At 43.6% G+C, this 57671-nt stretch carries 43 protein-coding genes and 1 pseudogene (1 of these 44 running past the window's edge); 20 read left to right on the forward strand and 24 right to left on the reverse strand.

The window, feature by feature from the left end:
- The first annotated feature begins 518 nt into the window (after positions 1 to 518).
- Positions 519 to 2057, forward strand: coding sequence for an HD domain-containing protein (locus L3V31_RS17330; RefSeq protein ID WP_237317792.1), 1539 nt, complete (start codon positions 519 to 521; stop codon positions 2055 to 2057).
- Here the strand turns inward: L3V31_RS17330 and L3V31_RS17335 are convergent.
- From L3V31_RS17335 to L3V31_RS17345, 3 genes are read right to left on the reverse strand one after another with little or no spacing between them, the layout of a single operon-like run.
- Positions 2043 to 2897, reverse strand: a complete 855-nt coding sequence (locus tag L3V31_RS17335; RefSeq protein WP_237317794.1) for a hypothetical protein — start codon at positions 2895 to 2897, stop codon at positions 2043 to 2045. The two genes, L3V31_RS17330 and L3V31_RS17335, sit on opposite strands and share 15 nt — an antisense overlap.
- Positions 2898 to 2920: 23 nt before the next feature.
- On the reverse strand, positions 2921 to 3181 hold the full coding sequence (locus L3V31_RS17340) for a hypothetical protein (protein WP_237317796.1): 261 nt from the start codon (positions 3179 to 3181) through the stop codon (positions 2921 to 2923).
- Positions 3171 to 3866, reverse strand: coding sequence for a TnsA endonuclease N-terminal domain-containing protein (locus tag L3V31_RS17345; protein ID WP_237317798.1), 696 nt, complete (start codon positions 3864 to 3866; stop codon positions 3171 to 3173). The genes L3V31_RS17340 and L3V31_RS17345 overlap by 11 nt, the downstream gene beginning before the upstream one ends.
- 501 nt (positions 3867 to 4367) lie before the next feature.
- On the opposite strand from L3V31_RS17345, the gene L3V31_RS17350 reads away from it, so the two are divergent.
- From L3V31_RS17350 to L3V31_RS17365, 4 genes are all read left to right on the forward strand, one after another.
- The gene (locus tag L3V31_RS17350; RefSeq protein WP_237317800.1) at positions 4368 to 4532 is read left to right on the forward strand and encodes a hypothetical protein; all 165 of its coding nucleotides are present in this window, start codon (positions 4368 to 4370) and stop codon (positions 4530 to 4532) included.
- Between the two features lie 740 nt (positions 4533 to 5272).
- A complete protein-coding gene (locus L3V31_RS17355; RefSeq protein WP_237317802.1) occupies positions 5273 to 6349 on the forward strand; it encodes an ABC-three component system protein in 1077 nt (358 codons plus the stop codon).
- Complete coding sequence (locus L3V31_RS17360; protein ID WP_186174821.1) at positions 6342 to 6833, forward strand: ABC-three component system middle component 2; 492 nt, start codon at positions 6342 to 6344, stop codon at positions 6831 to 6833. The genes L3V31_RS17355 and L3V31_RS17360 overlap by 8 nt, the downstream gene beginning before the upstream one ends.
- A 2-nt stretch (positions 6834 to 6835) precedes the next feature.
- Positions 6836 to 8656, forward strand: coding sequence for a hypothetical protein (locus tag L3V31_RS17365; protein WP_237317804.1), 1821 nt, complete (start codon positions 6836 to 6838; stop codon positions 8654 to 8656).
- A 247-nt stretch (positions 8657 to 8903) separates the two neighbouring features.
- On the opposite strand, the gene gcvP is transcribed toward L3V31_RS17365, so the two are convergent.
- The 3 genes from gcvP to L3V31_RS17380 form a co-directional block, all read right to left on the reverse strand.
- The gene (gcvP, locus tag L3V31_RS17370) at positions 8904 to 11768 is read right to left on the reverse strand and encodes an aminomethyl-transferring glycine dehydrogenase (protein WP_237317806.1); all 2865 of its coding nucleotides are present in this window, start codon (positions 11766 to 11768) and stop codon (positions 8904 to 8906) included.
- Between the two features lie 112 nt (positions 11769 to 11880).
- Complete coding sequence (gene gcvH / locus L3V31_RS17375; protein ID WP_237317808.1) at positions 11881 to 12261, reverse strand: glycine cleavage system protein GcvH; 381 nt, start codon at positions 12259 to 12261, stop codon at positions 11881 to 11883.
- Positions 12262 to 12297: 36 nt separating this feature from the next.
- Entirely contained in the window at positions 12298 to 13593 is a 1296-nt protein-coding gene (locus L3V31_RS17380) for a serine hydroxymethyltransferase (protein ID WP_237317810.1), read from the reverse strand.
- A gap of 389 nt (positions 13594 to 13982) precedes the next feature.
- Here L3V31_RS17380 and L3V31_RS17385 point away from each other — a divergent pair, with 389 nt between their 5' ends.
- Positions 13983 to 14606 carry an XRE family transcriptional regulator gene (locus tag L3V31_RS17385; RefSeq protein ID WP_237317812.1) on the forward strand — a complete coding sequence of 208 codons (624 nt, stop codon included), beginning with the start codon at positions 13983 to 13985 and terminating at the stop codon, positions 14604 to 14606.
- Between the two features lie 264 nt (positions 14607 to 14870).
- Complete coding sequence (gene gcvT / locus L3V31_RS17390; RefSeq protein ID WP_237317814.1) at positions 14871 to 15989, forward strand: glycine cleavage system aminomethyltransferase GcvT; 1119 nt, start codon at positions 14871 to 14873, stop codon at positions 15987 to 15989.
- A 124-nt stretch (positions 15990 to 16113) separates the two neighbouring features.
- Here gcvT and L3V31_RS17395 read toward each other — a convergent pair whose 3' ends face one another.
- A complete protein-coding gene (locus tag L3V31_RS17395) occupies positions 16114 to 16839 on the reverse strand; it encodes a TetR/AcrR family transcriptional regulator (RefSeq protein ID WP_237317816.1) in 726 nt (241 codons plus the stop codon).
- Positions 16840 to 16998: 159 nt separating this feature from the next.
- Here L3V31_RS17395 and L3V31_RS17400 point away from each other — a divergent pair, with 159 nt between their 5' ends.
- The 3 genes from L3V31_RS17400 to L3V31_RS17410 are packed head-to-tail and all read left to right on the forward strand — an operon-like array spanning position 16999 to position 22192.
- Positions 16999 to 18072 carry an efflux RND transporter periplasmic adaptor subunit gene (locus L3V31_RS17400; RefSeq protein ID WP_346014863.1) on the forward strand — a complete coding sequence of 358 codons (1074 nt, stop codon included), beginning with the start codon at positions 16999 to 17001 and terminating at the stop codon, positions 18070 to 18072.
- On the forward strand, positions 18072 to 19133 hold the full coding sequence (locus tag L3V31_RS17405; RefSeq protein ID WP_237317818.1) for an efflux RND transporter periplasmic adaptor subunit: 1062 nt from the start codon (positions 18072 to 18074) through the stop codon (positions 19131 to 19133). The genes L3V31_RS17400 and L3V31_RS17405 overlap by 1 nt, the downstream gene beginning before the upstream one ends.
- Positions 19133 to 22192 (forward strand): efflux RND transporter permease subunit, encoded by a 3060-nt coding sequence (locus tag L3V31_RS17410; protein ID WP_237317820.1) that lies wholly within the window; start codon positions 19133 to 19135, stop codon positions 22190 to 22192. Before L3V31_RS17405 ends, L3V31_RS17410 begins: the two co-directional genes overlap by 1 nt.
- 148 nt (positions 22193 to 22340) lie before the next feature.
- On the opposite strand, the gene fruA is transcribed toward L3V31_RS17410, so the two are convergent.
- From fruA to fruB, 3 genes are read right to left on the reverse strand one after another with little or no spacing between them, the layout of a single operon-like run.
- Positions 22341 to 24074 (reverse strand): PTS fructose transporter subunit IIBC, encoded by a 1734-nt coding sequence (gene fruA, locus L3V31_RS17415; RefSeq protein WP_237317822.1) that lies wholly within the window; start codon positions 24072 to 24074, stop codon positions 22341 to 22343.
- Between the two features lie 19 nt (positions 24075 to 24093).
- A complete protein-coding gene (gene pfkB / locus L3V31_RS17420; RefSeq protein WP_237317825.1) occupies positions 24094 to 25068 on the reverse strand; it encodes a 1-phosphofructokinase in 975 nt (324 codons plus the stop codon).
- Positions 25069 to 25077: 9 nt separating this feature from the next.
- Positions 25078 to 26211, reverse strand: coding sequence for a fused PTS fructose transporter subunit IIA/HPr protein (gene fruB, locus L3V31_RS17425; RefSeq protein WP_237317827.1), 1134 nt, complete (start codon positions 26209 to 26211; stop codon positions 25078 to 25080).
- Between the two features lie 377 nt (positions 26212 to 26588).
- Between fruB and cra the strand changes: the two genes are divergently transcribed.
- The gene (cra, locus tag L3V31_RS17430) at positions 26589 to 27569 is read left to right on the forward strand and encodes a catabolite repressor/activator (protein WP_237317828.1); all 981 of its coding nucleotides are present in this window, start codon (positions 26589 to 26591) and stop codon (positions 27567 to 27569) included.
- 16 nt (positions 27570 to 27585) lie between these two features.
- Here the strand turns inward: cra and L3V31_RS17435 are convergent, their stop codons facing one another.
- Positions 27586 to 28539 (reverse strand): endonuclease/exonuclease/phosphatase family protein, encoded by a 954-nt coding sequence (locus tag L3V31_RS17435; RefSeq protein WP_237317830.1) that lies wholly within the window; start codon positions 28537 to 28539, stop codon positions 27586 to 27588.
- Positions 28540 to 28731: 192 nt separating this feature from the next.
- Here L3V31_RS17435 and L3V31_RS17440 point away from each other — a divergent pair, with 192 nt between their 5' ends.
- Positions 28732 to 29259 carry an RNA-binding S4 domain-containing protein gene (locus L3V31_RS17440; RefSeq protein ID WP_237317832.1) on the forward strand — a complete coding sequence of 176 codons (528 nt, stop codon included), beginning with the start codon at positions 28732 to 28734 and terminating at the stop codon, positions 29257 to 29259.
- Between the two features lie 80 nt (positions 29260 to 29339).
- Here L3V31_RS17440 and L3V31_RS17445 read toward each other — a convergent pair whose 3' ends face one another.
- The 6 genes and pseudogenes from L3V31_RS17445 to L3V31_RS17470 all read right to left on the reverse strand — a co-directional run bounded on the left by L3V31_RS17445 (position 29340) and on the right by L3V31_RS17470 (position 35897).
- A complete protein-coding gene (locus L3V31_RS17445) occupies positions 29340 to 30260 on the reverse strand; it encodes an amino acid ABC transporter permease (protein ID WP_237317833.1) in 921 nt (306 codons plus the stop codon).
- A 79-nt stretch (positions 30261 to 30339) separates the two neighbouring features.
- A complete protein-coding gene (locus L3V31_RS17450; protein WP_237317834.1) occupies positions 30340 to 31158 on the reverse strand; it encodes a transporter substrate-binding domain-containing protein in 819 nt (272 codons plus the stop codon).
- A 9-nt stretch (positions 31159 to 31167) separates the two neighbouring features.
- Positions 31168 to 31965, reverse strand: coding sequence for an amino acid ABC transporter permease (locus L3V31_RS17455; protein ID WP_237317835.1), 798 nt, complete (start codon positions 31963 to 31965; stop codon positions 31168 to 31170).
- On the reverse strand, positions 31965 to 32699 hold the full coding sequence (locus L3V31_RS17460) for an amino acid ABC transporter ATP-binding protein (RefSeq protein WP_237317837.1): 735 nt from the start codon (positions 32697 to 32699) through the stop codon (positions 31965 to 31967). Before L3V31_RS17460 ends, L3V31_RS17455 begins: the two co-directional genes overlap by 1 nt.
- 202 nt (positions 32700 to 32901) lie before the next feature.
- Positions 32902 to 34376 (reverse strand): annotated as a pseudogene (gene pyk / locus L3V31_RS17465) (pyruvate kinase).
- Positions 34377 to 34517: 141 nt separating this feature from the next.
- The gene (locus L3V31_RS17470) at positions 34518 to 35897 is read right to left on the reverse strand and encodes an MFS transporter (RefSeq protein WP_237317839.1); all 1380 of its coding nucleotides are present in this window, start codon (positions 35895 to 35897) and stop codon (positions 34518 to 34520) included.
- A 287-nt stretch (positions 35898 to 36184) separates the two neighbouring features.
- On the opposite strand from L3V31_RS17470, the gene L3V31_RS17475 reads away from it, so the two are divergent.
- The 3 genes from L3V31_RS17475 to L3V31_RS17485 are packed head-to-tail and all read left to right on the forward strand — an operon-like array spanning position 36185 to position 41083.
- Positions 36185 to 37474, forward strand: a complete 1290-nt coding sequence (locus L3V31_RS17475) for an ABC transporter substrate-binding protein (protein ID WP_237317841.1) — start codon at positions 36185 to 36187, stop codon at positions 37472 to 37474.
- Positions 37471 to 39825 carry an ATP-binding protein gene (locus L3V31_RS17480; RefSeq protein WP_237317843.1) on the forward strand — a complete coding sequence of 785 codons (2355 nt, stop codon included), beginning with the start codon at positions 37471 to 37473 and terminating at the stop codon, positions 39823 to 39825. The genes L3V31_RS17475 and L3V31_RS17480 overlap by 4 nt, the downstream gene beginning before the upstream one ends.
- A complete protein-coding gene (locus L3V31_RS17485) occupies positions 39815 to 41083 on the forward strand; it encodes a sigma-54 dependent transcriptional regulator (RefSeq protein ID WP_237317844.1) in 1269 nt (422 codons plus the stop codon). The genes L3V31_RS17480 and L3V31_RS17485 overlap by 11 nt, the downstream gene beginning before the upstream one ends.
- 9 nt (positions 41084 to 41092) lie before the next feature.
- On the opposite strand, the gene L3V31_RS17490 is transcribed toward L3V31_RS17485, so the two are convergent.
- Both L3V31_RS17490 and L3V31_RS17495 read right to left on the reverse strand, forming a co-directional pair.
- On the reverse strand, positions 41093 to 41752 hold the full coding sequence (locus L3V31_RS17490) for a lysoplasmalogenase (protein ID WP_237317846.1): 660 nt from the start codon (positions 41750 to 41752) through the stop codon (positions 41093 to 41095).
- A gap of 294 nt (positions 41753 to 42046) precedes the next feature.
- Entirely contained in the window at positions 42047 to 43195 is a 1149-nt protein-coding gene (locus tag L3V31_RS17495) for an iron-containing alcohol dehydrogenase (protein WP_237317848.1), read from the reverse strand.
- A 205-nt stretch (positions 43196 to 43400) separates the two neighbouring features.
- Here L3V31_RS17495 and L3V31_RS17500 point away from each other — a divergent pair, with 205 nt between their 5' ends.
- Together L3V31_RS17500 and L3V31_RS17505 are read left to right on the forward strand one after the other, a co-directional pair.
- On the forward strand, positions 43401 to 44282 hold the full coding sequence (locus L3V31_RS17500; protein WP_237317850.1) for an AraC family transcriptional regulator: 882 nt from the start codon (positions 43401 to 43403) through the stop codon (positions 44280 to 44282).
- A 274-nt stretch (positions 44283 to 44556) separates the two neighbouring features.
- Positions 44557 to 47724 carry a glycosyl hydrolase family 18 protein gene (locus L3V31_RS17505; protein WP_237317852.1) on the forward strand — a complete coding sequence of 1056 codons (3168 nt, stop codon included), beginning with the start codon at positions 44557 to 44559 and terminating at the stop codon, positions 47722 to 47724.
- An 81-nt stretch (positions 47725 to 47805) separates the two neighbouring features.
- Here the strand turns inward: L3V31_RS17505 and glgC are convergent, their stop codons facing one another.
- The 4 genes from glgC to L3V31_RS17525 all read right to left on the reverse strand — a co-directional run bounded on the left by glgC (position 47806) and on the right by L3V31_RS17525 (position 53257).
- Positions 47806 to 49020 carry a glucose-1-phosphate adenylyltransferase gene (gene glgC / locus L3V31_RS17510; protein WP_237317854.1) on the reverse strand — a complete coding sequence of 405 codons (1215 nt, stop codon included), beginning with the start codon at positions 49018 to 49020 and terminating at the stop codon, positions 47806 to 47808.
- Positions 49021 to 49378: 358 nt separating this feature from the next.
- On the reverse strand, positions 49379 to 51127 hold the full coding sequence (locus L3V31_RS17515) for a formate--tetrahydrofolate ligase (RefSeq protein ID WP_237317855.1): 1749 nt from the start codon (positions 51125 to 51127) through the stop codon (positions 49379 to 49381).
- Positions 51128 to 51347: 220 nt separating this feature from the next.
- Positions 51348 to 52652 carry an inosine/guanosine kinase gene (locus tag L3V31_RS17520; protein ID WP_237317858.1) on the reverse strand — a complete coding sequence of 435 codons (1305 nt, stop codon included), beginning with the start codon at positions 52650 to 52652 and terminating at the stop codon, positions 51348 to 51350.
- A gap of 131 nt (positions 52653 to 52783) precedes the next feature.
- Complete coding sequence (locus L3V31_RS17525; RefSeq protein WP_237317860.1) at positions 52784 to 53257, reverse strand: CreA family protein; 474 nt, start codon at positions 53255 to 53257, stop codon at positions 52784 to 52786.
- Positions 53258 to 53518: 261 nt separating this feature from the next.
- Between L3V31_RS17525 and L3V31_RS17530 the strand changes: the two genes are divergently transcribed.
- Positions 53519 to 54028 (forward strand): flavodoxin, encoded by a 510-nt coding sequence (locus L3V31_RS17530; RefSeq protein ID WP_237317862.1) that lies wholly within the window; start codon positions 53519 to 53521, stop codon positions 54026 to 54028.
- A 358-nt stretch (positions 54029 to 54386) separates the two neighbouring features.
- A complete protein-coding gene (locus L3V31_RS17535) occupies positions 54387 to 55055 on the forward strand; it encodes an HAD-IA family hydrolase (protein ID WP_237317864.1) in 669 nt (222 codons plus the stop codon).
- A 449-nt stretch (positions 55056 to 55504) separates the two neighbouring features.
- Here the strand turns inward: L3V31_RS17535 and L3V31_RS17540 are convergent, their stop codons facing one another.
- Positions 55505 to 56935 (reverse strand): methyl-accepting chemotaxis protein, encoded by a 1431-nt coding sequence (locus L3V31_RS17540; protein ID WP_237317866.1) that lies wholly within the window; start codon positions 56933 to 56935, stop codon positions 55505 to 55507.
- Between the two features lie 550 nt (positions 56936 to 57485).
- Here L3V31_RS17540 and L3V31_RS17545 point away from each other — a divergent pair.
- Positions 57486 to 57671 carry the start of an ACP phosphodiesterase gene (locus tag L3V31_RS17545; protein ID WP_237317868.1) on the forward strand. 411 nt of this gene lie beyond the right edge of the window, so 186 of the gene's 597 nt are visible here — the first part of the coding sequence; its start codon is at positions 57486 to 57488; its stop codon lies off the right edge, out of view.

Here is a 57671-nt window from a genome sequence, read left to right on the forward strand (position 1 = left end):
AGTCAAAAAAGAAATCTAAGGAGAAAACCAAGTAGAAGCCAACGTGAAATTTTAGTCTAAAATAGACTTACTTAAGTGGATCACTTTTCAATGCAAATGGTGGATCAGATTTAAGTGCAAATTAACAATCTGGAGTTATTTCGAAGTATCAATAAGCTCGATGAATTTTTGAAACAATTAGAGCAGCTTGATAGGCTCAAGAATAGAGATGTCAGCGCATCAATACGAGAGCATTTAACCTTCATTGAGAAGAATACACTGGCTATAACGCAAGAGCACTTGATCAAGAATCAGTGTTCTTTAGTAATCGAAAAGTTTAGCTGACGTATTTTCGATTACGGATTTAATTAGTCTCACAACTTTTGTGTTAGATATTTTTGCTCAATATGAGAAAACAATGATTATGATTGCTGTTTTTTTCATCAGATTGAGCAATGTAAAGGGAGTGGCTATTGAATTCTCACATATGCACCCCAATGATATGTTTCGTGTTGCAATGTTTGATAAATAGGTGTGCTATGCGTTTTGAACAAAACCTTACAGGTAAAATACTTGACCCCATACATGGAATTATTCGGCTTACAGAAATCGAGTTAGCGTTTATTGATCATCCTTTGTTTCAACGGCTTAGGAACATAAAACAAAACACATTTCTATATAAAGTGTTTCCATCTGCGATGCATAGTCGCTTTGAACATTCACTAGGTGTAATGCATCTGTCGTATGAGATTCTTACCAACATGGGGGTGAATGCACACCGCTATGAAAAGAAGTATAAAGACGACCTCATATATACTGGCCTAACTGAACTACCTGTTCATGTTATTCAAGAATTACGACTAGCAGCGTTGTTGCACGACATCGGTCATGGCCCAATGTCTCACCAGTTTGATTCATTTATGTTTTCCAAAGAAGACTTTCAGGAGTTTTTTGGACAGGACTATCCTGAGATATCGGCTCTCATCAAAGATGGAGACAACGTAGAGCATGAGCATATTTCACTCTTATTTATCAAAGTTATTTTCGATAGTTTGAAAGATGAATATAAGAAATTAGTCAACATCGATAATGTGCTTGCCATCATTGAGAAAGATTTCACGAGTGACAAGGTTTGTTTGGATATAGATACCGAAACTGAAACCTTGAGTATACTACCTCTTTTAACTTCAATAATTTCTTCGTGTCCCATTGACGCAGATAGAATGGACTACCTTCTCAGGGATAGCTATTTTTCGGGTGTGAAATGTGGAATCTATGACCATAACAGACTCTTCATGTCTATGGTTCCTGTCCAATGTGATGGGGCTATTCACCTAGCTTATAAAGAAAGTGGTTTGGACTCTATTGTTGAATTTATCAACGCTAGAGCGAATTTATTTGGCCAAGTCTACTACCACAAGACCAATCGCTCTTTTTCTTCCATGTTGAGCAAAGTGTGTAGCTTAGCAAAGCAAGCTAACGCTGATGTTGATTTGTTTGAGTTTACTTTACCTTCAGATGCCGAAAAAAAATCTTATTTAGAGCAGATTCAAGATTTCTATGAAAACAATTCGGATGACCATTTCTTAAACGAACAGCTAGCTGTCGCGATTGAAGGGAACGATGCTGCCGAGGAAGTAAATAATGACATAGTCCATCGTAAGCCATGGGACAAAGTCTACGAATCAAAATTATATCCCGATAACCTAAATATCACAGATGCTATCAATAAGGATACAGTCAAGCAGTTAACGTTAACAATCGATGAAATGATTACAAGCCAAGATATTGATGGTTCAAAATTCACCATAGATGTTATGACCGACAATGCTTTCAAAGATATCTCGAAGACGGAGATTAAATTGCTAGAGAAACAGCTTGATGGAAAGTACTCTGTGACAGCGTTTAAGGACTCAAACAAGAAGTTGTCAAGATATCAGTCAATCAAGTGCTTTATCAGGATTTTTGCGCACCATTCTATATCCGATAGTTTTGGTATGGAATTAGTGAACCGAATAGACCAATGTAAAGATGGTTTTTTGCGTGAACATAAACTAATCGAATCAAAGCGCGACTAATCTATACTTTTTGCAAAAATCGACTTTATTAGTAAAGGCATTGAATAGGGCTTGTGATGCGCCAGTCCAATCTGGGCCGTGAAATGCAGCGTGGGTTCCAACAATCATTCCACTCCACGTATCTATCACTAAATAAATGACAGGACGACCTGTAGCTAGTTGCAGCGTATTGTCGTAAGGGTAACGAATATACTGATCAACAATCGTTGCATCAATTTCGTACCGACTGGTTGGCCCACGTAGCCCTTGTCGAGCCAAACCAGGTTTGCCTTTTTTGTCTTTTTGATAGCTGATATCACCAACAGCTCGTCGAATGAATTCAAGTGGGCAGACGACTTTCTTTAAATGATATTTAAAGGATTCGGGTGAGATAAGGTGCTTCTTAGGCAACCGAATGACCAAAGCTTCGGCATCATCAATAGTGGGTTTGACGGTTGGATATAAGTATTCTCGACAAAACTCTTCATACAAATAACTGAGTCGAACTTTGCCGCCCTTGGGAATTTTTTTAGCAAATTTGTCGATGTTTTTAATGTCTTCTTGTGTCGCTCCCCGATATTCACTGCCATAGCGAGTCTTAGGGCCAGACTTGTTTACTGAACATTGGCCTTCATCATCAAAAACAGGTTTTTCAGGAAGTGTAGAGTTGCTTCCGCAGTTACGCCATAACGGCAGCAGGGCGTTTTTGTGTGAACCGAAGTACCAGTATCGATTAAGTGTTTGACTGACGTACTTTCGACTACGCCCAGATTTCTCAATTAGTTCACGGAGAACGCCAGAAGCATCTTCGAACAAGTAGTCGTACCGCTTTTCATCGTCTTCGACTAATGGTGCAATCACTTTATAAGCTTCGTCTCGTCGGTCTAGCCATTTTTGTCGAGAACTATCTTTTTGAGCATCTCCTCGTCGCTCATAAACAGCGTGGAGGTAAACTTGCTGTCTGTAAGTTCCCAGAGATTATTCTGAATGTTTTTCAGCACTTCCTGCATATTGAGAAGAGTTGGACGCAATGGGGGCTTATCATTGATTTGAGTAACAGCGATGAGTTCGCGCCCGTCACAAAGGTCTACAATCAGATATTCGATGCCATCTGCTTTTGATATGAGTTTCTGATTAATCAGCATAGCTACCCACTATTAGGTTTAATGGGCGATAAAGCTCAATCTTTACATTTAAGTCAATAGGTAATGCATTTGTATAGCAAGCCTTCTGGAACAAATACATCACTTGCACCAATTCCATGTTGAGCGTGGTTGCAACAAACTGGAGCTGAGATTTTAATGTCTCGGTAGGCATGCTGCGTACATTCTCATTTAGGGTTAGCAGCAGAGACGTATAGAGATCTTCTGGCACATCCAAAGATGATAAATGTTGATAGCACTCTCTGAGCCATTTCAGGTTGTAAGTTTTATTTGAGTTGAAGGTGTTTTCATCACACTGAATTAATGAGTATCCGTTATTTTCCCAATATGCCTGTTCGATTTGAAATTTACTCATTGTGCGGATGACTTTCTGAGCGGAGGTATTCTTCCTACAAAATTCAGATGAAGGCTTGTAGTACATGGGCTGTAAGACGTTTTGGCCTGATCTGATATCACGTTTCAATAGTACAAAGTCAGTTGTCATTGTTACCGCAGGAATCAGCTTCGTTTCGTGATCACGCTCTTTGTATTTTGCTGGATGGTATTTGTTGATTAAGGCTGCACACTCAATGGTTTCATTAAGTGGTAACGGGTATTGCTCGTAGATGTCCAACACAGATTGGTCATGCTCAAAATTGATGAATGCATCCAGCTCTCCGTTGCTCAACAGATGGTGACTCCGCCCTGTTTTGTGGCTAAAAATGATATGTGATAGTCCGACGCTGTTCGAATTTCGTACTGTGATGAAAGGTCGATAACCCTCCTGATGCACGAGTTTTTGGTACTTAATGATTTTATTTATTTCTCTCTGAGTTATTACAGGCTGTTTTACTATTTTCACCTCGTTCTGTTTTGATGGACTTAATATCTTCATGGTGGCTATCTCATAATCAATCTAATATATTGATAGCAGGTGTTGAAAATCTTGTCTAGTGTGATTTGTGTGTTAGTTGTTGATTTTAAATGAGATATTTTAACTTAAATTAATCGGTAGAATTGTTTCGGGGTGAGGGCTCATTCTAAGGTTTCAAGTTAATATCAAATATTTATATCATCGAATTATTATTGATAATAAATAAATTGAATTTCTTTATTATTATAATTCTAATTAATGACTATTTTGTATTTTACAAATAAAACAATAAGTTATGATTTAATTGGTTGTATTGTGAGCAAACAAACAAAAACAGTGAAAAAAGTTACTTTTTATTTAGTAATGAACTGTATGTATATGCGTGCGGGTGATTATTTTGGTGGCCTTGTTAGGAGTGTTGATTGTTATCGATATAAGGCTGGTGGCGTGCGCTTTGCTGGTTTTTCATTATTACAATGATTAGAGAACTATACTTTTATGTTAATAGAGGTCGAATATCGTTCATTTCCGAGAGCTGTACTCGGATAATATTTTTTAATGGTTACTTTTCTTGTTTGTTCTCATTACCACACTTTTTCCCGTGAATAAGTGTAGTACCTCAACACTTATTCCCACGAATAAGTGTTGAATATCCACACATTTTGCCACGAATTTATGTACCAATGAAATGGGTTATGATTCTATTTGTCTGATTTTCAATGAAAATTTAATACTACTTGTAATTTGAATTCGTGAGGAAGTTAAAAAGGTTACCAAGCATTAAATAAAGTAATCTTAAATATTATGAATAGCCCATATCGAGGGGTGTTTGAATTATTTGAAAGTCGCTTGCATTCGATTGCTTGAAGTGAAATGCAGAGGGGGAGATGATTTTGCGCTCCGAAGTCGTAGTTCCACCAGACTGCTACCACTGAATGAGAACATTGAGAATTCTTAGCTAACTTTCAATAGTAAAGAGCCACTACTCTCGCCACTTGTCAGTTCGAACTTAATAAAACAGTGGAAGTGGTTAGTAGAGACTAAATGTCACTGCATGTCTTTCGTGGAATCATTCAGTCATGTAGTCAGCGATAAATTATGAGATAAACTACACTGCACCTAGTGTTAATGCTACTAGTTTGTATTGTATCTGATACTATATACATCAATTATTTACCCTTGTTCTAAAGAGTTATTAAAGTTGCTTGGTATCTTCATTTATGTCGAATGTTAACTTAGTTCAAGTATTGACTGGGGCATCAGTGCTTCCGATCCATCGGATCAAATTGTTTTCACCTGAAGAGTGGGAAGAGTTTGTAGAAGAGTGGTTGACCTTTAAAGAGCTAGATTATATCGAAGTTGAACGGTTAGGTGGGGCTGGAGATAAAGGTCGAGATGTCATCGGTTATGTTACTTGCCCGACGACGAACCCTGACTCGTATGTGTGGGACAATTTTCAGTGCAAACATTACGATCATGCACTTAGGCCAAGCGACGTTTGGACTGAGTTTGGTAAAGTGTGTTACTACACCTATTTGGGTGACTTTCCTGTTCCAAGGCATTACTACTTTATTGCTCCCTATGGAGTAGGTACGTCGCTTGCTGACCTGTTGCGTAAACCAGATATACTTCGACAAGAACTCAAAGATAACTGGGACAAATACTGCAAGTTTAAGATTACTAAAAAAATGCCTGATGGGATCGAATTAACTGGGGCGTTTTTGGACTATATAGACCAGTTCGATTTTTCTATATTCCTCAAGGTAAAGCCTTTGACTCTAATTGAAGAGCACTCTAATACACGTTATCACATAAGCAGATTTGGGGGAGGGTTACCTGAACGAACTTACAGCGATGATATGCCTGAGGAAGTAACAAACCAAGAATTGGTTTATGTGACCAAATTATTTGCAGCGTATAGCGATGCTGATGGTAACTCTTTGACGACTCTCGACTGTATAGCATCTAAGAAAAAGTATCTGAACCACTTTAAAAGAGCTAGGAAATGCTTTTATAAAACTGAGCAACTAAAGCACTTCTCCAGAGATAAGCTTCCAGCAGGTGTATATGAATCATACCAAAGCGAGATAGCTTCGGGAGTAATCAATGTGGTTGAAGATGAACATGAGCATGGATTTCAAAAGGTTAAAGAGGTCGAGCAAGAAGCTCGAAAGTTAGCTATTACTTCAAATCCTCTAACTCTATGCAGTGATGGGGATGATAGAGCGGGAGTTTGTCACCACTTGGCAAACGATCCTTCCGACGAAAATGAATTTATATGGATTGAGTATGACTAGTGAAATGACTTTTTCTTTAGCCTACAACAATCAACTAGAGTTTGGGCTGCGTGCATTGGTTATTTTGAGCCATGTATACCCACACGAATGCGACTTGGAAAAGTTGTCTTACCTAGATTACATCATAGTTCACTCTGGGGACTTCAATGAATATCTAAAAAGTATACACGCCCCCATACCTTACAGAACCACAGAAGTTTTGGTACGACGAGAACAAATGAAAAGAGGTATTAACCTTCTTTGTAACTACGGATTGGCAATACCAGTGTTTCTAGAGAAAGGCTTTTACTACCGAATTTCTGAAGAAGGAGTTCCATTTCTTGATTCCTTAGCGGAGTCTTATGTGAAGTATGTGGATGAAAGGGCTTCGTGGGCTGTCAGGGAATTCGGAAAGTATAGTAGTTCGGAGTTAAGTAATTTGATTTGTGAAGCGAACATAGATGGCGATGCAGAGATCGTTTTCCAGGCAGGAGTATTTGTTTAGATATGGCTGGTATTTACATTACTGAACTTAGATTATCTGGGGGTGATAAACCTAACGCGATAGTCAACTTCAAAAAGGGCGTCAATATTATTACAGGCCCTTCAAATACGGGTAAGACATTTGTTTTTGAATGCTTGGACTACATGTTAGGTAAGTCAAAGCTGGAGAGAAAAATATCTGAATCTAACGGTTATGAGCATGTATTCCTTGAACTGGAAGATTACGTAGGTAACGTTTATACCCTGAAATCCGACCTTCACGGTGGTGATTTTTTGTTAGGTGAGTGCTCGGTTGATGACTGGGAAACGACTACTAAAGAACATGTCAAACTCAAAAGGAAGCATACGGCAAATAAAACAAACACTCTTTCACACTTTATTTTGTCTAAATGCGGATTAGAAAACAAATGGATTCGAGTAAATCAAAAAGCAAAAAAGTCGGAGTTAAGTCTTTCATCGATGAGACCGCTTTCTTTGATTGGAGAGCTAAAGATTCCAAAGGTAGAGTCACCATTCCTCTCAGGTCAACATATTGATAAAACGAAAGAAATTAATGTAATTAAATTCTTGGTTACTGGGGTAGATGATTCAGCTTTACAAGAAACTCCTTCAGACAAAGTGATAGCAAACAAATCTGGCAGGCTAGAGATGCTAGAAGAGCTGATCGCCAAGCATGAGCTTAGCTCAGATACCGAAAGAACCATTGAAGAGTTAAAAGACCAGCAGACAAAATTAGAGTTAGCTATCGATGAATCAAGAGAAATTGCAGATAATGTAACCGAGCGAATGTCTCATTATGAAGACCTGAGACACACGGTATTGGAACGAATGGATTCTTTAAGGACTAGCGTAAAAGAGCAAGAGTTCCTAAGCAAAAATGTGTCGATCATAGAGAAGCAATATATATCTGATTTAAGCAGGCTTGGCTCAACGCTAGAAATGGGAGCGGCATTGATGAGCATAGAACGCCAAAACTGTCCTGTATGTGAAGCTAGCTTTGTTCCAAAAGAGCCGACGAACAAAGATATTTGTATTAGTGCCCATGCAGAGAAGAAGAAGATAGGTGCTATGCTTCATGAAGTTGGTTTAGCTAAAGCACAATTCCAATCTGAGATTGAAGAACATAGTTCTGAGATCCGTGCGCTTCAAATTGAACTTACCAATTTGAATGATCTTATTGCACGGCATTTCAATCAGTCGTTTCAAGATCACTTAGAAGAAATTGATGAGTTGCAGGAGAAGCTTCGGGAGATTAATGAAGAATTAGTATCACGTTCTTTTGTGAGCTCATTGTGTAAGCAACGCGATGAGCTGCTGGAACTGGTTACTCTTTCAAAAACAGCCAGACAGTTTGAGAAGTTAACTATTGAGAACCTAGAATCAGTAGCAAAAACAATGGAGCGATTGCTGATTCGCTGGGGGTATTTAGATAACAATTCAGAGCATAGAGTAGTGTTTAGTGAAAATGAAAACGATTTTGTTATCAACGGGGAAGCAAGGAAGCTGGCGGGTAAAGGTTATCGGTCTATAACTCATGCTTCTTTCACGTTGTCATTGCTTATACAAAAATTAGGTTTAGGGTTCTGTGTTATGGATTCGCCACTGGTTACCTATAAAAAGCCAGATGTCCCGATTGGAGAGGGTATATCTAACGACATGGCGACCGAATTTTATTCTTCTCTGTTAGAAATTGAAGACGATTGCCAAGTAATAGTTATTGAAAATGAGGACGTACCTTTGGAAGTTAGTCGCAATGTTCATCATTTACATTTCACCAAAAATCCAGAGCATGGAAGATATGGCTTTATACCTATTGAGAATTAGAGGCTAACTAAAGGTTTAATATCTGATATCTATTAAATATCAGGCTCTTGCAGAGTGCATCGCCTTTGAATTGCAAATCTGAGCCCTATGATATGAATAGAAGCAACCCTATCTCGCTCCCTTCTCGAATTGATAAATGTTGAATGTAATTAAAAAGGCGAACCAAACGGTTCGCCTTTTGTTATTCAAGTTAGTTTCCAACTTAGTTATCGGTTTCCAACTTGGTTATCTGTGATCAAACACGAAATTAGTCTTGGTAGTTCTCGATGCTTGGGCACGAGCAGATTAGGTTACGGTCGCCGTAAACGTTATCAACGCGGTTTACCGTTGGCCAGTATTTCCAAGACTTAGTTGCTTTCGATGGGAAACAGCCTAGCTCACGAGAGTATGGGCGATCCCATTCTGCTGCTGCAAGGTCCACTTGAGTGTGCGGTGCATTTACCAGAGGGTTGTTCTCTAGTGGCCACTCACCGTTTTTCACTTTCGCCATCTCTTCTCGGATTGCAATCATCGCTTCACAGAAGCGGTCTAGCTCTTCCAAATCTTCTGATTCAGTTGGCTCTACCATTAGTGTGCCAGCTACTGGGAATGACATCGTTGGCGCGTGGAAACCGTAGTCCATTAGACGCTTCGCGATGTCTTCTTCGCTGATGCCGGTTTCTTCTTTAAGCGGACGAATATCAACGATACATTCGTGTGCTACACGGCCGTTTTTGCCACGGTAAAGAATCGGGTAGTGTGGACGCAGACGCTCCATCACATAGTTGGCGTTCAAAATCGCAACTTTAGTTGCATCTTGCAGGCCAGCTTCACCCATCATCGCGATGTACGCCCAAGAAATAGGCAGGATAGATGCGCTACCCATGTCTGCCGCGGAAACGGCTAACTCTTTACCTTCAACACCGTTTTCTATGTGACCTGGTAGGAAAGGTGCTAAGTGAGACTTCACACCGATAGGACCCATACCTGGACCGCCACCACCGTGTGGGATACAGAAGGTTTTGTGTAAGTTCAGGTGAGAAACGTCAGAACCGATGAAGCCTGGAGAGGTAAGGGCAACCTGTGCGTTCATGTTCGCGCCATCTAGGTAAACCTGACCGCCTGCAGCATGAACCATTTCACATACTTCTTTCACATGTTCTTCATATACGCCGTGCGTAGAAGGGTAAGTGATCATGATGCTTGATAGGTTGTCTTTGTGTTTCTCGATTTTCGCTGCTAGGTCAGTCATGTCGATGTTGCCATCTTCATCACACTTAACCACAACCACTTTCATTGACACCATTGATGCTGTCGCAGGGTTAGTACCGTGCGCAGAGCTTGGGATCAAACATACGTTACGGTGACCTTCGCCACGACTATCGTGGTAACGTTGAATCGCAATAAGACCAGCGTACTCACCAGATGCACCAGAGTTTGGTTGCAGAGAGAAATCGTCATAACCTGTGATTTCACATAGCTTCTCTTTCAGGTCTTTCGCCAGCGCAGTGTAACCTGCCGCTTGCTCTAGAGGTGCGAACGGGTGGATAGAACCAAACTCAGGCCAGGTTACTGGAATCATTTCTGCTGCTGCGTTCAGTTTCATTGTACAGCTGCCCAGCGGGATCATACCGTGAGTCAGTGAGAAGTCTTTGTTCTCTAGCTGTTTCAGGTAACGCATCATTTGCGTTTCGCTGTGGTGCGTATTGAATACTGGGTGAGTCAGGAACTTAGAAGTACGGCGTAGTGCTTCAGGAATGGCAGCAAACTCATTGCTTGCGATTTCTGACGATAGCGCGTTAACGTCTTGTTGTACGTCGAATACTGCAAATAAAGCGTTGATGTCGTCAGTTGTTGTTGTTTCGTCGCAGCTGATACCTAGTTTGCCGTCTAGCTTGCGCAGGTTGATGTCTGCAGCCTGTGCTTTCGCGTATAGCTCTTCAGTTTTTCCACCTGTGTTGATAGTGATGGTATCGAAGAAGCTATTGTGTGCAAGCTCGTAGCCAGACTTTGTCAGGCCCGCTGCGAGAATAGCAGTCATGTGGTGAGTGCGACGCGCTATAGTACGAAGGCCTTCTGCTCCGTGGAATACTGCGTAGAAAGACGCCATGTTCGCTAATAGTGCTTGCGCTGTACAGATGTTTGAGGTCGCTTTTTCACGGCGGATGTGCTGTTCACGCGTTTGCATCGCCATGCGTAGTGCTTGGTTACCGTTTACATCGATAGAAACACCGATTACACGACCTGGCATTGTACGCTTGTGTTTGTCACGAGTTGCCATGAATGCTGCGTGTGGACCGCCGTAACCCATTGGTACGCCGAAACGCTGAGCAGAACCGATAACAACATCTGCGCCCATTTCGCCTGCTGGCTTAAGCAGAGCTGAAGCAAGTAGGTCAGTGGCAACGGTTACTAGCGTTTTGTTTGCTTGTGCTTTAGCGATGATGTCCGTTAGGTCACGAACTTCACCAGTGGTACCTGGGTATTGAACGAGCGCACCAAATACGTCTTGTTCTGGTAGTGATTCAAGTGAACCGACTAATACTTCAAAGCCAATGTATTTTGCACGAGTTTTAACAACTTCTAGTGTTTGTGGATGAACGTCATCAGCCACAAAGAATACGTTACTTTTGCTCTTACCAGCACGCTTACATAGCGTCATCGCTTCTGCTGCTGCAGTTGCTTCGTCAAGTAGAGAAGCATTCGCGATTTCCATACCAGTCAGGTCCATAACCATTTGCTGGTAGTTTAGAAGTGCTTCAAGACGACCTTGAGAGATCTCTGGCTGGTAAGGGGTGTACGCTGTGTACCAGCCTGGGTTTTCTAACACGTTACGCAGAATCACGTTTGGCGTGAAGGTGTTGTAGTAACCTTGACCGATGAAGGTGCGTTTAATTTGGTTTTGGTCAGCGAACTGGCGCATTGCAACTAGCATGTCTGCTTCGCTTTTCGCTTCTGCAAGTGTTAGTGGCTTTTCTAGGCGAATTTGCGCTGGAACCGTTTCTTCGATAAGTGCGTCAAGGTTAGCGACATTGATCGCATCCAACATTTTTTGTTGGTCAGATTTGTTTGGTCCGTTGTGGCGAGCAACGAACTCATTTTGTGTGCTGAGGCTTTGAAGTAATTCAGTCATTGTCCTTTACCTACTCCATCGTTCGGGTAACGTATCGGGTCGTTACTAATAAGGTCCGAACATTGAAAAAAAGCTGCCTTCCAGGCGGGGGCAGCTTTGCAAATCTTCCTAATTACTCTTCTTCAATTGAGTTTAGGTATTCTTCTGCGTCTTTTAGGTTGTCTAGTTCTGATGGGTCAGACATCTTAACTTTAACAATCCAGCCGCCTTCGTATGGTTCTTCGTTGATTAGCTCTGGGCTATCTTCAAGCTCTTCGTTGATTTCTACAACTTCACCGCTGATAGGCGCGTAGATATCTGAAGCTGCTTTTACAGATTCAACAAGAGAGAAGCTATCGCCAGCTTCAACTTCGTCTTCCACGTCTGGTAGGTCAACGAATACTACGTCGCCCAACATTTCCTGCGCGTGCTCAGAAATACCGATAGTTACTGTGCCATCGCCATTATCACGTACCCACTCGTGGCTATCTGCAAACTTCAATGTGTTGTCCATTGCTTAATCTCCAAAAAATAACTGCGTTTAAATTGTTTACTGGTAAAGAGGGAATCGGCCACACAGAGCTTTCACTTCTTTGCGAATGCGCTGCTCTACTTCTGCGTTACCTTCAGGGCTTTCTACTAGCCCATCCAATACATCGCCAATCCAATTACCGATGAGCTTGAATTCTTGTGCGCCAAAGCCGCGGCTTGTGCCAGCGGGTGTACCCAAACGTATACCCGATGTAATCATAGGCTTCTCTGAATCGAATGGGATGCCATTTTTGTTACATGTGATCCCCGCACGCTCAAGCGCCTCTTCTGCTTTGTTACCTTTCAAACCCTTAGGGCGAAGGTCAACCAGCATCAGGTGAGTATCAGTTCCGCCAGTCACAATGTCGCAACCGCGAGTCTGCAATACTTCGGCTAGTACTTTTGCGTTATTGATCACTGAATTGATATAAGTTTTGAACTCAGGGCCAAGCGCCTCACCAAATGCGACGGCTTTTGCAGCAATAACATGCATGAGCGGGCCGCCCTGTAAGCCAGGGAATACCGCTGAGTTGATTTTCTTAATGATGTCTTCGTGGTTGGTTAAGATCATGCCGCCGCGTGGTCCACGCAGTGTTTTGTGCGTTGTTGTTGTCACAACATGTGCGTGTGGTAGTGGGCTAGGGTGCGCGCCAGTCGCAATCAGACCAGCAATGTGTGCCATATCAACCATTAGAATTGCATCTACTTCGTCTGCAATTTCACGGAACTTAGCAAAATCGATAGTACGTGGAATAGCACTACCACCAGCGATGATCATTTTTGGTTTGTGCTCAAGTGCAAGAGCACGAACATCTTCGTAATTGATTTCTAGTGTTTCGCGGTCAACGCCGTACTGAACTGCATTGAACCATTTACCAGAAAGAGCAGGGCGTGCGCCGTGTGTAAGGTGGCCGCCAGCATCTAATGACATGCCTAAAATGGTGTCGCCCGGCTGAAGAAGAGCCAGTTTAACTGCGCCGTTTGCCTGAGCACCTGAGTGAGGTTGAACGTTTGCGTATTCACAACTAAAAAGTTTTTTTGCACGTTCGATAGCGATTGCCTCAACCGTATCAACGTGTTCACAACCACCGTAGTAACGACGACCTGGGTAACCTTCCGCATATTTGTTTGTTAGGCAAGTGCCTTGAGCTTGCATTACCGCTTTAGAAACAATGTTCTCAGAAGCGATAAGTTCGATTTGTTCGTTTTGGCGAGCGAATTCCGCCTGAATTCCAGCAAAGACTGCATCATCTGTCGCAGAGAGGTTGGTAGAGAAAAAGTTTTCCAAGCTGTGGTTAGGGTAACTCTTGTTCATGGTAGTTGACCTTCCAAATCTGAAAATGAACCTGCATAGATTGAATTATTGGTTTGCGGTTAGGTTCATTTGTCCTCAAAACAGCTGAACTGCATAGCAGAACAGAGCGAACATCCAGCCCTAAAAGTGGGCAAAAACTCCATCAGATTGCGCTGTACTTTTGAATCTCTCACGCCCAATCGTTACGGAAAAGTGCATCTCTACATCTAACAAGGCTGTAACATAACGCTTGAGGCAGGAACAATCAACAAAAAATTTCCTATAGGAAACACGTATGCGGTTTTTGTTAACGAGAGCACACTTTAATTAACCTGGTGCACTTTTATCCATTATACGGTTCATGCACAATGCTTATAGGGAGAGAGATAAGAACAATTACAGAGGGAATTATGGCAGGAAGTATTTATGATGAATACCCATCGATGACGCTTGCGAAAGACAATCATGATGAGAACATCGAGCCTTTAAAGCTGGGACAGCGTATTAAAGATATTCGCTCGAAGTTAGGTATTACACTTGAAGAGGCTAGTCAGAGAACAGGTCTTGCTCGTTCTACACTAAGCAAAATTGAGAACGAGCAGATTTCACCTACATTTCAGGCGATGCAAAAGTTAGCGCTTGGTTTACAAATTGATATGCCGCAACTCTTTGAACCACCGAGAAAAAAAGTTGCAACAGGACGTAGGGATGTTACTCGAAAGAACGAAGGAAAACCTCATCCGACTCAAACCTACGAGCACGAACTACTTGCTACACAACTTTCCAATAAGAAAATGATGCCTTTCAAGAGCCAGATCCGCGCCAGACATTTTGATGAATACAAAGACTGGGTTCGTCATGACGGAGAAGAGTTCTTACTTATCTTATCTGGTGAAGTGAAGTTCTATTCTGAGTTCTATGAACCCGTGGTTCTATGTGAGGGTGATAGTGTTTACTATGATGCAAACATGGGACACATGTTGACCAGTGTTAGTGAGGAAGATGCACAGATTCTTTGGGTCACAGCTAAGTAGTGATAAAAAATTGTAAATTTCCTATAGTGAAGGCAAACGTTTGCCATTGGGTTTAAATTCGTTAAAATGGCGCTCAGTTGATGATCTATCACTCAATTGAGCGCCTTTTTTTAGCGTTTTATTGTGATTAAAATGTTAAAAGTCACACTTTTGAATGCCAACAGTCGTCTTGTTCGTGCAAAATGGAATCAAGCGTGTTTATTATTGGAAACATAGAAAGCGAATGCTGATAGCATTCTCGGGTCTATCTAAATGGAGACGAAAATGACTCAAGAACTTCTGAAAACACCACTGCATGCTCTTCATATTGAAGTTGGCGCAAAAATGGTCCCGTTTGCGGGTTATGATATGCCGGTTCAATACCCACTTGGCGTTAAAAAGGAACACTTACATACACGTGATGCAGCGGGTCTGTTTGATGTTTCTCACATGGGTCAACTTCGTTTAATTGGTGACGGTGCAGCAGCGTTCCTAGAGACATTGGTTCCTGTAGATATTATTGACCTCCCACAAGGTAACCAACGCTATGCTTTCTTCACCAACGAGCAGGGCGGGATCATGGATGACTTAATGGTCGCAAATCAGGGTGACCACCTGTTCGTTGTGGTTAATGCTGCTTGTAAAGAACAAGATATCGCTCATCTTAAAGCTCACCTTCCAGCTGATGTTGAACTCGAAATCATCGAAGATCGCGCACTGTTAGCGCTTCAAGGACCAAAAGCGGCTGATGTACTTAAGCGCTTTAATGCTGAAGTAGCAGAAATGCTGTTTATGGATGTGAAGAAACTCGAAATCCTTGGCGTTGAATGCATCGTGAGCCGCAGTGGTTACACGGGTGAAGATGGCTATGAAATCTCTGTACCAAATTCTCACGCAGAAGAATTAGCTCGTAAACTTACAGCGGAAGCAGAAGTTGAGTGGATTGGTCTTGGCGCGCGTGACTCATTACGTTTGGAGTGTGGTCTTTGTCTTTACGGTCACGATCTAGATACAACCACAACACCGGTTGAAGCGAGCTTGCTATGGGGTATTCAAAAAGTTCGCCGTACAGGTGGCGAGCGTGAAGGTGGTTTCCCTGGTGCTGATATTATTCTTAACCAAATTGAGACCAAAGATGTTGCGCGTAAACGTGTTGGCCTAGTCGGTCAAACTAAAGCACCAGTTCGAGAAGGTGCTGAACTTTTTGATGCTGACGGAAATCAAATCGGTGTAGTGACCAGTGGCACTGCGGGTCCTAATGCAGGTAAGCCAGTTTCAATGGGTTATGTGCGTGCAGATCTCGCTGCAATTGGCACGGAGTTGTTCGCTGAAGTTCGTGGCAAAATGCTACCTATGACCGTAGAAAAAATGCCATTTGTACCTCAACGCTACTACCGTGGCTAAGCAGAACAGATGAAAAAATGCCGGGCTATTTACAGCCCGGCATTTTTAATTTTAACTATTAACTAACGTTTGAGATTAATCGCCTGTCGGGGGTTCGCCTTATTCTGATCCGTTAGCTACTTATTTAGCTCACCGCTTCATCAATGTTGCAGCACATGTCGATAACGATATCTTCCACTCTAGCAGGGTGAAGCATGTCTTCTTTCTCAATGCTGAACTGACTTGCGATGATTGTGTTGAACAGTTCCCAGTGTCTTAGCAGCATCTTTTCGCGATCATCTGCAATATCTGGCCATGTTTGCTGCATCATTGGTGCTAGTGTGACGGCGCCATGAGCAAACAGGAGCATTTGCCACTTTGACTCCCAATGATCTACCTGCGCGTTAGGATACTCGCGGTTGTACTCTTCAAAAATGCCAGAGAAAATGGCGCCGAATTCTTCTTTTGACCGCAAGAAATAATCAAACAGCGCGTTGTCATCTTGACGGATAGCATCAGCAATCATTTGTATAGGGTGTGGGTTGATTAACGTAAACGCCAACATACGTACCGTAAAGAGATAAATCTTTTTGTTAGAAGGCACGTCTTCTGGCATCTGGTTGAGCAGTTCGGCCATATAGTCTTGCAAGTACTCATCCATGGCATCACTAACCGCTTGCCAGATTTTTTCTTTACTGCCGAAATGGTGTCGGATCAAGCTATGTGAGACCCCCGCTTTTTCACTGATATTTCTAAGCGATACTCGCGAGTAACCAAGTTCGCAAAACATATCTGCAGCAACCTTGAGAATGACACATTTAGTGTGTTCCGCTGCTTCAGCACTTCTTCTGCCTTGCTTTCTCTCATTCATAGTTCGACATTTCCCGAATAATAATCAACGCGTTACTTTTACCAGAAACTTGCCTGATTGACTAATTTATTTACTGCACAAATGGAAAATATGTTGATCTATATCTAGATGGGATTATACTGCACGACTGTGTAGTATAATAAAGTATGGAGATAACTGGTGCGTAAACAACATCTAAAACGCATTTTGGTTGGCGCAGCAATGACAATAAGTCTTTCTGGACTGCTGACCGGATGTAACCAAGCCATATCAGAGCCGTCAGAACCTTTAATTAAACCCGTTAAGTTGCTTGCGGTTAAGGATTTGTCTGTGGCTGATTCCGATGCTTTTCTAGCGCAAATTGATGCAACACATCGAGCACAGTTGTCGTTTCAGGTCGGTGGAGAAGTTGACCAGTTGCTTGTCAGAATGGGTCACGATGTCAAAAAAGGCGACGTGTTAGCAACGTTGGACCCGAAAGACCTTCAATTAGCGCTGAATTCCGCTCAAGCACAATTCTCACTTGTACAAACGCAGTGGCGACGCGCTAAAAGCCTATACAGGAAAAAGCTAATCAGCACCGACGAGTACGACCAAAAAGAAACGCAATATAAAGCGGCTTTAGCGAACTTTGAACAGGCAAAAACAGATTTAAGCTACACAAAGATCCATGCACCGTTTGATGGCGTTGTTTCTTATACCTATGTGAAACCGTTTCAGGTTGTGGGTGCGAAACAAGAAATTCTGAACTTGATTGATAACAGCACCTTAGACGTCTCTTTTACATTACCGGTGACTTACGCAGAGTCTGTATCGCTTGCTTCTTTAAAGGAAGCACACATGTGGGTGACGATGGATAGTGAACCGGACAGACGAATCCCGGGGAAATTCAAAGAAATTTCAACTCAACCTAATTCCGATACTAATAGCTATGAAGCGATTGTGACCATCACTCGCCCTTCTGAGCGCAACTTACTCACAGGTATGACAGGTCAAGTGCATATCGCGAAACAGAATGTCTCCGACTCAGTGTTATTGCCTCAGTCAGCATGGGTGAGTAAGGATACTGATCATGGGGAAGTTTGGGTAATGGATGGTGAAACGCAACAAGTAAGAAAAGTGACATTGTCACTTAGTGATAGTGGTAGCGTTGAGTCTGGACTCAAAAGCGATGATTACGTTGTTGTAGCAGGTGTTGAACACTTAGTTGAAGGCCAGGTAGTTAAAGCTTGGGTTCGAGAAGGAGGTATTTAATGAAACGCGCGTTATTTACAGTTTCTGCTATTGCGCTTGCGGTACTCACTGGTTGTCAAGGCGATACCCAAAGGACTTCTGAACATTCACTGTATGTTTCAACCGTATCAGTGGGTGCGCCAGTGAAAAGTCAGTTCAGAGCTTTTAAAGGGATTGTGGTTCCTGCTGAGCAGACTCCCATCGCATTCCGACTCGCGGGCGAAATTCAACATGTTCTCGTAAAAGCGGGTGATGTGGTTAAACAAGGCCAAATGCTCGCCAAGCTTGATGATAGTAAAGAGAAGCAAACCATAAACGATGCAGAAGCTCAATACACGCTGGCTATTCGCCAATTGAAGCGTGGTACAGATCTGTATGAGCGACAAATGATTTCAAAAGCGGAACTGGACGAGCTGACCGCGAATAAAGAATTGGCTGAAGCAAACTTTTATAGTGCGACCAACCAGTTGAACTACACGCGTCTTTTTGCGCCGTTTTCCGGCAAGGTTTCTGACGTTTATAAAGAACGTTTTGAACGAGTTAGCGCAGGTGAAACGGTACTTAACCTCTATCAAAACAACATGGTTTATGTGCGTATAGAACTCTCTGACAACGTTCTAGCGCTCGTGAACCCGAATACTGAAAATGTGAACTACAAACCAAGAGCGACATTCTCCGGCGTTTCGGAATCTTATTTGTTGGATTACTTAGAGTATACGAGTGAGCCGAACGCGGATACTCAGACTTATGAAATGTACCTGACGATGCCTCAGCCTGAAAAAGAAATCTTACCAGGTACAAGCGTTAGCGTGATGGTTGATATGGTCGAAGCGGGCATCACATCGATTGATGGCTACAACGTTCCTGTTACTGCGCTGCAAGCTGGCAGTCAAAGTAATGAGTTTTTTGTGTGGAAAATGAAGGATGAGAACGTCACTAAGGTGCCTGTGGCTGTTTCACAAGTAAACGGTCAAGGCGCGATTGTCTCATCTGGCGTCAGTCGAGGCGATGTACTGGTTAACTCAAACTTACGTAAATTACGTGAAGGCAAACATGTGGAAGTGGTGGAGAAGGGACAATAATGAACATTGCTGAGTATTCCATAAAAAATAAAGTCATCAGTTGGCTGTTCATTGTTATTCTTGCCATTGGTGGTATCACTTCATTCCTTGAGCTTGGCCGATTGGAAGATCCGGCGTTCACTATAAAAGAAGCGATGGTCATCTCTACTTATCCAGGTGCAACGTCTAAGGAAGTGGAAGAAGAACTTACTTATCCGCTGGAAAAAGAGATTCGTAAACTCCCATATATCGATTTCATTACCTCTACGTCGTCGGATGGCATGTCACAGATCATGGTTAGTATGAAGATGGACTATGGTCCAGACGAGCTGCCGCAAATCTGGGATGAAATGCGCCGCAAGATTAATGATCTGCAACCAAATTTGCCGCAGGGTGTGCAATCTCTTCAGATCATTGATGATTTCGGTGACGTGTACGGTGTGATGTTGATGTTAACGGGTGACGACTATAACTATATCGAGCTTAAACGCTATGCTGACCACCTAACACGTGAATTAGAGTTGATAGAAGGGGTAGGCAAAGTCGATATTAGTGGCGACCAACAGGAGATGTTGTTTGTCGAGATCTCTTTAGATCGCCTGGCATCTTTAAACATTGACATGAACGTGGTCGCGAACTTGCTAAACCAACAAAACAGTGTGGTGTCAGCAGGTGAAGTAATGGTAAATGGCGAAAGTCTTATTATCCGTCCTAGCGGTGCGCTAAATACCGTAGAAGAGTTGGGAAATCTGATCATTCACGGCCGAGATACTGGGAACCTGATCCGCTTAAAGGATGTCGCGACTATTTCTCGTGGCATTCAAGAAAAGCCAAGCAACGTGATCTTGTTTAACGGCAAAAAAGCGATCAACATCGCAATTTCTTTTGCGTCCGGTGTCAACGTGGTCGAAGTTGGTGAGCGTATTGATGCTGAGCTAAGCAACCTAGAGTCCATTAAGCCTGCTGGCATAGATATGAGCTACTTCTACAATCAGGCAAAAGAGGTGGATCAGTCCGTTAAAGCATTCGTCATTAGTTTGGCTGAAGCGGTTGCTATCGTAATTATTGTTCTGTTGTTTACCATGGGGTTACGTAGTGGTGTCATCATCGGTGCCGTACTTCTACTGACCGTGTTTGGTACTTTTATCCTTATGAACTACTACAACATCGAGCTTCATCGGATTTCTCTCGGCGCTTTGATCATTGCTTTGGGTATGCTGGTTGATAACGCGATTGTTGTTGTTGAAGGTATCCTCGTTGGCCTAAAGAAGGGACGTTCAAAGGTCCAGTCCGCCGTAGATATTGTTAAACAGACTCAGTGGCCGCTGTTGGGGGCGACTGTGATTGCCATTACGGCATTTGCACCAATTGGGCTTTCGCAAGATGCGACTGGTGAGTTCATGGGTTCTCTGTTTTGGGTGCTTTGCTTTTCCTTGTTCCTGAGCTGGATAACGGCGATTACGCTAACCCCGTTTTTAGCTAATCTTTTATTGAAAGAAGAAGATAAAGCGTCAGGTGATGAGGACCAAGACCCTTATAAAGGTTGGTTGTTTGTCGCATTCGGAGCGTTACTCAAGGTAGCTTTACGTTTTCGGTGGTTAACCGTTGCAGCTATGGTGGCATTACTCGTTGGTGCAGTTGTGGCGTTTGGCAATGTTAAACAGCAGTTCTTCCCGCCATCAAACACGCCGATGTTTTATGTGGATATGTGGATGCCGGAAGGCACAGATATTCGCGAAACAACCAAAAAAGCAGAGGCAGTTGAAAGCTTCATTCGACAACAAGACGATATCGATTTTGTGTCGGTATCAATTGGTCAAGGTATGCAGCGTTTTGTTCTGACCTATCAGCCAGAGAGAAGCTATGAAGCTTATGCTCAGTTTCAGGTGAGGGCAACGGATCGCGAGAGTATGTTCAAGCTTTTGGATACGCTGGATGCCACTTTAGCCAAGAAGTTTAACGAGCCGACATTCCTGTTTAAGTTGATGGAATTTGGTCCGTCCCCTGCGTCTAAAATCGAAGCGAGAATCACTGGCCCAGATCCACAGATACTGCGAAACTTGGCCGTAAAAGTAGAAGATATTTTACATACCGATCCCGGCGCACGAAACATTCGTCATGACTGGCGTGAGCGCACCAAAGAGCTCGTTCCGGTATTTAACGAATCGAAAGCGCGTCGTCTGGGGATTTCGAAAGAAGATCTTTCTGGCACGTTACAGATGGCATTTGGTGGTCGTGCGTTAGGGTACCTACGAGACGGAACACACACACTACCAATCCTGACCCGACTTCCGGAAGCAGAGCGTGTGGATTTTGAATCTCTACAAAATGTGAATATCTGGAGCCCGTCACTCCAAACCTACATCCCCGTTGATCAAATTATCGATGGTGTGAAGTTAGATTGGAGCGAACCTCTTATTCAGCGTCGTGACCGTAAACGCACTCTGACGGTATTGGCTGACCACGATGTATTGAGTGAAGATACCGCTGCAAGCTTGTTTGCTCGCGTTCAACCAAAAGTGATGGCATTGCATCTACCTGACGGTTACGAAATTACTTGGGGTGGGGAATATGAGTCATCGAAAGATGCACAAGATGCTTTGTTCGGCTCACTGCCGATGGGTTATTTGTTGATGTTCATTATTACCATTTTGTTGTTTAACTCGGTCAAAAAGCCGCTGGTTATTTGGTTTACGGTGCCGCTGTCTATTATTGGTGTGTCATTCGGCCTGTTGGCGACAAATATGCCTTTCAGCTTCACCGCTTTCTTGGGGTTATTAAGTTTGAGCGGGATGATACTGAAAAACGGTATTGTGTTACTCGATCAAATTAACCTTGAGTTGGCATCAGGAAAAGATCCTTATCTTGCTATTGTAGATAGTGCGATCAGCCGTGTGCGACCGGTAAGCATGGCTGCTGTAACGACCATTTTAGGTATGATTCCCCTCGTTTTTGATGCCTTCTTTGGCTCAATGGCGATAACGATTATGGCAGGGCTTGGTTTTGCTACTGTACTGACACTGATCGTAGTGCCAGTGATGTTTGCGATTCTTTTTAGGATAAACTCGACCGCTGCATAAGGACTCCTGACTAATATTTAGTCAGACTCCTGCCTAGCCCTGAGAGATTTTCTCTGGGCTTTTTTTGTATCAAAATCAGAATAAAAAAAGCCTCTCTCAACCGGAATATGAGAGAGGCTTAAGATGCCAGGGGGGCGTTAAAAGAATATTAAGCAGTAACTTCTTGCTTTGCTTCTGCTTTATTTTTAAGGAATGCGTAAGTGAAACCTGTTAGCGCAGTACCTGCAGCAATCGCAACCAAGTACATTAATACTGGAGTGATTGCATTAGGAATCAGCAATACGAACAGACCACCGTGTGGTGCCATGAGTTTTGCACCAAACAGCATAGAAAGTGCACCTGTCAACGCACCACCAGCCATACAAGCAGGGATTACACGCATTGGATCTTTCGCTGCGAACGGGATTGCACCTTCAGAGATGAAGCATAAACCCAGAACAAATGATGCTTTACCAGCTTCGCGCTCACTTTCTTCAAATTTGTTTTTCGCAAGGAATGTAGCCAGACCCATACCCAGCGCCGGAACCATACCAGCAGCCATAATTGCCGCCATCGGAGCGTAAGTTTGAGACGCCAGTAGACCAACACCGAATGCATAAGCTGCTTTGTTTACCGGACCACCCAAGTCGAAACACATCATCGCGCCAAGGATAATACCTAGCAGAACCGCGCGGTCTGAGCCCATGTTATTTAGGAATTCAGTCAAACCATTCATGATTCCTGCAACCGGACCACCAACGATGTAGATCATCACTAAACCAGTAAACAGAGTAGCAACGAAAGGAATGATAAGAATCGGTTTTAGTGCTTCCATAGACTGTGGCAGTGATACTTTATCAGCCAGAAGCTTCGCCGAGTAACCTGCAATGAAGCCTGCTGCGATACCACCTAAGAAACCTGAACCGATAGAACTGGCCAGCATACCGCCAACCAAACCTGGAGCCAGACCCGGGCGGTCAGCAATTGAGAAGGCAATGAAACCTGCAAGGACCGGAATCATAAGCGCGAACGCTGAACCACCACCGATATTCATCAGTGCAGCGGCCATAGTACCTTCTTCTTTAAACGCTTCGATACCGAACACGAAGGATAGGGCAATGATTAAGCCACCCGCAACGACCACTGGAAGCATGTGAGACACACCCGTCATCAGGTGTTTGTACACGCCTTTTTTCTCTTCGGTTGCAGACTCACTTGAAGATCCTGAGTGCTGGTACACCGTCGCCTGTTCAAAGGCTTTATCCATCTCTTCCGCTGTTTTCTTAAGTGCTGGACCAGTTTTAGTGCGGTACATTTTCTTACCGTTAAAGCGGTCAAGTGGCACTTCGATGTCTGCTGCGATGATAACGAGATCCGCTTCTGCGATTTCTTGTTCAGTCAGTTGGTTCTTCGCGCCTACAGAGCCACGAGTTTCCACTTTGATTTGGTGGCCACGACGTTTGCCTTCTTCATCCAGCGCTTCTGCCGCCATAAAGGTATGAGCAACACCTGTTGGGCAAGCCGTGATCGCAACAATTTTCTTCACAGAAGACGCTGTGTTTTCTTCTGGTGCTGAAACAGTTGTTGCTTGCTCCAGTATACTTGCGTTCTCTACAGCAGATTGCAGAAATGCCTCGGCATCTTTGGCTACTGCACCTATCTCGGCTTGATAGACTTTTTTGCCTACGAAACGAGAAGTATCTACCGGGGTGTTCGCGGCGATGATGATAGCTTCAGCCTGTTTAATGTCAGCGTCTGTAAGTAAATTAGGTTCGATGATGCTCGATTGACATTCAATCTTTGCATTCCATCCCAGTTTAGTGACGGCTTGATCGAGTAGTCCTGCTGCCAGGATGCTGTTTGCAACACCACTTGGACAGGCTGTAATAATAGCAATATTCATACTGATAACCTTCTGTTCCTTAGTTATTGTCTAAGTTTGTATTAGGGTTAAGCTCGCTCACCTGAGTTTGGAGCTTAATGTTCTCCAGTTCTTCCTGACTGGTAAGTCCAACGCCCACCTGACTCACTGCTAACGCAGAAAGCGCTGTGGCGAAGCGTAATAATTCGTTTTTTGGCATGACTTGCATGTGGCCCCAACACAATCCAGCAACAAGTGTGTCGCCTGCGCCTACGGTACTAACCACATTCATTCTAGGTGGTTGTGCGCGTAGCCATTCTTCTTGATTGAGCCACATCACACCGTTCGCTCCCATAGAAACGACGATGTTTTCAATCCCTTTATCGGCCAGCGATTGTGCCGCTTGTTGGCATTGTTCCGGTGTTTCGAGGTGCTTTCCAACAAAGTCACTCAGTTCTTCATCGTTAGGCTTGATAAGCCAAGGGTGCGCATCAATACCCGCACTCAGAGCCGCTTTACTGCTATCAAACAGAACTTTTTTACCAAGCTGATAAAGCTTCTCAATCCACGCGGCGCAGAGCTCTGGTGTCACTCCACCAGGCAGGCTACCTGCAAGCACAAAGTAGTCGTGGGTATCTGCCAGACGGAAAAGCGTCTCTTCGAAGCGAGAAATATCTTGAGAAGAAACCTGAACGCCCGGGAAGTTGATGTCGCTGACTTCGCCGTTTGATTCAACGAGTTTTACGTTGATTCGGGTAGAGCCTTCAACTTCAATAAACTCGTCTTTAACATCAATCTCTTTAAATAGCTGATGGAAAAGCTCTGGATTATCTTTGCCCAAGAATCCGGTTACGGTTACGTCTGCGCCTAAATCACTCAGCACTTTCGCCACGTTCACACCTTTACCAGCAGCATGGAGGTTACTTTGTTTCACCAAGCTTACTGAGCCCACCTTTAATGCCTCAACCGAGCCTGTAAGGTCGAGCGCCGGATTCAGCGTGATCGTGACCACTTTGTTTGTTTTTATGCTAGTCATAACCGCCCCTTAACCTTCACCAAGGCCAGATGCGATTGCGTTGCCAATAGATTCTAGCGCTAGAGCGGCATCTGGACCTTCAGCAGAGAACTGAAGTTGGTGACCATGTTTCACGCCTAGTGCAATAACTTTCATTAAGCTTTTCGCATTCACTGATTTACCGTCACCATCCAGGTTGACAACACGAATGGTTGATTCAAACTTTTTGGCTTCAGCAACAAGCATTGCACCTGGACGAGCGTGCAAACCATGTGAGTTTTTAATCTTGAATACCGCTGTATTGCCGTCTTCAGAAGACGCAGGTGCTATTTCTTCACCTTTAAACAAAGCAAGAACTTGTTCAGCAGATGCATCCAGTAATTTTCCGTGTTCTTTGTTGAACACAAGCTGAGAAAGCGTATTTAGCATAGGTTGGTGAGCGTTGTTACAAGCTGCAAAAGCTACCAATGCTCGTACTGGTTGCCCTTCATAGTTACAGTCGTTCGCCGTTGAAACAAAAGAAACACCTGTGCGAGATACTTGCTTGTTACTTCCTACCAGCCATAGGCCATTACCAAGATTGGTTGGCGCTTTAGTTACAAGATCCGCAACAAACTCTTTGTCCGCGCATCCTGTATTTTTAAGTAGTCCACCAGCGACCGCACTCATTTGAACCATATCGCTAGCAGGGAAATTGAGCTGAATAAGTGACGCGTCGAAGTCAGCTTCTAGCTGAACATCACCATGAAGTAGGGCGATAATGTCATCTTCGCTTTTCGCGTTACGCAGACGCTCTTCGACACCATCAGCACCCAGAACCTTTGTAAGTTGTTTAAGGATTCCAAGGTGTTCGTCTGACTTGGCAGCAATACCAATAGCAACAAATACCGTATTACCATCTCCCCATTCAACGCCTTCGGGGAAGTGATGTACTGCGACACCGGTGGTTTTAACCATTGATCGAGTGTCGGTCGTTCCGTGAGGAATCGCTATGCCATTGCCTAAAAAGGTTGAGTTTTGGTTTTCGCGATTAAGCATGCCTTCTACATAACCTTGCTCAACCAAACCTTTTTCAGTTAGGCTCTGTGCAATGCTTTTGATTGCTTCAAACTTATCTGTCGCAGATTGTGATAGGGTAATGTCGTTCTTACTTAGCTTAAGCATGGTGCTCTCCAGCATTAAGGTGTCAATTTAAAAGTCATTTCGGTTGTGCTGCTGTAAGTCGTCATATAGAGGATGGCGTCAGAGCCCAACATTTCTAATCTAATTTATTGGTTTTTACGTCTAGCTGAAACGATTCAGCAGTGCGTTAAATTTTTTTAAAAACTTCAGCAAAACTTTTTAAATCAACCGTTAATTTTCGTTCTTATATTCTAGGTCATGTGACCGACAATCGCCGTATTTTGGTGATTTAGGTCAATTTTTAGGTTTTTGCTGAATCCTTTCAGCTTTTATACTGAATCGTTTCAGCATATAATTCAACTTATCGTCGGATCATTGATGTATTAATATGATCACGCGCACAGAATAAGGTGAACAATATGACACTGGATGAAATAGCTAAATTAGCAGGAGTTTCTAAGACCACTGCGAGCTATGTGATCAACGGGAAAGCGCAGAAATATCGAATAAGCGAGAAAACGCAAAAACGAGTCATGGCAGTGGTAGATGAACACAACTACAAGCCAGATCACGCTGCTTCTGCTTTACGTGCAGGTAACTCACGTTCGTTTGGACTTATCATTCCAGATTTGGAAAACACCAGTTACGCTCGTTTAGCAAAACTTATCGAACAAAACTCGCGTAAAGCGGGGTATCAAATCTTAATAGGCTGCTCTGATGACGATCCGGAAACCGAACAAAAGGTTGCAGAAGCGTTGATCAGTCGCCGTATTGATGCTCTGTTTGTAGCGAGCGGTATGCCAAATGCCAATGAGTTTTATCTCAAACTACAAAACTCAGGAACACCAGTTATTGCCCTTGACCGTCCAATGGATGACGAGCATTTTTGCTGCGTGCTTAGTGAAGATTTTGACGCTGCACTGGAGCTAACCGAATCGGTGCTTTCACAAGAGATAACTTCTGTAGGATTGATCGGTGCATTACCTGATTTACAAATTTCTAAGGAGCGTGAATTAGGCTTTCGCTCTGCATGTCAGAAAGGAGATAGAGTAGTTCAGGTTGGCTATGGCCAGCACTTCTCTCGAGAAGAGGGTAAAAAGGTTTTAGCAAAATGGTTGGCTGAAGATTATCTTCCTGATGCTGTTGTCACCACGTCTTACACTTTACTTGAAGGTGTTTTAGACATGATGATGGAGCACCCGGAGTTGTTGAGTAAAATTCGTTTAGCAACCTTTGGTGATAACCGTCTATTGGACTTTCTACCTGTTAAAATTAACTCCTTGCCACAGCAATTCGAAGTGATCGCAGACAGTGCGATGGAACTAGCACTGAATGCCTCGGCAAAACGTTATAAGCCAGGAGTAGAACTAATTCCTCGTAAGATAGTGAAGCGCCAGTAATTTTGGTCTCCCATAACTACAATTTAACCTCGACCGTCATTGCTACAAATGCATGGTCGCTGGCGTACTTATCTCTCTCATAAGATGGATTAATAAGGTGTTGATCTAAAACTTGGTAGTCAACGACTTCGGCGACAGAGACATCGGAGTGTGCATCAAATTCTTGTGATAGCAGTATGTAGTCGAGCACATTGCCTTTTGAGAAGTGATAGTGAGTCGCGGGACGACAGCTTAGCGTTGGTGAAACTTGTAAATCCCAGCCATCTTTGAGTTGTAGCTCAGTGACGCTGTCACCAAAGGCTTCTGTTAACACACTGTTTACGCCGTTATTTGTGATGGGTTGGTTCATATCACCCATTAAAACCGTTGGCATCGGTGCGTTTTTGTATTGATTCTGCATCGAATCTCGAAGCATGGCGGCTTCCCATCCGCGTTGTTGTGTCGACAGCCAGCGAGCAAGGACACGGCTTGTGTCTTCAGCGTTATTTGAATCTGCAGGACGTTGCGACTTCAAATGAACAACGTAGACGGCGATATGACCAAGTGTCGGATGCACAATCTGCGCATAAATGGGTTTACGGCTAAATTCTGGTGAGGCATCGAGTCCAAATGGTATGAGTGAGCGGCGATCGAAAGTCACCGCTTGAGCCTGTTCGATCGGAAATCGAGAAGCGATCGCTACCACTGGATGGGTGTAAATATACTCGTCTTCGACATTGGGTGTATCGACAGTGGCAAAATATGGGTATCCCATATTTTTAAAGAATGATTTCGTTTCTTCGATACTGAATACTTCTTGCAAGCCAATGATGTCAGGTTCGAGCTTTTCTATTTGATTTTGAGTCCAGGCAAGCTTTCCCTGCCAGTGTTCACGTGAGTAAATGTTCTCAAAGTCGTAATAGGCATCAGGTGGAGCAATAAAATTAAATAGGTTCGCCGTAACAAAGGTTATCTGGCTTGGTCTGGACAAAATGCGTTCTCGTTTTAGAAACTATTTGGACAGTATATACATAAGCCTCGGTCACTTGCAGAGTTAAACCGCGAAGTTAACAGAAACAATACGTTCAATTGTAGTCTCTGATTCGTCTAAAATTACGCTGAGGTATCTATTTTTAGGCAATCCGTTTAAACTCCCGAGCAACAGCATAAATGAGTAAACAACATGACCCAAGATTACGACCGCGAAGCCTATTTAGACAACGAAGAGTTTGAAGGCGAAGAGATAGAAATCGAAGCGATAGGTATCGAGGTTGATGCCCACCCAATCGAATTGTACAAGCTTTTCAAAATCGCAAACTTGGTAAGTGGTGGTGGTGAAGCCAAGCATATTATTGACGAAGGTTATGTCGCCGTAAACGGCGAGCTTGAAACCAGAAAACGCCGCAAAATGTACGATGGCGACTTTTTCGAGTTCAACCAAGAATACTACGTTGTTGTCTGCGACGCGCCGGTCACGGAGCCTGAAGCAAAAGAGATGAAACCTACTAAACAGAAACCTGCGCAAAAACAGCAGAATAAATCTCAGCCTTCATCTAATAAACTAAAAGCAGCGAGCAAGCCGAATAAAGCTAACCAGAATAAAGGTAGCAAGACAGCTAAACCGAAGAATAACAAAAAGAGCTCAGATGAAGATAAGCCAAAGCCGTCTCGCGATCCAAAAAGCGGACGTAACTCTATCGACTTCTTCTAATACTGTTCTGCCAGAAGGTTTTAATAAAATAAAAAGCGCCGACAATTTTGCTCGGCGCTTTTTTCATTCTGGTTATAGATTCAGTAAGAATACGACTTCGATTTTTTCTCGACATGGCGAAAAAACAGCGAGAGTCCAAAACAGACGAGGAAGTAGGCGAAGCCTACGAATAACCAAATCTCAAAAATATAACCTGATGAATTCGCCATCTCAGTACCAACAAAAGTCATCTCTTGGATAGAAATTAGAGAAACGATTGAGGTGTCTTTAACCAAAGAAATGGTTTGTCCAGCGAGAGCAGGGGTAATTGCTTTAAGAACTTGCGGGGCGATTATAAATCGGTATTTTACCCAACGTGATAGCCCCAACGAATCTGCCGCTTCCCATTGGCCTTGATCGATATTCTGCAATCCAGCTCGGACGACTTCTGCGATGTATGCCGATGACAATAATCCCACACAGAGTACGCCAGAAGCGAGGTTCTCCCAAAGCTGTGCAGGACCAAATAAAAAGTGTTGGAGTGAATTAGGCTCACCTTGATAGTTGCGTAATAGCGAATCTAAGCCAAGCAGGGGGATCAATTGGTTAGAAATAAAAAAGTAGAAGATAAATACGAACACCAAAGGTGGGATATTTCTTACTAATTGGATAAATGCGTTAGCGGGTGTCCGTAGCCAAACCGAGTGTGAGAAACGGGCTAATCCAAGCAGCGTTCCTAACGCTAATGCAAAGGTAAGTCCCCAAAGGCTCAGCCTTAGCGTGGAGAGCAAACCCTGAAAAAAGTAAGGGAGACTTCCGTCAGCTCTCGGAGTAAAAAGCAAAGTTAATGCTTCCGACCAGTGCCAAATGTAATTTATGCCAACGGTTGAGCGATCGTATAGCCAGAAGCCAACTAGTGCGAAGATAATCACTAACACCACGTCGAGCAGAGTAAAACGTGTCAGTATCGAACCTGATCGAGTTTTGCTTGGTGCGAGTCGAGTGCTGGTTTGTCCGCTCAAATGTACTGTCTCCAATCTTTTTTATTATCAAACCGAGGCTAACTGCATCAGCAAACCTCGTTTGTTAAATCCTGTCAGGTTATTGACCCTGAGCAACTTGGTCCTGCCAATCTAGTGTCGAGAACCAGTACTCATAACGTTCTTTCAACCAGCCATCTTGGGTGCGCTCTTCAATCCATTTATTGAAGAAGGCTTTCTTATCGTCTTCTCCTAAGCGGACAGCAAAGGCTTCGTTGCCTTTCGAAAGACGTTCAGAAAATGGCAGGGACAATTTGTCACTGTGTTTAACGGTTTCGTGTTCAGGCTTAGGGCTTGAAGCAATAACGGCATGAGCATTACCGTTTAGCACTTCCTGAAACGCTTGCGCATCATCATCAAACTGCAATAGCTTTGCTTTCGGGAAGTTTTCTCGCGCAACTTGAACTGTAAACGCACCGCGACGAACAGCGATGTTGACTCGGCGAGAGTCAAAATCAGACAGTTTGGTAAAACCGGAAGCGAGCTCTTTGTTTGCGGCTACCTGAACTCCGGAATGGGAATACGGCACAGTAAATAACACGCTTTTCGAACGCTCAGGCGTGATAGACATACCACCGATAATGACATCAAACTTCTTAGCAAGAAGCGCAGGAATGATGCCGTCCCACGCAGTAGGCACAAACTCAACTTTCAAATCAGAATCTGCGGCCAGTCGTTTTGCTACGTCAATTTCAAACCCGATAAGCTCCCCTTGCTTGTTGCGCATTGCCCACGGTACGAAAGTGGACATACCAACACGCAGCGTGCCTCTTTCCTTGATTTGATCTAAATTTGGTGTTGTCGCTTCTTCACTTGCTAACGAAGGTAAAGTGAGAGCAAGCCCTAATATCGCAGTAATGGTCGCTTTGAATAACTTCATGTTATCTCCTTATAATTTACGCCAACTGGCTCCTAATTTGTGCTCCAGCAACGCTGATAAGCCGGACAATGAGAGTGTGAGAGCAAGGTAAATCGCTGCCACGGTAAACCAAATTTCAAACGGCATCGCCGTCTCTGAGACAATATTTCTCGCTTCGGTTGTCAGGTCGAAAATGGCCATCACACTGACGATGGAAGAGTTTTTAATCAGTGACACCACTTCGTTGGTTAACGGCGGTAATGTACGTTGCAACACCTGAGGCAAGATGACGTCTTTATAACTATAGAATGATGAAAGGCCAAGCGTCTTTGCTGCTTCAAACTGGCCCTTAGGAATACTGTTTAAGCCCGCTCGGAATATTTCCGCGGTGTAAGCACCTTGAAAAAGTGATAGCGCCAACACGGCGGTGCTGAACCTGTCTAGCCCGATGACTGGTCCAAACACGAAGTAAAGTAAATAGATTTGCACCAATAAAGGTGTGTTACGGATCAGCTCAACGTATGAGCTGCCAATGGCATTACCGATTTTTGAATCGCTTAGCCTGAGTAGTGCAGTGACCAAACCAAATACTAAAGTGAAAAACAAACTGATGGCTGAGATTTTAAGCGTGACCACTAAACCGCTAATTAATTCAGCAGACCACCATTCTCCATCTTCATAAAACGCGATATAGTCAGGCACGCGCTCCCATTGCCACTGATATCCCATGGCTTGTGCACCAGAGTCTAGCACCCAGAAAATAGCAGCAAATAGAATGACTATTTGTATTAGGGCTTGTAAAGCTGGTTTGAATACTCGTCTTATCATCAATAACTTAAAATCTGATTTAAAAACGCCCGAGTTCTCGGGTGCTGAGACATGTTGAATAAGGCGGCTGGGGAATTGATTTCCACAATTTCACCTTCATCCATAAACACGACTCGGTTTGCTACTTTTTTAGCGAATCCCATTTCGTGAGTTACACAAATCATGGTCATACCGGTTTGCGCAAGATCAACCATGACATCGAGAACCTCGTTGATCATCTCAGGATCAAGTGCTGAGGTTGGTTCATCAAATAATAGCAGGTCTGGTTCCATACACAGGGAGCGGGCTATTGCGACCCTTTGTTGCTGCCCACCTGACAACTGAATAGGGTATTTTTCAGCTTGTTCTTCAATATCGACACGTTTGAGATAGTGGCGTGCTCGCTTTTCGGCTTCTTGTTTTGAGAGTTTCAGTGTTCGTATGGGTGCGAGCATCAGATTGTCGAGTACGGTCAGATGAGGAAAAAGGTGAAAGTGCTGAAACACCATGCCGATTTTCCCTGGCTTAAGCCCTTTTCTGTTTGCCGGTTGACCAAAGACGTGAAGCTGTCCTTCTTGTATCGACTCCAGGCCGTTAACACAGCGTATAAGTGTTGATTTTCCCGATCCTGACGGGCCACATACAACAACGATTTCACCTGAGTGGACAGAAAAGTTGATATCTTTGAGAGCGTGGTAGTCACCATACCACTTGTTTACGTCGCTAAATTCAACGACGGGAGTGTTGTCTTTCAATAGTACACGCTTTTTAGGATAACGATCATTCTAACATAGCAAGTGATGAGCCTGATTTCAGTTAGTATGGACACATATTCGAACTAAAGAGTAGAACAATTAAAAAAGGACCTGCCAGATGGCAGGCCAAATCCCTATGGAGCTACTTATGAGGGGGAGCAACCCAAGCTCGCGCTTGAAAGGGGTAGGTTAATGGGCTTACTTAAGCGGCGACTGCTTGCTTAACATTTGGCGCTGCACATAATTTGAGTAAGCGACAGGCATTGATCTCGCCCATACCTTCAATTGAGTCTAACTGCGTCATCAAAATCGAAGAAATACTAGAATCGTTAGCCTTTTGGCGTAAACACTCGACGAGTTGTGGAGCAATGTCGGTAGTGTTTTCTTCTGCTGCTTTGAAATACAGAGGCTCAACGCCTCGCAAAATGGTCAGCTGAGCCAGCAGATCTGGCTTGTCACTTAGCGCCCAAATCTTAGTTTTGCTTTGACAGCGAGACATCAAAAGAGGTGTTTCACCATCCTTAGTTAAAATAGCGACACCAAGATCTTTGTGAACGCGGGATGCGGAAATCATTGACGAAAGGGCAAACTCTTACCTGGATCTGAACACAAGTGATTTAGCGTATTCCAGCAGTTATGGGTGCATTCGAGTTCTTCCTCTGATCCACTGGCGATACGTACCATGGCTTCGACTGCTTCGATTGGGTACTTACCAGCAGCAGACTCAGCGGATAGCATAACAGCATCAGTACCATCAATAATCGCGTTTGCCACATCTAACACTTCTGCTCGGGTTGGAAGTGGGTTTTCGATCATCGACTCCAACATCTGAGTTGCAGTGATCACTGGTTTGCCCCAGTATCTTGAGCGTTCGATAAGTGACTTTTGTACCATTGGTAATCGAGCGTCACCAATTTCTACGCCCAGATCGCCACGTGCAACCATGATGATGTCTGATGCTTTAATCACATTGTCCATAGCGGCTTTTGTCTCAACCACTTCAGCACGCTCAACCTTCGCGACAATTTTGGCATCGCAGCCCGCTTTTAACGCCAGGCTACGAGCGTAGTTGATATCTTGTGCGTTGCGAGGGAAGGAGACTGCCAGAAAATCGGCACGTAGTTTGGCTGCGGTATCGATATCCTGAATATCTTTTTGGGTCAGTGCAGGAGCCGATAAACCACCACCTAATAAGTTGATTCCTTTACGGTTTGAGAGCTTTCCACTATTCAGAACCGTCGTTTTAATCCATTGCTTCTGGTGGTCTACACAAGTTACTTTAAGCTGAATACGGCCGTCATCGAGTAGAAGAATGTCACCCTCAGCGACATCATTGATTAACTCAGGGTAATCGAGTCCAACCATTTCCTGATAACCCGATTGAGAATCTAGTGTGCCACTTAATGTGAACTCGTCACCTTGCATCAATTGAATCGCACCTTGCTCGAAACAAGAGATGCGGATTTTCGGTCCCTGTAGATCAACCAATACACCCACATGCGTGTTTAGCTCTGTAGCTATCTCACGCACCATGTTAGCGCGAGCAATATGCTCCTCAGCGGTGCCGTGTGAAAAGTTAAGTCTGACCACATTTATGCCAGCTCGAATCAGTTTAGTCAGGGTTTCTCGGCTTTCACTTGCTGGGCCCAGAGTTGCCACAATTTTAGTTTTACACATTTTTTACCTCAATCGACACTTAAAATGGGAATAAAAATAGACAGATTTCAATCTCATAAATGCACTTTACAAGCGTACTTATGGCATTAAATTTTATTTGTTTAACGAAAGCGGGAGTGTTACCTCCCGCTTGGTGAGTCATTAGTGACTAGGACGAGGTTCTAGCTCTTTGTCTTCTTCTGGTTCGAGATCGACAACTTTCTTCGCATTCCAAACGGTGAGTGCAAGAAGTAGTGAAACCACACCAGCCGCTAACCAGAAGTACTGAGCTTGAGAGAAGTCGTAATTGGTGACGCCATCAACTTCAGTGATATTGATAAGCGATGCAGATACAAGCTCCTGAGCAGAGGCGGCAATGTAAGAGAACAGGCCAATAAAGCCTTTCACAGCGCCAACTGCGTTCTTAGGCATCAAGTCACAAGCAGTCAGACCTGCTAGGAACACGACCAGACCACCAATAGCAAAACCAATCAGGCCTAGTGCAACCGCGTCAACAATACGGTTGTCTGGACCGAAGAACATCAAGCACATACCTGCGATGTTCGCCAATCCGTAAAGTAGAGTAGGAATGTGGCGGTTAGAGTTAAAAAGTTTGTCTGAAACAAGACCCGATAGGACTGCCCCTGCCAGACCCGCGATAGGGTATGTAGACATAGCGAAACCCGCGTCAATCAGTGAATAACCTTTGGCTTCCTGAAGGTAAAGCACTGCCCAAGAAGACATCGCGTAGCGAGAGATGTACATGGCTGCACACGCTGCTGCAATTAACCAGACTACAGGCTGTTTAAGGATGAACATTTGAGCTCGGCGAGTCTCTTTTGGATCGTTCTTCTTCTTGATCTCTGGCTCTTCGTCGAATGCTGTTGCTGCGTCAGGCAGCCCGTAAGTTTGCGGGCGATCTTTCAAAACAAAGAACATACATAGAGCTGCTGCAATTGCCGCGATACCAGCACCGATGAAACCTGCACGCCAGCCGAAGTAGCTCACTAGAGAAGCGGTCAGAATCCAAGTGATACCTTCACCGATGTTACGTGAACCACCCCAAATTGAGTAACGGCTACCACGTTGCTTTGGTGAGAACCACTGGAACAGAGACACACAAGAAGGTGCCGAACCGACAGATTGGAACCAACCGTTCAGACCCCATAACAGTACAAAGAAGAACGCGGTGGTATTAAGACCCATGAATACGGCAGTAATACCTGACAGAAGTAAGGAGAACGACATAAATCGGCCAATGTTGGCATAGTCAGAGAGGAAACCGTTCGAGAACTTACCAAAGGCATAAGTAAAGAAGAAAGCCGAACCCATGATACCGAGTTCTTCAATAGATACGATACCAGCATCCAGCATCGGCTTTTTAACGACACCTAAGCTCATGCGTACTACGTAGAATACCGCGTAACCAAAAACCAGTCCTAAGAATACCTGCCATTGGTAGCTTTTGAAACGCGATTGCATTTCACTTTTAGAACTATCCGAAAGCGGGAGGTCTGGGCGTGTTTTAAAGAAATTAAACATCTTGCACTCCAAGTTTTAATCACAAATGTTTTGTTGCAGCGCTATCTTGGAGTGGCAGATATAATAGTACAAAAGTATGGATTTGAGACACAATTGACCCATATTGCTGCATTTGTTGAGTCAAAAATGGGAATTTAGAGCGTCGGAGCGTAACGAGTTACTGATAGAATACACTCAATTTTCGCTGAAGTGCGTCAATAGTGACTCAAAGCCACAGAGTAAAAATAGTTTACTATCTGCCATAGATTTGAGTTGCCGCACATTATTTATGGTTTTGGGTGGTTTTGATGGTTGGTTTTCAAAAATTTGGACTTAGCTTACTCATTAGTTTCGCGCTTTATTCGCCGCTGACAAAGGCAACGGATAACGAACTGGTTATACTCACGACATTCTCTCAGGCCCCGATCACTGCCTTGGTTAATGATTTTACTCAGCACTATCCCGAAGTGGCAGTCCGAGTCGTTCACCGACGTACACAATCAAGTCTCCAGTTGTTAAGCAAGAGCTACATGAAGGATATCGATCTGGTCCTGAGTTCGTCGCCGTTTTTGATGCAGGAGCTCGTAGAACAGAATCGCTTGGCGAATATGCCTTCTCTTGTGCAAGTACCAAACTGGTTGTCTTCATACCTATTACCGAGTAAAGACAAGGTGGTCGCATTTGGTTATTCGGGGGCGGGAATTGTGTGGAATAAAGACTATTTGGCGGCGAATCACCTACCAGAACCTACCCGTTTTCAGGACCTGACTAGCCCTGTTTACTTTGGCCACGTCACCATGAGTACGCCAAGCCGATCGGGAACGATGCAGTTGATGGTGGAAAGTGTTCTCAGCCAGTACGGATGGCGACAGGGATGGCGTATCTTGCTTAATGTCGGGGCTAATCTTGCGATCGTCTCTTCACGTAGCTTTGGGGTTGCGGATTACATTGCCAAAGGAAAACTAGGCTTAGGCCCGACGGTCGATAGCTATGCATTAATCGCTCAGCGTAAATTCGATTATGTCGGGTTTTCATACGATAAAGATTTTACACTCATGCCCACGTACATTGCGCAAATTAACCGAGACAAAAGAGACAATCTGGCTGAGTCTTTTATTTCCCACTTGCTTTCTCCAGCGGTGCAGGAACAGATGGAAGCTAGCACGTTTTCCAAAACGGCAATAAATGACTCTGCTCAGTATTACGGGGAAAACCCTGTTCTTGATATGGAGCAAGTACTGCCAAGAGAAGAGATTATCAACCAGATCTTTGATACCGCCATCACCAAGCGACTTCCAGAGCTCCAGGATGCGTGGCTTACTCTCATTAAATTGAACCAACAAGCGGCAGGAAACCTGAAGAAAGAGCAAGCTCTTAAAGAGATTGAGCAAGAGTTATTCGAATTACCGCTGAGTATTGAAGCGGTCACCTCGATTGCGCAGAGGTTAAGTAGATTAGATAAAAACTCAGAAGTTGGAATGACACACTATCAGGCATTACTTGCTGAGTTTTCCCACGACTTGGGGCGGGCGATGTCTGACAAGCTGGATTTAGTGAATAAAGAGCTGGCTCATTGGCGAGGGAACGAGAAACAGTGATAGACCCTAAGTACAAGACCATTGGTGCGCGTTTAGTCGCAGCGTTTACCTGCAGCACTCTCTTACTTACTGTTGTGTGTTTAGTTGCCTGGGCTACATGGAATAGCTTAGACAATCAGGTACATACTTTATTAGAAGACAGCGTTCCCAAATATAACGCCAGTTTTTTTCTAGAAAGCAAAACAAGTGAGATTAACCGACGAGTTGAGGCATTGCAGACGGTCGGTAATAAAGTTCAACTTGCAGAGCAGGCTATGCAGATAAATGAGCAGTTGGCATCTATCTCAGCCGCACTGAAAAGCAACAAGATGAGTTCGGAATTTTATCAGTTATTGGATTCGGAAGCTGGATTGGCCTCTTTGTTAGAGAGCTACGTCGGTATGATTTCCAATCGAATAGACCAAACTCGTCGTGTTGATCAGCTAAAGGAACAAATCGATTGGCTACATCAGGATATTAGCTCAGAGTTAAAGCCTGTACGTCAAGAAGTGCATTGGCAAATTGAACGGCTAAATGATTCCAAAGGTATTCAGAAGTTACTGGTTCAGCTTAGTACGTTACAGCGTGTGATTGATATCGAGTCTGCGGTATATGATATGGCGCTTGATGTTGCAGACGCATCCATGCCTGAGCAGGTTGATAACGGCATGAAAGTCATTCATTTTCGTTTAATTGACCTCCAGGAGAGTAGTCAAACTTTAATGAATCAACCAGCCTCCATTGCTTATCAGCAGTTGTTGCAAGAGCTGGTGGCCGTGCTTGGTACGGATGGTAATTTCGAGAATCAACTCATGTCATTGGTTACCTTAAACGGTGATATCCAACAGATGCAAGAACAAATTTCGCGCAGTATGGAGGCGATTCACCAACAAATTGGCGAGTTGGTTTCGACTGCGGATGAAACGTTTAGGCAGGTCAAAAGTGAAACTGCAGAACGGGTGTCTTATGGCAACCACGTACTTATCGTCTGTTTTAGTCTTTCTATCCTGACCAGCATATTTTTGACTTACTACTTTATCAATCGGCGGATCGTCTCGCGCTTGATTAGGTTGGGGGACAGTATCGATGCGATCATCAAAAATGATCACTCACATCCAGTAGTGGTTGACGGTAATGACGAGATCGGCCGTTTAAGTGAAAAACTCATCGAATATGGAGAAAAGGTCCAGGAAATTCAGCGAACCAACGCACTCAGCTTAATCAATAACACAACGGCAAGTCTTATCACAAGTGACTTAAACGGAGTGGTTGAATCGGCCAACCTAAGCGCGCGTAAACTGTTGAAACTTGGCGATGTAACCGAAAGTCATCCAATTTGGGAGTATTTTCCTGAGCATTGTCGCGGGCAACTCATCAAGGTTTTTGAACGCTCACACTCATGGATTGAGTTTGGGAAAATGCATGTGACTTTGTCTCTTGGTGATGAAACCCCCAAGTATGTGCGCTTTGATATTCGCCCATTCACCCATGGCGTCGACGATAAACTGATTATGACCATTACGGATGTCACGCTTCAAGAGGTGACCACCCGCACGCTGGAAAGTCGAGTGTTAGAAAAGACACAAGATTTGTTGATAAAAAACCAGCAATTAGAGAATGAAATCGAAGAGCGTATTCGTACGGAAGAAAACCTGAAGAAAACGCAAGACGAGTTAATACAAGCAGCAAAAATGGCTGTGGTCGGCCAAACCATGACGAGCCTAGCTCATGAACTTAACCAACCACTTAACGCTATGTCGACGTACTTGTACAGCGCACGGATGTTTATAGACCAGCATTCAACAGAAAAAGTGAGTGAGTCGATTACTCACATAGAAGGTTTGGCTGCCCGGATGAGTAAGATCATTAATAGTTTGCGTCAATTTGCTCGGAAGCCAGAGGGCGATAGAAAAGTCAGCCCGATCTCGATACATGAAGTGGCTGAACAAGCGGCAACCATCGTTAATACGCGTGCAAAACGACAAAAAATCATGATTGAAAATCAATTGCCGAATGACGTGATGGTGCAAGGCGATACGTTGGCGTTGGAACAAGTATTTATCAACCTGCTCGTTAATAGCTGTGATGCGTTAATGGAGAGCACCAGAGAAGAGCAAAAGAGAGTTGTGATTGAATTGGTGGAAGAGACAAATGGATTATCTATGATTGCCATTAGCGATAACGGCACTGGTTTTGGAGAAGAGATTGTTCAACGTATCTTCCAACCTTTTGTTTCTACTAAAGAGGTCGGTCTGGGCTTGGGCATGAATATTTGTAAGTCATTAATAGAAAAGCATAACGGAAGTATTTATCTCGCTTCCTCTTTAGAGAAAGGTGCGATGGTTGTGTTGGAGTTACCGAATGAGAAATAATCCGTATTCAGTATTGTTGGTTGATGATGATCAGGATGTATTAGACTCATATTCTTATTTAATGAATATATCGTCGATTAAGTCAAAAGAGATCAACGACCCGACACAAGCGACACAGTACCTGACTCCTGAATGGGCGGGCGTGGTTATTCTCGATATGTATATGCCTCAAATGCACGGCTTAGAACTGCTCAGGATGATCAAAAACATAGATGAGCGAATCCCTGTCATTGTCATAACGGGCCACGGTGATATTCCAATGGCGGTGGATGCCGTTAAACAGGGAGCGTGTGAGTTTCTCGAAAAGCCAATCAATCCCCCTGAGTTATTAGCGCTAGTAAAACAACAGCTTAAAATCCGTGCCAACCAAGTTGAAAGTCAACTTCAAGCGGAGAAGTCGATATCACGTTCATTGATTGGCAAGTCAGCCCATATGGAACAGCTTCGTAAGCTGGTGGCGCAGTATGCGCTATTAGATACGCATATTGTTGTTTATGGTGAGTCTGGTACTGGGCGCCATCGTGTCGCAGGACTGATTAAAGATATGATGTCTCAAAACAAAGAGACTGAGTTCAATACACTCTCGTTAAGCAGTACGTCAACGAAAGCGTGTATTGATGAAGCAACGAATTCTCAGGGCACTTTGGTACTTGTCCTAGAAAATTTGCCTGAACTGGCTGAGGATGAGCAAAGGCATCTGGCTCAGGTGCTGTTAACTCGCGAACGTTGTGGTAAAAAGAATCTGCGTGTCATGACGATTTTTGATTCAGAGCCAGAAGAATACATCACAAAGAATCAATTATTACCGGAGCTTTACTATTTACTTAACCAAGGTGTCATTCATGTCCCCCCACTAAAGCAGCACCCCGATGACATTGTGACCATATTCCATCATTTCTTGAAGCTGAGCTGTAAGAAATTAGGTAAGCCATTGCCAAGTGTAGACACAAGTTACCTTGCACTACTGAGAAACTACCCTTGGCCCGGAAATATACGCGAATTAAGAAACATTGCTGAGCTCTATTCTATAGGAATAGTCAAGCTTACAGGGAAGGAGCGCATCTATTCCCAAAACGAAATTCAACTCCCGCTTGATGAACTGGTGGATGACTTTGAAAAACAACTGATTGAAGACGCGTTGTTTTTGCACTCGGGGCGCGTCACTGATGCTGCGAGTCACCTACAAATTCCGCGTAAAAAGCTCTATTTGAGAATGAAAAAGCATGGTATCGAGAAAGACAATTACAAACCTCGATAACATAATCCGTTATGCATTGATTATAGTAAGGTAGGGCGTGCGAATCACGATGGCGATTACCGACATGGTGATGAGGGTTTGTGCAGAGTAGTACGTCACCATGACCACCTGACGGGAAAAAATGGATTGACCGTCAAAGCGCCCGAATCCCAGTACCATACCGGAAATGACAAAGAGTAAACATGCCAACATAGCAAAAGATGAGGACTGAGTTTGACCACTTAAGTAGTACTCTAGGGCCATCCAGCTCATTGCCATAAGCACTAGTATATAGATTGCTACGGGTAGCTTATGGCTACCCAAAGATGGTCTGAAAAAAATATAAATACAAGCACCTAAACCAAAGATGGTGAGGGGTAACCAAGGTGTTATATGCCAAGCGGAGATGAGCGCGAAACTAAAACAATAGGATAGATGGGCTAAGCAGAATGCACTGAATCCTAACAGTGACTTTTTACTGTGTAACATAAGCAAAATTTCGCCGAACAGTGAGAGCGACAGGCCTAATAAAATCCATTGAGTGTAGGGCAGGTGAGTGGCTTCTGATGTGATCAAAATGCCAATCATTAAGAGAAGTGGTAGTGGTTTAGATGCGTAAAAAAGCCACTTAGGGCCGTTACGAATACTAATGATATGCAAGGACGCTAATACCACAACGACTAGCCACATAGATTGTTCTCTTGAATAGACAAACTAAGCAGCATGGCGCTATCGATGAGAGCAAGATATCCCCGTAGGACACTCAACCCCGTCATATTTTTATTTACGTTAATCTGCCGCTTTAAAATTAAATTATTTTTAGTATTTTTGAACTCTTAGGCAGTGTTGCTTTTTTATCGTTAAATTTAGCCCTAGAAGCTCAAATATCAAAACTCATATTTATTAAAGCGTAGCATAAAAAACGGTATTGTGATTTTTATGCACAATACCGTAACGTTATCTCATTTGGTCTAAGAGCCTGTCTTACGCGATGGCCAGATCAAGAATTTCGCGGCTACAAGCAAGGTCGATCGCTTTGTTTTCACCAAGGACGGTCATTCCGTGCTTTTCTAATTGCTCGATGACGGTATCAATTGCCTGTTGGCGGTCATCACCGTAATTTTCAAGTTTGGTTGCGACGCCTAATTGGTGATAAAAATCCTCAATCAACTTAACAGTGCGTTCTGCAAGATCATCACTCGCTTCTAAAGCAAATACATTTCGGCCCATTTGTTCCAACTTCGCTCGCTTGAACTTCATTTGGTTGCGGAGCAGAGATGGTTGAATGATCGCAAGTGATCGTGCGTGATCAACGCCCCAAATTGCAGTCAATTCGTGACCAATCATGTGTGTTGCCCAATCGTGAGGTACACCACTACCAATAAGACCGTTCAATGCCTGATTCGCTGACCACATAAGGTTTGCACGCCATTTGTCATCATCGCGTTCGGCAAATTGTTCACCAAGTGTTTTGAGCGTTTTTAGCAAGGTTTCTGCGTATCCATCTTGTACCATTGCACCTGTTGGTAACGTTAAGTACTGCTCACAAACGTGTACCCAAGCATCCACGATACCGTTGATCAACTGGCGTTCTGGTAGCGTTTTCATAACATCTGGGTCAAGAACGGCAAATTTTGGTTGTACCGCAGGTGACATGAACGGAAGTTTATCTTGAGTTTCTGCTTTGGTGATCACGGCGCCCATGTTGGATTCAGAACCCGTTGCGGGCAGTGTTAAAATCGCTGCTAATGGCACCGCTTCTTCCACTTGATGCTGACCAATAAGGATATCCCAACCATCACCATCATATTTCGACGCTGCTGCAACGTACTTCGAACCGTCAATGACAGAACCACCGCCCACAGCAAGAATGAAGTCGACGTTTTGTGCTTTCACCATTTCTACGGCTTTGTCTAACGTCTCTTTGGTCGGATTTGGTTCTACGCCAGAGAATTCTATCCACTCGTGACCTTGTAACGCATCCGCTACTTGATCATAAACACCATTCTTCTTGATAGAGCCACCACCGTAAATGACCAGTACTTTTTGGTCTGCAGGAATGGCTTCTTTAATAGAAGCGATCTGGTTCTGACCAAAGTAAACTTTGGTTGGGTTGACATAAGAAAAGTTCATTACAGGCCTCTTGTTTCTTTGTTGAGGAGATTGAATACATGCATATTAGTACTACGTAGCTGGATGTAGTAGGCTCATTTATGGAAATAACTTGCCTATTTCTACAAATTTTAATGTTGCCTGATAGAATGTATCTCTTAAGTGGGTGTATATTGCTCAAAATTACCGACGAATGTGAAAAATATGGTTACTTGTGGAGGGCTTAATGATTTCACTAGCAGAAATTATGAAGCAGTATGTTGATCTGCATGAATTACAAGAGCTGGAAGGAATCAAACAAACGGCGATTGAAGGGGTATGGTTTTATCGTAGTAGTAAAGGAAACGACCGACAGCCGTTTGTTTATCAATCTGGAATCATTATTTTAGGGCAAGGACATAAAAATATCCATATTGGCTCGACTCCTGTTCAATACGGACCTGAAGACTATCTTGTCGTTGGTGTACCGATGCCGTTGGAGTGCGAAGCGTTTGCATCCAGCGATGAGCCTTTACTAGGGATCTCAATTGACATCACACCTGCATTATTAAACAAACTCATCAAAAAACTTGAAGAGCAGAATTACAGTAATACTTGCTCAGATACCTCTCTATGTGGGCTCAAATCAGTCAAAATGAACTCGAGTATGTTGGATGCGTGTAAAAGATTGATGAGTGCGCTTTGCAATGACCTTGACGTCGCGATTTTAGGGGAGCTTCTACTAGAAGAAATCGTTTATCGCACCTTAGTCAGTAAGGAAGGGTATGTATTATTTGAGCTCGCTCATCAGGAGGGCTCTTACGCAAGAGTGGCAAAAGCGTTAACCCGTGTTCATCAGGCATACCATGAACAACTGAGCGTGCAGACACTTGCGGACGAAGCCAATATGAGTATTTCTGCATTTCATCAGGCCTTTCGTAGTGTGACGCTTGAATCCCCTCTGCAATACATCAAAAAAGTACGGCTTAATAAAGCTCGCGACTTGATCCAATTAGAAGGCCGCCGAGTGAATGATGCTGCGCGATTAGTTGGTTACAGTAGCCCGTCACAGTTCAGTCGCGAGTACAAGCGACACTTTAATGAAACGCCAAGATCAACAAAGGCTTAGTGATCTTGAGTCAAAAGTTGCGACTTTTTTCGCCTATTTTATTAATTTGCGACGGACCTATTTATTTGAAGCATAAAGTTAGTAGTTGCTGCCAAAAGGTTGCCGAATATTTGCAATATTGTAATGAATTATTAGAAGTACCACTGAAAATAGATCACTATACGGTGTGATTTTTCAAAACTGTACTTAAGTTATTTTACATCGAAATAAAAGTGTAAATGCGTGCTTAAAAAGCGTTTATTTTATTTTTAACAATAACTTAAGGAAAAGTAAAATGCACCTTAAAAACGGGAAAGCAGTAAAAAGTGTCTTCACACTAAGTACACTGACTGCGTCTTGTCTTATGGCCTTCAACAGTTATGCTGCCGTTGATTGCGCCCCTTTAGAGGTTTGGGAATCATCAAAAGTTTACACAGGTGGTGACCAGGTTAAGTACGAAAGTAACGGCTACAAAGCGCGTCACTGGACACAAAACAACAACCCTGCGCAATCAGACCAGTGGGGAGAATGGGAAAATTTGGGAGCTTGCGCAAGTACTGACCCGGTTGAACCTCCACAAAATATCCTCCCAACCGTTACCTTAACGTCACCTTCTGCATCAGACTCTGTGAGCGCCGGTGAGGTTGTGATTCTATCTGCCGATGCAGCAGACTCAGACGGTACAGTCAGTAAAGTGGAATTCCTTGTCGATGGTGTCGTCGTTGCTCAGGCTACTTCAGCACCTTTCTCTGCGTCTTGGAGTGCAATAGAAGGTCAGCATCAATTTTCAACATTGGCGTATGATGATGTTGGTGGAGTCAGCACAGCAAGTAGCGTTACACTCACTGTTGAGTCTTCTCAATCGAGTAACGAAGCACCAACGGTTGATATCTCGCTTTCAACATCTGCAATTGAACTGGGCGGTGGTGTAACGTTGACCGTCAATGCAGACGATGCCGACGGTACAGTGGTTAAAGTCGACTTTTACATTGCAGGTACGTTAGCAGGAACCGCTACAAGCACGCCATACACTTTAGATGTTACTCCTTCACAGGCGGGCTCGTTGGCTGTATACGCAAAAGCGACGGATGACGCTGGTGCAACGACAGATTCTGCGTTAGTGACTCTGACGGTGAATGATGGCGCACTAGCATCTAGCTGCCGTCCTGATGGTCTATATCAGACTACAGGTGTCGACGTCCCTTATTGTACGATTTACGACGAAGAAGGTCGTGAGAAGATGGGGGCTGATCACCCTCGACGTGTGATTGGTTACTTCACAAGTTGGCGTAGTGGTGACGATCCACAGGCCACTTATCTAGTAAAAGACATTCCATGGGAACAGTTAACACATATTAACTACGCATTTGTGAGTATTGGCTCTGACGGCAAAGTTAATGTTGGCGATGTAAATGATCCAAATAATCCAGCAACCGGAAAGACGTGGCCTGGTGTAGAAGTCGATCCTACTTTAGGTTTCCAAGGTCATTTTGGTGCACTAGCAACTTATAAGCAAAAACATGATGTTAAGACGCTCATTTCAATTGGTGGTTGGGCTGAAACTGGCGGTCATTTTGCTACAAATGGCGAACGTGTTGCAGACGGTGGCTTCTACACCATGACAACCAATGCCGACGGCTCTATTAATCATGCTGGAATTGAGAAGTTTGCAGCGTCTGCTGTTGAGATGATGCGTCAGTACAAGTTCGATGGTTTGGATATTGACTACGAATACCCAACATCGATGGCAGGCGCGGGCAACCCTTATGACAAGGACTTTATGGAACCTCGACGTGCTTACTTATGGGCATCCTACCAAGAACTAATGAAAGTGTTGCGTGAAAAGCTTGACGCAGCTTCGGCTCAAGATGGGATTCACTACATGTTGACTATTGCGGCTCCGTCATCCGGTTATCTACTACGCGGCATGGAAACGTTCGACGTTACTAAGTATCTGGATTATGTAAACATTATGTCTTACGACTTGCACGGCGCTTGGAACGATCACGTTGGCCACAACGCAGCACTGTTTGATACAGGGAAAGATTCGGAACTTGCTCAGTGGAATGTGTATGGCACGGCCGCTTATGGCGGAATCGGTTACCTGAATACAGATTGGGCTTACCATTACTTCCGTGGCTCTATGCCTGCAGGTCGTATCAACATTGGTGTTCCGTACTACACTCGTGGCTGGCAAGGCGTCACTGGAGGTGAAAATGGCTTATGGGGTCAAGCTGCGCTACCTAATCAATCTGAATGTGCAGCAGGTACGGGTGAAGGCGAAAGCAACAACTGTGGTCATGGCGCATTGGGCATCGATAATATGTGGCATGATCTAGACCCAGCAGGTAACGAAATGGGTGCCGGCTCTAACCCGATGTGGCATGCTAAAAATCTAGAAAAAGGTATTTGGGGTTCTTACGCTGATGCCTACGGTCTTGATCCTTTGAATGATCCTTCTGATCAGCTCATTGGTACGTATACGCGCCATTATGATGATGTAGCGGTAGCCCCTTGGCTGTGGAACGCAGATAAGAGTGTGTTCCTGTCTACGGAAGATAAAGCGTCCATCGAAGTCAAAGCAGACTACGTTATCGACAAAGAGATCGGTGGCATTATGTTCTGGGAACTGGCAGGTGACTACAACTGTTATGTACTTGATGAAAACGGTAACCGAACTTCTGTCGATGCAACCGAACAAGCGTGTGCCGCGGGGAATGGTGAATACCACATGGGTAACACCATGACTAAAGCCATTTACGACAAGTTTAAGTCCGCGTCACCTTACGGTAATACAGTCGCAACGGGTGCTATTCCGACAGAAGCGGTCGATATCACGGTGAGTGTGGGCGGCTTTAAAGTCGGTGACCAAAACTACCCAATTAACCCTAAAATTACCTTTACCAACAACACTGGCCACGCCATTCCTGGAGGTACAGAGTTCCAGTTCGATATTCCTGTATCCGCGCCCGATAACGCCAAAGATCAGTCTGGTGGTGGTTTAAAAGTTATCGCGTCTGGTCATACTCGTGCAAACAACATTGGCGGTTTGGATGGCGTAATGCACCGCGTCTCTTTCTCACTACCTACGTGGAAAGAACTTCCGGCTGGCGGAACCTATGAGTTGGACATGGTTTATTACCTACCGATTTCTGGGCCAGCGAACTATTCCGTTATTTCTGGTGGTAAAGAGTTTGCATTTAAATTTGAGCAGCCAGATTTGCCAATCGGTGATTTAACCTCAGGCGCTGGTGGAGACGGTGGTACTACGGAACCTGGCTCATGTGACACCACCGATTTGGTAACATACCCAGATTTTCCTCAAACGGATTGGGAAGGCAACCCAAGCCATGCGAATCAAGGTGATAAGGTGATTTACGACGGCGTGATATACCAAGCAAACTGGTGGACTGCTTCTATGCCCGGTAGTGATGATAGCTGGGCTACAGTATGTAAAATCTAAGTTTTATTCACTGTGATTGTTATTACAAAAGCGCACGATTCACACCGTGCGCTTTTTGTTTAACCAGGCAATGTAGAAGAATTAAAACGTATAACTTTCAGGAACAACGACAATCCCTTTCTCTGAAATTCGGAACCTTTTGGCGTCTTCTACTTTATTGAGTCCAATTTGAGTATTTGGTGGGATGCGAACATGCTTATCGATGATACAGTTGACTAGCTGGCAACCTTCACCAACTTCAACATCATCAAAAAGAATGCTGTCAACTACGGTTGCACTGTCTTTTATACGAACGTTGGAGGAAATGATTGAGTGCTGCACTGAGCCACCAGAGTTGACCACGCCATTGGCAATGATAGAGTTGATGAAAATGCCTTCATTGCCTGTTGCTGATGATACGGTTCGTGCTGGTGGAAATTGTGGCTCATAAGTACGAATTGCCCAGTTTGACTGGTATAAATTCATTGGTGGAACTGGTTCAAGTAAATCCATATTGGCTTCAAAGAAAGAGTCAATCGTACCAACATCTCGCCAGTAGCAGTCCTTATCAACACGTCCTTTACTACCGCAAAACTTGTAAGCATACACAGATTCTGAATCAATCAATTTCGGTATGATGTCTTTACCAAAGTCATGACTAGAGTTTTCATTATTTGCATCTTCGCGTAGCGCGTCTTTAAGTACATCCATATCAAAAATGTAGATCCCCATAGAAGCAAGACTCTTCGAAGGATCTTCAGGCAGAGTTGGCGGATTTGATGGTTTTTCTATAAAGGACTTCACCAGTCCGTTTTCTGCTGTTCCTATCACACCAAATGCTTTTGCTTCTTCAGCTGGGACATCCATACAAGCGACGGTAAGTTTTGCGCCTTTCTCTTTGTGTTCCTCCAGCATTGCCGCATAGTCCATTCGGTAAATGTGGTCGCCAGATAATACGACAACGTATTTTGCATCATTTCGGGACAACAACCACAAGTTGTGATAGATGGCGTCTGCGGTACCTTCATACCATGCACCACCTTTGCGCATTTGAGGCGGAACGGCGGTGATGTATTCACCAAGCTCAGGATTAAAGATCGACCAACCATCACGAAGGTGCTTCTGTAGCGAATGAGACTTGTATTGTGTTAGGACTAAGATTTTTCTTAAACCTGAATTAAGACAGTTAGTTAGAGTGAAGTCGATGATGCGATACTTGCCACCAAATGGCACAGCAGGTTTGGCGCGGTCATCAGTAAGTGGGCTAAGTCTGGAGCCCACACCTCCAGCTAGAATTACGGCGAGTGCGTCTTGCATAGTGTTCCCTTTCCCTTGTATTACATGACCCAAAATAGTGCTTAACCGGGGAGAGGTGGTACAAAGCAAACGACATTTTGAATGGCATGCATTAGTGTGTTTATGTTCTATTGCAACTTTAGTACAAGAATCGGGCCATAGATTAAGTTTTTAAAAATCAATGAGATCAACTTAAATACAGATAATTAATGCACTATTTTAGGGAAAGGAAAAAAGAGTATGCACTATATTCATGCATATAGAAGACTGATTAAAAGGAGGTAAAATTTACAATGTAAAGTATTACTAAAACAATAAGATAGAGAGCGATATACGCTCCCTAAATGAAGTTTAACTTAAATGATAGGGCGATGAGTCGTTATGATAAACCAATGATGTTTCCTTCATCATCTAAATCCAAGTTCATAAATGCAGGTTTATCCGGAAGTCCAGGCATAGTCATCACGCTGCCAGATAACGCATAAATGAATCCCGCACCAGCACATAAACGTAATTCACGTATTGGAACTGTAAATCCACGCGGCGCTCCTTTGACGCTAGAGTCGGTGGTGATAGAAAGTGGCGTTTTAGCAATACACACTGAGAGGTCATTAAAACCTAATTCTTCGAATCGATTAAGCTGCTCAATACTCAATTCACTCAGTTCCACAGTTGACGCGCCATACCCCGCCTCACAAACTGACATTAATTTCTCTTCCAGCTTTTGTTCTTTTGTATAAAGCGGACGGAAATCAGTTTGAGTATTACATGCTTCTACCACAAACTGAGCAAGCTCAACGGTACCTTCGCCACCTTTTGAAAAAGCAGTACTTATGGCCACATTCACACTTGGGTCATACTCACGAACCCACTGACGTAGTATTGAGAGTTCCTGTTGGCAGTCTTGTGGAAACTGGTTAATTGCGACAACAGCAGGAAGGCCATACTTCTTAACGTTATTTATATGCCACTTCAGGTTTTCAAATCCGGCTTCTAGTGCTGGTTTATCTGGGTTAAATATCGTTTCAGGAATAGCAACTCCCGGACGAAGGTCATAATGCCCTGAATTCGCTTTTAGGCCACGTAAGGTGGCAACAATAACAACACAATCTGGAGCGTGGTTTGAGGCTGCTGCTTTTATATTACACGCTTTCTCAAACCCCATATCCGATCCAAAACCGGCTTCAGTTACAGTGTAACTAGAAAGTTTTAGTGCAATCTCATCAGCGATGATAGAAGAGTTGCCGTGAGCAATATTCGCAAAGGGGCCCGCGTGAATAAGAGTAGGGACTCCTTCTAAAGTCTGCATCAGTGTTGGCGCAATAGCTTCTTTTAATGTTACTGCCATAGCCCCTGCAACCTGAAGATCTTCGGTTGTAACTGGCTGGCCATCTAAATCATAAGCAACAACGATTCGTCCTATCCGTTTTCGCAGGTCTGCTAAATCCTTGGCTAGTGCTATGATTGCCATTAGCTCAGAGGCAGCAGAAATGTCGAAACCTTCGCTTCTTTCGGTGCCATTAATGGTTTTTCCTGGCTCGTTTAAACCAATTTTTACCATGCGTAGAGCACGATCATTATGATCCATCACGCGCTTCCACGTGATACTGTCGACATCAATTTTCAACGCCTTTAAACCGGTACGAGCTTCAAATGCTTCATAGCCTTCACGTTGTTCATGATACAGACGTGCATCTAACGCTGCTGAGGCGAGGTTATGCGCGGCTGTAACCGCGTGAATATCGCCCGTTAAATGAAGGTTTAACTCTTCCATCGGTGCGACTTGTGAGTATCCACCGCCAGCGGCCCCTCCTTTGATTCCGAATACAGGTCCCATAGAAGGTTGTCTGATACAGGCCATCACGGATTGATTTAACTTTGCTAACCCTTGTGCAAGACCAATCGTTGTGACCGTTTTACCTTCGCCTAGTGGCGTTGGTGTTATGGCCGTGACCAATACTAATTTACCGTCTTTGTTTTCTTTCAGGCGGTTTAAACACCTTGGATGAACCTTGGCTTTGTGTTTGCCGTGCGTGTCATATTCATAAGGCTGCAAGCCTGCATTAGCGGCAATAGTATCGATTGAGGATAAAGGGGTGTTTCGGCAAATTTCAATGTCAGATTGCATGGATGCTCCCAAAGTGACTAAACCGTAGTGCATAAAGCGATGGTATTGCTGTTACGCAATCGTTTGCGCGAGAATAATACTGGCAAAAAACTAACTGTAAAGAATTTAATGCGAATCTTTGTGCTGCATATTAGCAAAAACAACCAAACACTGCTCTAGATCAAAACAAAAAGGCCACCAAATGGCGGCCTAAGTATATTTTACTCTGAAAAATAGATTGTTAGCGATCCCAGTATGCTTCTTCTAAACTGTCTTCGCGCTCAGGAAGTGCACGAGATAGGCGAGGAGAGTGTTGCGTTAATACTTCATAACTCACTCGGTTTGCGTATTTACAAATCTGGGAGAGAGAAGAGTAAGTTAAGCAGCGTACTTCATGCTTTTCTGAGCCTGGCACTTCTTTTTGGTGGAATGAGTTTGCTGCCATATCATGTAGAAGAGCGGAAAGTGCTGCGTCACCAGCACCATTTGTATTCTTAATTTCCAGAGGTCCACCTAAGTATGGACCAATGTGAGAATATACTTTCATCGCATTTTGACAGTCAGATTTGCGCATTGCTCTGCTGAACTCATATTGGTTGAACTCACCAATGTTGCTTTCCAAAATGTCATGCGTGGTCTCACGCTTCACTTTCTCGTCTGTGTAACCCGCCATGTACAAGCCGTTTGGGCCAGCGGTGCACAGTACTAGATCAACCCAGTCAAGTGCTTTGTCTGCCGCTGCAAGTGGATCGGTTAATCCTGTTAGAGCCGCGCCTTCCTCTTCATTCATAGCAACCACAGATACATTTTCACGAATGTATTCCTGCCACCATTCGGCATTGCCTTCGATCACGTATTTCGTACCTAATGTAAGGACTACTGGAACATCATGCTTTTTAGCAAAATCGATCGCTTTCTGTACCGCTTGTGGCATCGGATCTTCTTTTTTGCCACGCATTAGATAAGAAGACACGACCAACGCTGATGCTTTGCTGAATACTTCTTCCGGGATGCTTTCTGGTAGAAGTTGGTTCATGTGACCTTCGTTAATCGCAAAGGTACGCTCGCCATCTTGGGAAATAAGGGTATAGCAACGACCAATAGGGCCAGCTACGGTTTGTAGGTGGTTAAGGTTCATACGAGAAGACGTTTTACAAAGGTATCGGTATGCAAATGAACCTACTTGAATGTTCTTAGACATGACACCTAAAAGCACCGATTTACTGTCTGCAAGTACTGAGTAGTTATGCAGAGTATTGCCGATGGTATCTCCAGGATATTGGTGAGTAATCAGGCCTTTTTCAACCAGCTCTTCGTACAGTGCATCGGCTTTGCTCTCTTCAAGAACGAGAGAGTGTCCTTTACTTAAGCTGTACTTCTCTAAAAACGCATCGTCTACACGCGCTTCAATATCGACGATGGTTTGGCCTACACCGACAATCGTTGGACGATATAACTTGGGTGTTTGTCGAATTTGGTTAACGATTGGATCTCGAGCGTGAGTTGGAAAGTAGTGTTTAGATTTACGCTGGCCAGGAAACTTCATGCTTGTTCTTGAGTGAGAAAAAAAAGAGGCGGGATTGTATCACATAAAAATGAAATTAATCTGGTTTTGTTGCAAGAAAACTTGCCCACCAACACATTATGGTGGGCTTTCGAAGGATAAACGATGAGGTATTAATTGGCTTTAGCTTCTGTAGGCTCGACGTAAGCTTTTGTTCCCCAGAGTGGCACAGTTGATAGACTGTGTTTGAAACTCCCAGACGTCTCCTTCGTAGAGTATGAAAGGTACATCAGTGTTTGATTTTCTGGATCATAAATGCGTCGAATCTTCATCGACTTAAAAAAGATACTCTTTGACTTCTTAAAGACGACATCGCCAGATTTACTCTTATCAATCCTAGCCAGCATTTCAGGTGTGATTTCACCCGTTTGACGACAAGAAATAGAGCTATCACTTGGGTCTGCAAGACTGAAATCCGCTTCAATACTGGCAACGTGGCAAGTCACACCCGGTACTTCGGGATCGACAAGCGTATTGAGTTTGATGTCTTTCATGGTAAACATGCCTAGTGATACATCACCGACTTCATCACTACCACAACCAGCAAGCAGGGTAATTAAGCTTAAAGCAAGTATGCGTTTTTTCATTATTTGAGCCTTCATGAGGAAAGTTTGTGGATTTAATCTATCAGACGTTAGCAAGTAAAACAAAATTTGGCGTTACCTCAGGACTTTAGCTAGGTTTGTTATAGGCTTCATGCTAAGGTACGGCCTCAAAACGAAGCTACGCGATACCTCTTTCAAATGTAGAGCGACTCCACACTGGTTCGTTGTGTCGATGCAAGACGCAATTTGCTTTCGTTTTTGACTTGCTACTACTTTGTAGCCTGTGATTGTTAAGGTATGTAAATGAATGAAATACAGTTAGCCAGCATTGAGCGCAAGAACGCGTGGCTGCATGATCTGGTCGAAGTCGAATTTCCCACCCCTGAGAGCTTGAAAGGGCGCGATATCTACTTTCAAATGCTAGAACAGCAACAATACCAAGTCGTAGATAAAAACGCGTTGCTAGCCGGAGAGGTGGATTGTAAAACCAAAGAACTATTTTTGGTAGATTTCCATCGTCTGACCATCATGTTTTCAATCCTTCAATCGCAGCGCTGGGATAAGCAATATGATCAAGAGATGATAGTTGAATACCTGACCCAAATCATTTTGACGCCTGATTTTGAACTGTATGTCGGTTTTAAAGACGGAAACCCGGTTGGTGCGGCGATTGTTAGTCAATTTGAAGGTAACACGCTCATCTCTGACGTCGCTGTTTCTGACCTAATAGCGAAAAGCCAATTCGAATCTGATCTTGCTAAAAGATTAGATACCGAAGAAAAGCTAAGTGAGACGATAATTATCGAGTGTTAACGCCTTCAATATCACTCCTATAAAGCAGCAATCGCCACCTCTCTGATAGGCCAATGGCACTCTACAACCAAGTGTATCAGGACTCAAACTATGCGCGATGCTGCGTCTGCGACTTCTTCCCCTTTCTTCTTGATGCTTAGATTGATTGCTGCCCTTATACGAGCATCTTATTGAAAAATTCACATTTTTAATGGTAATTATCTGTAAATCGGTGATCTTGATTTAAAAACAGATAATTGTTCGAACTCAATTTTGCGAAATGCAGTGTTCATCGTTTAATCAATCCTAAACTCAAATACTATTAAGCTACAAAACAAAATAAGCTCAGCAATATTTTTAACGTGTTTGGGGAAAGGTGATGGCAATTAATAATGTTAAATGCGTGATTTTTGATTGTGATGGTACACTGGTCGATAGTGAGCGTTTATGTTGTCAGGCTTTAGTTCATGTATTCAACCAGCACGGTGCTGAACTCACGATGGATGAGTGTGTGTCTCACTTCAAAGGTGGCAAACTCGCCGATATTTTAAGAGATACCAAAACGTTAATGAACATTAATGTACCGATTGATGTACTCGAGCCCGAATATCGTCAAGAACTACAAAAGCTTTTCGTACGCCACTTACAGCCGATGGATGGTGCCAAACGGCTGCTCAACTTTTTTGATTCTCATAACATTGAATATTGTGTCGCATCAAATGGTCCGAAAGACAAAATCGAATATGCTCTGGAGCTAACAGGGCTACTCGGTTCTTTTAAGGGGAAGGTGTTTTCCGCGTTCGATGCAAATAGCTGGAAGCCCGAGCCTGACTTGCTTATGTACTCTGCAATGAATATGGGTTTTTTACCCAGTGATTGTCTGTATATAGATGACACGCCCAAAGGGGTAGAAGCTGGAATAAATGCCGGGATTAAAACGGTGCATCTATTTAATGGTGAAGACATCAACCGTGTCGACGACGAACGCGTCATAAAAATTCAGCATTTTGATGAGTTAAAAGAGCAGTTGTTAGGCTGCTCTATATAAGACATACATCGCTCTCAAACCAGTTAGTGGCACATACGGCTTAAGCTATGGATGTGTTTAACTTTAGATTGTAGGTAGGGTGTTTGATGTAAACATTGGACTGAAGAAAAGCTTTTAGTATGAAAACCGCAAGCCGCGCAGGTGAACTTTTCGCCGTCCGCAGAAATTAAATATTCATCGCACTGGCATAGGGGACAGTTAAGGTTTTCGTTATTTTTCGTATCTTTGTAATTATTCATATTGTTTTTCCAGCAGCAAATGGAATTTACAAGTTCAAGCATAGCGGAACATAATCTTGATGAACATTCTTTCATCAGGTACGAATTGAACTTTCGATTCACTTCAAATATTTCAATTAAGTCTACTGTTTGTAAAGATTGGGTTAACGGAATTGAAATAAAATTAAACTAGAAAAACTCACTGGGCTCTTTTCAGGAGCCCAGTAAACGTTACTTGGTACGATAACGAAGGAGTACCTCTCCTAAATCAACAGACGCTTTAGTTAAATTCGCAACCCCAACAGTTGATTGCTGCGCCACTTCTCTGATCGTGCTGGATTGTGAGCGAATATCTGTGAGTTCCGAAGCAATGTCGTTGGCGACAGCACTTTGCTCTTCTGCTGACGTAGAGATTTGGATACTCATATCCATTAATGAACGAGCTGAGTCAGCAATTGAAGAAATATCATGACCAATTTCGTCAATTAACTGGCTACTGGTTTGTGCCTGTTTAACTGTGCTTTCGGTGATAGATGCAATGTTTTGGCTTTCCGTTTGCAGTTTTTCAATCATCGCCTGAATTTCTACCGTAGCTTGCTGCGTACGGCTTGCTAATGTGCGAACTTCATCCGCGACGACTGCAAAACCACGGCCTTGTTCACCTGCTCGAGCGGCTTCGATCGCGGCGTTAAGCGCGAGTAGATTAGTTTGTTCAGAAATCGCATTAATGGTTGTTATAACGTCATTAATTTGCGTTGTGTTCTCATTTAAATGAGTAACAGAGTTCGCCGCTTGTTCAATGAAGGAAGATAAGGTTTCTATCTCGCCAATGACATTTTGTACGCGGCCACGACTTATCTCAATTTTATGCGTGTCCTGATCGGATTGTGTGGTCGCTTGTTGTGAAATACTCGAAACTTCTTTTGCAGAGGCCGTCATTTCCTCCATCGCTGTCGCGACAGAATCGAGAGTTTGATATTGGTGAGATATCTGAGTTTCGCTCAATTGCATGTCTTTTTCGAAAGCGGAAGAGGTTTCACTTAACGTGTAGGCGTTATTTTTAACGCTATTGACTAGTTCCGTCAGGGTGTCCATCGATTTGTCGAGCGCACAGCCAATGGTACCGAATTCGTCTCGTCCCGGATGAAAGCCTAGGCGAGACGTCAGGTCACCTTCACCAATCTTTTGAGTCGTGGTGTAAAGCACCCAAAGTGCACCTCCAATGAAAGTGGCAACCCAGTAACAAAACAAAGCAAATGGTAGAACCCAAATAAAGCTAAGCAGCAGCGAGGTTAGAGCATTAGACTTAACTTGCTGATATTCTGTACTCAGATCATCTGTTAACTTAATCACTTCTCCGTTGTCAGTGCGCGAGTAAACAGTGACGGTTCCGTCTTTAAATAGACTCTGCTGCTGGCTATTTACTTTTGTAATGCCATCGACTTGATAGATATTGCTTGGTTTGGCGTCGATGATCCCAGAAAGTTTCGCCTGTACAGAAACGATAGTTTGATGTTCAAACTGGTTGATTTCGTTGTAGTAACGACTTCCTGCAACCGAAGTTAGAGCCAGCAGAAATAGTAGGAAGATAACCCAGACTTTGTCATTTATAGACATCTTAATAAAGAGTCGATCTATAGTTCTAAACTCAACTTCTCTCATTTAACACTCCGTTTGAGATATAAGGTATTTCATCTTGTTATCGTCAGTGTTGAGAAAAACATGAGATCTAAATCATTAAAATATGTAATGTTCATAACGGAATATTAATTAAATGTGACGAAAGTCAAATGTTGTGGTGTGAGCTAGCGATTGGCTTTGGATATTCCTCCGTTAAAAACAGAGGATGATCTGAGTGCTTATCGACATGTAAACGATTACTTTTGATGTTGCTCCTAGGTAATGAAATCTTTACTTTTCACTGTCATGAATGTGTCATATAAAGAATATAAAAAGGATTCACTGATATACATTATCAGTAGGAAGAGGCAAGTATGCTTCAAAATAAAACAAAGGAGGTCAGAATGAGCGACCAATATCAAAACGATGAGAGCCTAGAACTATTAGATGCACTGGAAATTGGCATCATCTTGTCGGATTACCTTGGTTCAGAAAACGAATCAGAGTAGAGTGCCACTTAATTATCAACGCATTGCTTAAGACGTTATACTAAGTTCATGTTACATCAAGCCTAACGGCAACATGGCGTTTAATGAACTTTCTTGCCCATCTACACATCGCAGATCACTGCAACAGTCATTTGTTGGGGAACTTGCTTGGAGACTTCGTGAAAGGGGATCCAAGCAAACAGTATCAAACTGATATTTCTAATGGCATCAGACTCCATCGGTTTGTTGACCGCATTACAGATCATCATCCTATTGTTGAAGCGTGCAAG

Source organism: Vibrio sp. J1-1 (assembly GCF_021728395.1).
GTDB lineage: Bacteria > Pseudomonadota > Gammaproteobacteria > Enterobacterales > Vibrionaceae > Vibrio.

Coding starts and splice junctions, on each gene's coding strand:
- L3V31_RS17330 (WP_237317792.1), top strand. CDS start 519: ATGCGTTTTGAACAAAACCTTACAGGTAAAATACTTGACCCCATACAT.
- L3V31_RS17540 (WP_237317866.1), bottom strand. CDS start 56,935: ATGAGAGAAGTTGAGTTTAGAACTATAGATCGACTCTTTATTAAGATG.
- L3V31_RS17340 (WP_237317796.1), bottom strand. CDS start 3,181: ATGCTGATTAATCAGAAACTCATATCAAAAGCAGATGGCATCGAATAT.
- L3V31_RS17410 (WP_237317820.1), top strand. CDS start 19,133: ATGAACATTGCTGAGTATTCCATAAAAAATAAAGTCATCAGTTGGCTG.
- L3V31_RS17535 (WP_237317864.1), top strand. CDS start 54,387: ATGGCAATTAATAATGTTAAATGCGTGATTTTTGATTGTGATGGTACA.
- L3V31_RS17520 (WP_237317858.1), bottom strand. CDS start 52,652: ATGAAGTTTCCTGGCCAGCGTAAATCTAAACACTACTTTCCAACTCAC.
- L3V31_RS17395 (WP_237317816.1), bottom strand. CDS start 16,839: ATGAATGAGAGAAAGCAAGGCAGAAGAAGTGCTGAAGCAGCGGAACAC.
- L3V31_RS17470 (WP_237317839.1), bottom strand. CDS start 35,897: ATGTTTAATTTCTTTAAAACACGCCCAGACCTCCCGCTTTCGGATAGT.
- fruA (WP_237317822.1), bottom strand. CDS start 24,074: ATGAATATTGCTATTATTACAGCCTGTCCAAGTGGTGTTGCAAACAGC.
- L3V31_RS17360 (WP_186174821.1), top strand. CDS start 6,342: ATGACTAGTGAAATGACTTTTTCTTTAGCCTACAACAATCAACTAGAG.
- L3V31_RS17525 (WP_237317860.1), bottom strand. CDS start 53,257: ATGAAAAAACGCATACTTGCTTTAAGCTTAATTACCCTGCTTGCTGGT.
- gcvT (WP_237317814.1), top strand. CDS start 14,871: ATGACTCAAGAACTTCTGAAAACACCACTGCATGCTCTTCATATTGAA.
- glgC (WP_237317854.1), bottom strand. CDS start 49,020: ATGCAAGACGCACTCGCCGTAATTCTAGCTGGAGGTGTGGGCTCCAGA.
- pfkB (WP_237317825.1), bottom strand. CDS start 25,068: ATGACTAGCATAAAAACAAACAAAGTGGTCACGATCACGCTGAATCCG.
- L3V31_RS17515 (WP_237317855.1), bottom strand. CDS start 51,127: ATGCAATCTGACATTGAAATTTGCCGAAACACCCCTTTATCCTCAATC.
- L3V31_RS17355 (WP_237317802.1), top strand. CDS start 5,273: ATGTCGAATGTTAACTTAGTTCAAGTATTGACTGGGGCATCAGTGCTT.
- cra (WP_237317828.1), top strand. CDS start 26,589: ATGACACTGGATGAAATAGCTAAATTAGCAGGAGTTTCTAAGACCACT.
- L3V31_RS17485 (WP_237317844.1), top strand. CDS start 39,815: ATGAGAAATAATCCGTATTCAGTATTGTTGGTTGATGATGATCAGGAT.
- L3V31_RS17455 (WP_237317835.1), bottom strand. CDS start 31,965: ATGATAAGACGAGTATTCAAACCAGCTTTACAAGCCCTAATACAAATA.
- gcvH (WP_237317808.1), bottom strand. CDS start 12,261: ATGGACAACACATTGAAGTTTGCAGATAGCCACGAGTGGGTACGTGAT.
- L3V31_RS17380 (WP_237317810.1), bottom strand. CDS start 13,593: ATGAACAAGAGTTACCCTAACCACAGCTTGGAAAACTTTTTCTCTACC.
- L3V31_RS17440 (WP_237317832.1), top strand. CDS start 28,732: ATGACCCAAGATTACGACCGCGAAGCCTATTTAGACAACGAAGAGTTT.
- L3V31_RS17495 (WP_237317848.1), bottom strand. CDS start 43,195: ATGAACTTTTCTTATGTCAACCCAACCAAAGTTTACTTTGGTCAGAAC.
- L3V31_RS17530 (WP_237317862.1), top strand. CDS start 53,519: ATGAATGAAATACAGTTAGCCAGCATTGAGCGCAAGAACGCGTGGCTG.
- L3V31_RS17405 (WP_237317818.1), top strand. CDS start 18,072: ATGAAACGCGCGTTATTTACAGTTTCTGCTATTGCGCTTGCGGTACTC.
- fruB (WP_237317827.1), bottom strand. CDS start 26,211: ATGCTTAAGCTAAGTAAGAACGACATTACCCTATCACAATCTGCGACA.
- L3V31_RS17490 (WP_237317846.1), bottom strand. CDS start 41,752: ATGTGGCTAGTCGTTGTGGTATTAGCGTCCTTGCATATCATTAGTATT.
- gcvP (WP_237317806.1), bottom strand. CDS start 11,768: ATGACTGAATTACTTCAAAGCCTCAGCACACAAAATGAGTTCGTTGCT.
- L3V31_RS17505 (WP_237317852.1), top strand. CDS start 44,557: ATGCACCTTAAAAACGGGAAAGCAGTAAAAAGTGTCTTCACACTAAGT.
- L3V31_RS17365 (WP_237317804.1), top strand. CDS start 6,836: ATGGCTGGTATTTACATTACTGAACTTAGATTATCTGGGGGTGATAAA.
- L3V31_RS17385 (WP_237317812.1), top strand. CDS start 13,983: ATGGCAGGAAGTATTTATGATGAATACCCATCGATGACGCTTGCGAAA.
- L3V31_RS17475 (WP_237317841.1), top strand. CDS start 36,185: ATGGTTGGTTTTCAAAAATTTGGACTTAGCTTACTCATTAGTTTCGCG.
- L3V31_RS17450 (WP_237317834.1), bottom strand. CDS start 31,158: ATGAAGTTATTCAAAGCGACCATTACTGCGATATTAGGGCTTGCTCTC.
- L3V31_RS17500 (WP_237317850.1), top strand. CDS start 43,401: ATGATTTCACTAGCAGAAATTATGAAGCAGTATGTTGATCTGCATGAA.